At 44.8% G+C, this 57,671-nt stretch carries 54 protein-coding genes, 1 tRNA gene, 1 other RNA gene, 3 pseudogenes and 1 riboswitch (2 of these 60 only partly in view); of the genes and pseudogenes, 22 read left to right on the top strand and 37 right to left on the bottom strand.

From position 1 onward, the window contains the following. Positions 1-1,564, top strand: the 3' portion of a protein-coding gene (gene msbA / locus LZT21_RS11315; protein ID WP_233937545.1) for a lipid A export permease/ATP-binding protein MsbA. 200 nt of this gene lie to the left of the window's left edge; the window shows 1,564 of its 1,764 coding nt (coding positions 201-1,764); the start codon falls outside the window, past its left edge; its stop codon occupies positions 1,562-1,564. A gap of 28 nt (positions 1,565-1,592) precedes the next feature. On the opposite strand, the gene rng is transcribed toward msbA, so the two are convergent. The 8 genes and pseudogenes from rng to LZT21_RS11275 all read right to left on the bottom strand — a co-directional run bounded on the left by rng (position 1,593) and on the right by LZT21_RS11275 (position 8,253). Continuing rightward, positions 1,593-3,056: a ribonuclease G gene (gene rng, locus LZT21_RS11310; protein WP_233990880.1), complete on the bottom strand. Its 1,464-nt coding sequence runs from the start codon at positions 3,054-3,056 to the stop codon at positions 1,593-1,595. Between the two features lies 1 nt (position 3,057). Next, positions 3,058-3,708: a nucleoside triphosphate pyrophosphatase gene (locus tag LZT21_RS11305; RefSeq protein ID WP_233924786.1), complete on the bottom strand. Its 651-nt coding sequence runs from the start codon at positions 3,706-3,708 to the stop codon at positions 3,058-3,060. 2 nt (positions 3,709-3,710) lie between these two features. Beyond that, the gene (gene rlmH, locus LZT21_RS11300; RefSeq protein WP_233924784.1) at positions 3,711-4,154 is read right to left on the bottom strand and encodes a 23S rRNA (pseudouridine(1915)-N(3))-methyltransferase RlmH; all 444 of its coding nucleotides are present in this window, start codon (positions 4,152-4,154) and stop codon (positions 3,711-3,713) included. A gap of 33 nt (positions 4,155-4,187) precedes the next feature. Beyond that, positions 4,188-4,559 (bottom strand): annotated as a pseudogene (rsfS, locus tag LZT21_RS11295) (ribosome silencing factor); the annotation flags it as partial. 52 nt (positions 4,560-4,611) lie between these two features. Then, a complete protein-coding gene (gene nadD / locus LZT21_RS11290; RefSeq protein WP_233924782.1) occupies positions 4,612-5,313 on the bottom strand; it encodes a nicotinate (nicotinamide) nucleotide adenylyltransferase in 702 nt (233 codons plus the stop codon). Between the two features lie 3 nt (positions 5,314-5,316). Then, complete coding sequence (hemF, locus tag LZT21_RS11285; protein ID WP_233924780.1) at positions 5,317-6,243, bottom strand: oxygen-dependent coproporphyrinogen oxidase; 927 nt, start codon at positions 6,241-6,243, stop codon at positions 5,317-5,319. After that, positions 6,240-7,523, bottom strand: a complete 1,284-nt coding sequence (gene purD, locus LZT21_RS11280; RefSeq protein ID WP_233937548.1) for a phosphoribosylamine--glycine ligase — start codon at positions 7,521-7,523, stop codon at positions 6,240-6,242. The genes hemF and purD overlap by 4 nt, the downstream gene beginning before the upstream one ends. A gap of 10 nt (positions 7,524-7,533) precedes the next feature. After that, positions 7,534-8,253 carry a YebC/PmpR family DNA-binding transcriptional regulator gene (locus LZT21_RS11275; RefSeq protein ID WP_233924776.1) on the bottom strand — a complete coding sequence of 240 codons (720 nt, stop codon included), beginning with the start codon at positions 8,251-8,253 and terminating at the stop codon, positions 7,534-7,536. Between the two features lie 159 nt (positions 8,254-8,412). On the opposite strand from LZT21_RS11275, the gene LZT21_RS11270 reads away from it, so the two are divergent. From LZT21_RS11270 to LZT21_RS11260, 3 genes are all read left to right on the top strand, one after another. Beyond that, positions 8,413-9,387: a quinone oxidoreductase gene (locus LZT21_RS11270; RefSeq protein WP_233924834.1), complete on the top strand. Its 975-nt coding sequence runs from the start codon at positions 8,413-8,415 to the stop codon at positions 9,385-9,387. A 35-nt stretch (positions 9,388-9,422) separates the two neighbouring features. After that, positions 9,423-9,507 (top strand) — tRNA-Leu (locus LZT21_RS11265). Between the two features lie 193 nt (positions 9,508-9,700). Beyond that, positions 9,701-10,402: a DUF5672 family protein gene (locus tag LZT21_RS11260; RefSeq protein ID WP_233924775.1), complete on the top strand. Its 702-nt coding sequence runs from the start codon at positions 9,701-9,703 to the stop codon at positions 10,400-10,402. Between the two features lie 76 nt (positions 10,403-10,478). On the opposite strand, the gene LZT21_RS11255 is transcribed toward LZT21_RS11260, so the two are convergent. The 3 genes from LZT21_RS11255 to lptF all read right to left on the bottom strand — a co-directional run bounded on the left by LZT21_RS11255 (position 10,479) and on the right by lptF (position 13,759). Continuing rightward, positions 10,479-11,420, bottom strand: coding sequence for a CysB family HTH-type transcriptional regulator (locus LZT21_RS11255; RefSeq protein ID WP_233924774.1), 942 nt, complete (start codon positions 11,418-11,420; stop codon positions 10,479-10,481). Between the two features lie 84 nt (positions 11,421-11,504). Further along, the gene (gene lptG / locus LZT21_RS11250) at positions 11,505-12,659 is read right to left on the bottom strand and encodes an LPS export ABC transporter permease LptG (RefSeq protein WP_233924773.1); all 1,155 of its coding nucleotides are present in this window, start codon (positions 12,657-12,659) and stop codon (positions 11,505-11,507) included. Beyond that, a complete protein-coding gene (lptF, locus tag LZT21_RS11245) occupies positions 12,656-13,759 on the bottom strand; it encodes an LPS export ABC transporter permease LptF (RefSeq protein ID WP_233937550.1) in 1,104 nt (367 codons plus the stop codon). Before lptF ends, lptG begins: the two co-directional genes overlap by 4 nt. A gap of 63 nt (positions 13,760-13,822) precedes the next feature. Between lptF and LZT21_RS11240 the strand changes: the two genes are divergently transcribed. Genes LZT21_RS11240 through LZT21_RS11215 form a run of 6 tightly spaced genes read left to right on the top strand, consistent with a single transcriptional unit; the run spans position 13,823 to position 20,686 of the window. Continuing rightward, on the top strand, positions 13,823-15,505 hold the full coding sequence (locus LZT21_RS11240) for a leucyl aminopeptidase (protein WP_233990878.1): 1,683 nt from the start codon (positions 13,823-13,825) through the stop codon (positions 15,503-15,505). A gap of 12 nt (positions 15,506-15,517) precedes the next feature. After that, positions 15,518-15,982 (top strand): DNA polymerase III subunit chi, encoded by a 465-nt coding sequence (locus LZT21_RS11235; protein ID WP_233924770.1) that lies wholly within the window; start codon positions 15,518-15,520, stop codon positions 15,980-15,982. A gap of 9 nt (positions 15,983-15,991) precedes the next feature. Beyond that, entirely contained in the window at positions 15,992-16,780 is a 789-nt protein-coding gene (lgt, locus tag LZT21_RS11230) for a prolipoprotein diacylglyceryl transferase (RefSeq protein ID WP_233924833.1), read from the top strand. Positions 16,781-16,790: 10 nt separating this feature from the next. Beyond that, positions 16,791-18,095, top strand: coding sequence for a malonyl-CoA decarboxylase (locus LZT21_RS11225; protein WP_233990877.1), 1,305 nt, complete (start codon positions 16,791-16,793; stop codon positions 18,093-18,095). A gap of 40 nt (positions 18,096-18,135) precedes the next feature. Beyond that, positions 18,136-19,131: a Bug family tripartite tricarboxylate transporter substrate binding protein gene (locus LZT21_RS11220; protein ID WP_370634826.1), complete on the top strand. Its 996-nt coding sequence runs from the start codon at positions 18,136-18,138 to the stop codon at positions 19,129-19,131. Between the two features lie 31 nt (positions 19,132-19,162). Further along, positions 19,163-20,686 carry a malonyl-CoA synthase gene (locus LZT21_RS11215; RefSeq protein WP_233990874.1) on the top strand — a complete coding sequence of 508 codons (1,524 nt, stop codon included), beginning with the start codon at positions 19,163-19,165 and terminating at the stop codon, positions 20,684-20,686. A 19-nt stretch (positions 20,687-20,705) separates the two neighbouring features. Here LZT21_RS11215 and LZT21_RS11210 read toward each other — a convergent pair whose 3' ends face one another. The 4 genes from LZT21_RS11210 to LZT21_RS11195 all read right to left on the bottom strand — a co-directional run bounded on the left by LZT21_RS11210 (position 20,706) and on the right by LZT21_RS11195 (position 24,189). Continuing rightward, on the bottom strand, positions 20,706-21,695 hold the full coding sequence (locus tag LZT21_RS11210) for an ABC transporter substrate-binding protein (RefSeq protein ID WP_233990872.1): 990 nt from the start codon (positions 21,693-21,695) through the stop codon (positions 20,706-20,708). Positions 21,696-21,726: 31 nt separating this feature from the next. Then, on the bottom strand, positions 21,727-22,470 hold the full coding sequence (locus LZT21_RS11205) for an ABC transporter permease (RefSeq protein ID WP_233990870.1): 744 nt from the start codon (positions 22,468-22,470) through the stop codon (positions 21,727-21,729). Between the two features lie 58 nt (positions 22,471-22,528). Next, positions 22,529-23,329 carry an ABC transporter ATP-binding protein gene (locus tag LZT21_RS11200; RefSeq protein WP_233990868.1) on the bottom strand — a complete coding sequence of 267 codons (801 nt, stop codon included), beginning with the start codon at positions 23,327-23,329 and terminating at the stop codon, positions 22,529-22,531. 65 nt (positions 23,330-23,394) lie between these two features. Continuing rightward, positions 23,395-24,189 carry an SDR family oxidoreductase gene (locus tag LZT21_RS11195; RefSeq protein WP_233990866.1) on the bottom strand — a complete coding sequence of 265 codons (795 nt, stop codon included), beginning with the start codon at positions 24,187-24,189 and terminating at the stop codon, positions 23,395-23,397. Positions 24,190-24,438: 249 nt separating this feature from the next. Here LZT21_RS11195 and LZT21_RS11190 point away from each other — a divergent pair, with 249 nt between their 5' ends. Then, positions 24,439-25,143 carry a GntR family transcriptional regulator gene (locus tag LZT21_RS11190; protein WP_233990864.1) on the top strand — a complete coding sequence of 235 codons (705 nt, stop codon included), beginning with the start codon at positions 24,439-24,441 and terminating at the stop codon, positions 25,141-25,143. A gap of 14 nt (positions 25,144-25,157) precedes the next feature. Here the strand turns inward: LZT21_RS11190 and LZT21_RS11185 are convergent, their stop codons facing one another. The 17 genes and pseudogenes from LZT21_RS11185 to LZT21_RS11110 all read right to left on the bottom strand — a co-directional run bounded on the left by LZT21_RS11185 (position 25,158) and on the right by LZT21_RS11110 (position 39,922). Then, positions 25,158-25,976: a sulfite exporter TauE/SafE family protein gene (locus LZT21_RS11185; RefSeq protein ID WP_233990862.1), complete on the bottom strand. Its 819-nt coding sequence runs from the start codon at positions 25,974-25,976 to the stop codon at positions 25,158-25,160. 5 nt (positions 25,977-25,981) lie between these two features. Beyond that, positions 25,982-26,200, bottom strand: a non-coding RNA gene (ssrS, locus tag LZT21_RS11180) — 6S RNA. Between the two features lie 105 nt (positions 26,201-26,305). Beyond that, positions 26,306-26,527: pseudogene (locus LZT21_RS11940) on the bottom strand (cell division protein ZapA); the annotation flags it as partial. Then, positions 26,508-26,798 (bottom strand): hypothetical protein, encoded by a 291-nt coding sequence (locus LZT21_RS11175; protein WP_233924764.1) that lies wholly within the window; start codon positions 26,796-26,798, stop codon positions 26,508-26,510. The pseudogene LZT21_RS11940 and the gene LZT21_RS11175, both read right to left, overlap by 20 nt. 45 nt (positions 26,799-26,843) lie before the next feature. Further along, positions 26,844-27,386, bottom strand: a complete 543-nt coding sequence (locus LZT21_RS11170) for a histidine phosphatase family protein (RefSeq protein ID WP_233990860.1) — start codon at positions 27,384-27,386, stop codon at positions 26,844-26,846. A 10-nt stretch (positions 27,387-27,396) separates the two neighbouring features. After that, positions 27,397-28,206, bottom strand: a complete 810-nt coding sequence (locus tag LZT21_RS11165; RefSeq protein ID WP_233990858.1) for an adenosylcobinamide-GDP ribazoletransferase — start codon at positions 28,204-28,206, stop codon at positions 27,397-27,399. Between the two features lie 7 nt (positions 28,207-28,213). Further along, the gene (gene cobT, locus LZT21_RS11160) at positions 28,214-29,257 is read right to left on the bottom strand and encodes a nicotinate-nucleotide--dimethylbenzimidazole phosphoribosyltransferase (RefSeq protein WP_233937556.1); all 1,044 of its coding nucleotides are present in this window, start codon (positions 29,255-29,257) and stop codon (positions 28,214-28,216) included. 9 nt (positions 29,258-29,266) lie between these two features. Further along, complete coding sequence (locus LZT21_RS11155) at positions 29,267-30,760, bottom strand: cobyric acid synthase (protein ID WP_233990856.1); 1,494 nt, start codon at positions 30,758-30,760, stop codon at positions 29,267-29,269. Then, complete coding sequence (locus LZT21_RS11150) at positions 30,750-31,784, bottom strand: aminotransferase class I/II-fold pyridoxal phosphate-dependent enzyme (protein ID WP_233990854.1); 1,035 nt, start codon at positions 31,782-31,784, stop codon at positions 30,750-30,752. The genes LZT21_RS11155 and LZT21_RS11150 overlap by 11 nt, the downstream gene beginning before the upstream one ends. Before the next feature lie 3 nt (positions 31,785-31,787). Beyond that, on the bottom strand, positions 31,788-32,810 hold the full coding sequence (cbiB, locus tag LZT21_RS11145; protein WP_233990852.1) for an adenosylcobinamide-phosphate synthase CbiB: 1,023 nt from the start codon (positions 32,808-32,810) through the stop codon (positions 31,788-31,790). A 17-nt stretch (positions 32,811-32,827) separates the two neighbouring features. Next, entirely contained in the window at positions 32,828-33,397 is a 570-nt protein-coding gene (cobO, locus tag LZT21_RS11140; protein WP_233937559.1) for a cob(I)yrinic acid a,c-diamide adenosyltransferase, read from the bottom strand. A 20-nt stretch (positions 33,398-33,417) separates the two neighbouring features. Beyond that, on the bottom strand, positions 33,418-34,182 hold the full coding sequence (locus tag LZT21_RS11135) for an ABC transporter ATP-binding protein (protein WP_233990850.1): 765 nt from the start codon (positions 34,180-34,182) through the stop codon (positions 33,418-33,420). Then, positions 34,179-35,207, bottom strand: coding sequence for an iron ABC transporter permease (locus LZT21_RS11130; protein ID WP_233937561.1), 1,029 nt, complete (start codon positions 35,205-35,207; stop codon positions 34,179-34,181). Before LZT21_RS11130 ends, LZT21_RS11135 begins: the two co-directional genes overlap by 4 nt. After that, complete coding sequence (locus LZT21_RS11125) at positions 35,204-36,067, bottom strand: ABC transporter substrate-binding protein (protein WP_233937562.1); 864 nt, start codon at positions 36,065-36,067, stop codon at positions 35,204-35,206. The genes LZT21_RS11130 and LZT21_RS11125 overlap by 4 nt, the downstream gene beginning before the upstream one ends. Then, positions 36,064-36,663, bottom strand: a complete 600-nt coding sequence (locus LZT21_RS11120) for a bifunctional adenosylcobinamide kinase/adenosylcobinamide-phosphate guanylyltransferase (RefSeq protein ID WP_233990848.1) — start codon at positions 36,661-36,663, stop codon at positions 36,064-36,066. The genes LZT21_RS11125 and LZT21_RS11120 overlap by 4 nt, the downstream gene beginning before the upstream one ends. Then, on the bottom strand, positions 36,660-37,997 hold the full coding sequence (locus LZT21_RS11115; RefSeq protein WP_233990847.1) for a cobyrinate a,c-diamide synthase: 1,338 nt from the start codon (positions 37,995-37,997) through the stop codon (positions 36,660-36,662). The genes LZT21_RS11120 and LZT21_RS11115 overlap by 4 nt, the downstream gene beginning before the upstream one ends. 14 nt (positions 37,998-38,011) lie before the next feature. Then, positions 38,012-39,922, bottom strand: a complete 1,911-nt coding sequence (locus LZT21_RS11110; protein WP_233937565.1) for a TonB-dependent receptor domain-containing protein — start codon at positions 39,920-39,922, stop codon at positions 38,012-38,014. A gap of 227 nt (positions 39,923-40,149) precedes the next feature. Beyond that, a riboswitch (cobalamin riboswitch) is annotated at positions 40,150-40,384 on the bottom strand. A 113-nt stretch (positions 40,385-40,497) separates the two neighbouring features. Here LZT21_RS11110 and LZT21_RS11105 point away from each other — a divergent pair. The 8 genes from LZT21_RS11105 (at position 40,498) to LZT21_RS11070 (ending at position 49,011) form a co-directional block, all read left to right on the top strand. Beyond that, positions 40,498-41,115 (top strand): Crp/Fnr family transcriptional regulator, encoded by a 618-nt coding sequence (locus tag LZT21_RS11105; protein WP_233924751.1) that lies wholly within the window; start codon positions 40,498-40,500, stop codon positions 41,113-41,115. A gap of 155 nt (positions 41,116-41,270) precedes the next feature. Then, positions 41,271-42,983: an oxalyl-CoA decarboxylase gene (oxc, locus tag LZT21_RS11100; RefSeq protein WP_233924750.1), complete on the top strand. Its 1,713-nt coding sequence runs from the start codon at positions 41,271-41,273 to the stop codon at positions 42,981-42,983. A 40-nt stretch (positions 42,984-43,023) separates the two neighbouring features. Further along, positions 43,024-44,274: a formyl-CoA transferase gene (frc, locus tag LZT21_RS11095; RefSeq protein ID WP_233924749.1), complete on the top strand. Its 1,251-nt coding sequence runs from the start codon at positions 43,024-43,026 to the stop codon at positions 44,272-44,274. Between the two features lie 82 nt (positions 44,275-44,356). Then, the gene (locus tag LZT21_RS11090) at positions 44,357-44,779 is read left to right on the top strand and encodes a PAS domain S-box protein (RefSeq protein ID WP_233924748.1); all 423 of its coding nucleotides are present in this window, start codon (positions 44,357-44,359) and stop codon (positions 44,777-44,779) included. A 97-nt stretch (positions 44,780-44,876) separates the two neighbouring features. Further along, positions 44,877-46,124, top strand: coding sequence for a formyl-CoA transferase (gene frc, locus LZT21_RS11085; RefSeq protein ID WP_233924747.1), 1,248 nt, complete (start codon positions 44,877-44,879; stop codon positions 46,122-46,124). Positions 46,125-46,164: 40 nt separating this feature from the next. Next, positions 46,165-47,106 (top strand): methionyl-tRNA formyltransferase, encoded by a 942-nt coding sequence (locus LZT21_RS11080; protein ID WP_233924746.1) that lies wholly within the window; start codon positions 46,165-46,167, stop codon positions 47,104-47,106. 54 nt (positions 47,107-47,160) lie between these two features. Next, the gene (locus LZT21_RS11075) at positions 47,161-48,006 is read left to right on the top strand and encodes a prolyl oligopeptidase family serine peptidase (RefSeq protein ID WP_233990844.1); all 846 of its coding nucleotides are present in this window, start codon (positions 47,161-47,163) and stop codon (positions 48,004-48,006) included. A gap of 18 nt (positions 48,007-48,024) precedes the next feature. Continuing rightward, entirely contained in the window at positions 48,025-49,011 is a 987-nt protein-coding gene (locus LZT21_RS11070) for a tripartite tricarboxylate transporter substrate binding protein (protein ID WP_233924744.1), read from the top strand. A gap of 28 nt (positions 49,012-49,039) precedes the next feature. Here LZT21_RS11070 and panC read toward each other — a convergent pair whose 3' ends face one another. The 4 genes and pseudogenes from panC to metG all read right to left on the bottom strand — a co-directional run. Beyond that, positions 49,040-49,882: a pantoate--beta-alanine ligase gene (gene panC / locus LZT21_RS11065; RefSeq protein ID WP_233990842.1), complete on the bottom strand. Its 843-nt coding sequence runs from the start codon at positions 49,880-49,882 to the stop codon at positions 49,040-49,042. After that, positions 49,879-50,730 carry a ScpA family protein gene (locus LZT21_RS11060; protein ID WP_233924742.1) on the bottom strand — a complete coding sequence of 284 codons (852 nt, stop codon included), beginning with the start codon at positions 50,728-50,730 and terminating at the stop codon, positions 49,879-49,881. Before LZT21_RS11060 ends, panC begins: the two co-directional genes overlap by 4 nt. Next, positions 50,723-50,911, bottom strand: coding sequence for a DUF3460 family protein (locus tag LZT21_RS11055; RefSeq protein ID WP_233924741.1), 189 nt, complete (start codon positions 50,909-50,911; stop codon positions 50,723-50,725). Before LZT21_RS11055 ends, LZT21_RS11060 begins: the two co-directional genes overlap by 8 nt. A gap of 108 nt (positions 50,912-51,019) precedes the next feature. Next, positions 51,020-52,729: pseudogene (gene metG / locus LZT21_RS11050) on the bottom strand (methionine--tRNA ligase); the annotation flags it as partial. A gap of 106 nt (positions 52,730-52,835) precedes the next feature. On the opposite strand from metG, the gene LZT21_RS11045 reads away from it, so the two are divergent. From LZT21_RS11045 to LZT21_RS11035, 3 genes are read left to right on the top strand one after another with little or no spacing between them, the layout of a single operon-like run. Further along, positions 52,836-53,672 carry a formate dehydrogenase accessory sulfurtransferase FdhD gene (locus LZT21_RS11045; RefSeq protein WP_233990840.1) on the top strand — a complete coding sequence of 279 codons (837 nt, stop codon included), beginning with the start codon at positions 52,836-52,838 and terminating at the stop codon, positions 53,670-53,672. A 38-nt stretch (positions 53,673-53,710) separates the two neighbouring features. Next, a complete protein-coding gene (dcd, locus tag LZT21_RS11040; protein WP_233924739.1) occupies positions 53,711-54,277 on the top strand; it encodes a dCTP deaminase in 567 nt (188 codons plus the stop codon). A 40-nt stretch (positions 54,278-54,317) separates the two neighbouring features. Next, a complete protein-coding gene (locus LZT21_RS11035; protein WP_233990838.1) occupies positions 54,318-56,588 on the top strand; it encodes an arginine/lysine/ornithine decarboxylase in 2,271 nt (756 codons plus the stop codon). 40 nt (positions 56,589-56,628) lie between these two features. On the opposite strand, the gene argH is transcribed toward LZT21_RS11035, so the two are convergent. Further along, a protein-coding gene (gene argH / locus LZT21_RS11030; RefSeq protein WP_233990836.1) for an argininosuccinate lyase crosses the window boundary here: on the bottom strand, positions 56,629-57,671 show its 3' portion. Its footprint extends 382 nt past the window's final position; the window shows 1,043 of its 1,425 coding nt (coding positions 383-1,425); its start codon lies beyond the right edge, outside the window; the stop codon is at positions 56,629-56,631.

Raw genomic sequence — 57,671 nt, 5'->3', positions numbered from 1 at the left:
AGTGGGTTTAGCCATTATTCGCAGTTTTGCCCAGTTTTTTTCCAATTACCTCTTAACCAGAGTCATTACTGAGGTTTTGCTCAAATTGCGTGAGCAAATGTTTAATCGCCTTTTACGGGCCAAAACCGATTTTTTCCAAAAAAACTCGGCCTCGAGCTTAATTAATGCAGTAGTTTTTGAAGTGAATAATGTCCTGTCTATTATGGGCGGCATGCTGATCAGTTTGGTTAGAGATTCGTTAACCGTGGTGGGGCTAATTGCCTATTTGATTTATCTCAATTGGCAACTGACCTTGTTAGTACTCATTATTTTTCCCATTATTGCTTTTATCATGGGGCGCATTAATCGTCGACTGCGCTCCTTAAATCGCCAGCAGCAAACCTTAACAAGTGATTTGGCTTATATCGTCGAAGAAACAGCTGGTGGTCACAAAATTATTAAAGTGCATGGCGGTGAAGATTATGAAATGCAACGCTTTATGGAAAAGGCCAATCGCTTGCGCGAGTTTGGTTTGAAGTCGGCAATTGCGGGTGGTTTAAATCAACCCATTACCCAACTGATCGCCTCGATGGCTTTATCAGTTGTTTTGGTAGTGGCTTTAATGCAATCGGCAACGGAGGGGGTCACGGTTGGTGGCTTTGCCGCTTTTATCACCGCAATGATGTTAGTCATTTCACCTTTAAAGCATTTGGCTGATATTAACCAACCTTTGCAACGCGGACTGACTGCAGCGGAAATGATTTTTGCTCTAATCGATCAGACGATCGAGGAGGACGACTCTCGACAGCTTGGGGCTACACCGCTAAATAAAGCCCGCGGTGAAATTCAATTTAGTCATGTTTCGTTTTCTTATGAGCAGGAAGAGGGGCGTCAAGACGCCTTAAAGCAAGTGGATTTTCATATTCAGCCTGGTGAAATTGTGGCTTTTGTTGGGCCTTCAGGCGGAGGTAAGTCGACGCTAGTTAATTTATTGCCACGCTTCTTTAGTCCTACGCAAGGGTCTATTACCCTCGATGGCATTCCCTTAGAAGAACTCTTGTTGACTGATTTACGACGCCAAATTGCCTTTGTTAGTCAAGACGTGGTTTTATTTAATGACTCGATTGCCGCAAATGTAGCTTATGGTTCTGCCGCTAAAGGCGGAATTGATCGGGGTCGGGTTATTGAGGCTCTGGAGGCAGCCAATCTGTCAGCATTAATCCGTGAACTGCCCGAAGGGATTGACAGTTTGATTGGTGATAATGGCAATCGTTTATCTGGTGGCCAGCGCCAACGCTTAGCGATTGCTCGGGCGATTTATAAAAATGCCCCCATTTTGATTTTGGATGAGGCGACTTCCGCATTAGATTCTGAATCCGAGCGTCAAGTACAAGACGCGCTTGAACGTTTAATGAGTGGACGTACTACTTTAGTGATTGCACATCGCTTATCGACCATTGAACACGCTAATCGCATCATTGTTCTAGAGCATGGCAAAGTCATCGAGAATGGAACCCATGCAGAGCTCATTGCACATAATGGCATGTACGCCAATTTACATCGCTTGCAGTTTGCTAATGCCTAAGGTAGCAAGAGAAGTTTTTGAGCAAACTTTAATTTAAGACAATATCGTACTGATCTTGGCGAAAGCTACCTTCTGCCTGTAGACGAATCGGTTTTTTAATAAAGTCACCCAGCATGGCTAAAAATTGATTTTCTTCCTCTAGAAAAAGATCAATCACATCGGGGGCAGCAACGATGCGAAATTCTTTAGGATTAAATTGGCGGTGTTCGCGAATAATTTCCCGCAAAATTTCATAACAAACAGTTTGAGGGGTTCTGACCTCTCCCTTGCCCGTACAAATTGGGCAGGGCTCACACATAATGTGGGCTAATGATTCCCGAGTGCGTTTGCGAGTCATTTCGATTAAGCCCAGACTAGAAAAATCGTTCACCGTAGTACGGGTATAGTCACGCTCTAAATACCGTTTCAATTCATAAAGCACCGCGTCTTGATGTTCCTTACTATCCATATCAATGAAATCAATAATAATGATGCCACCCAAATTACGTAAGCGTAGTTGCCTGGCGATTGCTTGAGCAGCCTCTAAATTGGTTTTATATACCGTGTCGTCTAGATTACGCGCGCCGACAAAACTACCCGTATTAACATCAATCGTGGTCATCGACTCCGTTTGATCAAACATCAGATAGCCTCCCGACTTAAGGTCAACTCGGCGCCCTAGGGCTTTATTAATTTCGGCGTCAACATCAAATAAATCAAACAGCGCACGTTCACCCCGATGGAGGACTAACTTATGGGTTAAATTGGGCGTGTAGGCGGTAGCAAACAAAGTTAATTTGGCAAAATTTTCAGCTGAATCGACCCGAATTTGGGTAGTAGTTTCTCCAGCTAAATCGCGTAAGACGCGTTCAGCTAGACTTAAATCTTGAAATAATAAAGCGGGCGCACTAGTTTGACTGGTGGCTTGATGAATGTTGTGCCAAGTTGTTGCAAGGTATTGAAAATCTAATTGAAGCTCGGCATCACTCGCATCTAAAGCGCTGGTGCGCACAATAATGCTACCTTTTTCATTCGCTGGCATTAGCGTACTAATGCGTGCCTTAATGGCTTCGCGTTGTTCGGGCTGATCAATTTTTTGGGAAATACCAATATGGGGTTCAGTTTGATCAGTTCGCCCCAGATCTGGTAAATAAACTAAATTACGTCCAGCAATACTGAGCTGGGTGGTGAGGCGCGCACCTTTAGTGCCAAGCGGGTCTTTTAAGACTTGCACTAATAAAGTTTGACCTTCAAATAACAGTTTCTCAATTTGCGTTTGGTTATTACTTTGATTGATATCGGCTACATGCATAAAGCCAGTGCGCTCTAGACCGATATCGATAAAGGCCGATTGCATGCCAGGCAAGACACGAGCAACTTTAGCGAGATAAATATTACCGACAATGCCACGTTGGCGGGTGCGCTCAATACGTAGTTCTTGTACAGCGGCATTTTGAATAATCGCTACCCGCGTCTCTTGGGGAGTGATATTTATGAGGATTTCTTCATTCATGCTAATTAGTGTTGGTGTAATTGAGGGCAAAGCTAACTTTAGCTTGAGTCAGTAGCTGAGCAGTTTCATAAAGGGGTAGACCCATGATACCGCTATAACTGCCAGCCAGCGATTCAATGAGGGCACCGCCGAGGCCTTGAATCCCATAGGCACCCGCTTTGCCAAAGGGTTCACCACTGGCAATATAAGCATCAATGGTGGCTTTATCGAGCTTGGCAAAACGTACCTGCGAAGTTTGTATGAGACAGTTAGGGGCTTGATCTGGTGCAGCTAAGACGCAAACTGCAGTGAGCACCCGATGCTCTTTGCCGCTTAGCATTTCTAAAATGCGTTGAGCGTCATAGGTATCTTGGGGCTTACCAATAATTTCTACTGCATCATGACTCACCGTAGTATCAGCACAAAGAATCGGCGCCCACGGTAGATTTTCACCCTGGTGCACACGGCTTTGCCAGCGTAATTGGGCGGCTCTGATTTTGGCTTGGGTAACTCGTTCAACATATGCATATGCAGTTTCATGGGGCAAAGGGATTTCTAAAGCCTCAACATTTTCATTGCTTGATGCTAATAGCGGCACAAAGCGAACTCCCAATTGAGTGAGCAACTCTTGACGGCGAGGACTTTGCGAAGCAAGATAAATAAAAGCAAACATGATTATTCGCGGTGGTAGGGATGGCCTTGCAGAATAGTCCAGGCTCGGTACAGTTGTTCGCTGAGTAAAACGCGTACGAAAGCATGCGGCAAAGTAAGACTAGATAACTTCCAGAGCGCATTAGCCCGCGATTTTAAGCTTGGGTCTAAACCATCAGCGCCACCAATGAGAAAAGTGATGTTAATACCATCTTGGCGCCATTGCGCTAAATGATTAGCCAAGTCTTGGGTACTAATATCTTGGCCACGTTCATCTAAGGCAATGACATGGGCGCCTTTAGGAATTGCTGCCTCAATCTGGATTGCGTCTTTAGCAGAATTTAGCGCCGGCTTCAGTTCTTTAATAGCAATACTGCAATCGGCAGGCATACGCTTGATGTAATCGTTGGTGGCCGCTGTAACCCATGCGGGCATCTTATGTCCTACCGAAATAATAGTGAGGTGCATCTGAATGAAGTCTGTTTACAGTAACTCGACTTACTCGCTAGCCTTAACTAATTTTTTAGTAGTGGCCAGCTTCACCCGCACAGGCTTGGCGCCCCACATACCCTCTAGTTGATAGTATGCCCGTAGCATGGGTTGCAAAATATGGACGATGACATCGCCACAATCGACTAAGACCCACTCGCCAGTTTCCAATCCTTCAATAGAAATGACTTCACCGCCATTGGCTTCAACCTCCTCCTGCACGGATAACGCTAGGGAGCGGGTTTGCCGATTACTCGCACCAGTAGCAATAACCACGCGGTCGAAGAGATCGCTAAGGCCACTAGTATCGAAGACGCGAATATCTTGGGCTTTTACATCTTCTAGGGCATCAATAATGATACGTTGTAGTTTACGCAGTTCCATGGGCTCTTAAGTCAGTTGAAGATAGTCGGTATTGCATTATCGGTGTTTATTGTTATTTGCTTTGATATAGGCCTAATTGCCTGATTAAGTCACTGATATTTTTTGGCAACCCAGAGGATAAATCGGGCTCAGTGATTTTCTGACGCAGGACAGAAGAGGATAAATCGACTGCAAATTGATCGTCGAGAAGAATTTTTCCTTTAGGCAGCTTTTCTAACTCAGAAGCTGAATGCGCTTCATGTGCTTTGACAAACTCAGCTAATGCGGGATTTCGTTCGAGTTCATAGGGATGGCCAGGCCGACTAGCAACAGCTAAATGTACATAATGCAGCAATCCTTGCCAATCGTGCCAAGTGGGTAATTGCATCAAGCTATCAGCTCCCATCAACCAAATAATACTAAGCTCGTTACCAAGCACATGGCGTAGGGCTTGCACGGTATCGATCGTATAGCTAGGCCCGCCTCGTTCAATTTCCATTGGGTCGACAGTAATTACAGTGTTGATTTGCTTGGTTGCTAACTCTGCCCTTAAAGTAAGCGCTGCTGCCTCGGCTAATTGTAGTCGGATAGGTGCTGGGGTAATTTGCACACTTTTTTGCCAAGGTTGACCACTTGGTATCAAAATGAGTTCATCGAGATTAAATTGTGCGCAAAAATATTTGGCTAGCTCGAGATGACCCCAATGTGGCGGATCAAAGGTGCCACCCAAAATACCAATAACTTGCTGCAAGCGACCATTTTTTTCTGATGACATAAATTAAGCCAACCAATTACGCGGTTGTAGATAATAGTCGTAGAGCTTTGCTTCGGGAGTATTTGGCGTAGGGTGCCAGTTATAGCGCCATTTAACAATGGGCGGCAGTGACATCAAAATCGATTCTGAACGCCCACCTGATTGCAAACCGAAAATAGTGCCGCGATCAAAAATGAGATTGTATTCAACATAACGACCACGGCGATATTCTTGAAAATCTTTTTCTTCGGGAGAATAGGGCTCTTGATAGCGGCGTTGCAGGATCGGTAAATAAGCGTTGATAAAGGCATCGCCGACTGCACGCATCATTGCAAAGCTCTTGTCAAAACCCAGCTCATTAAAGTCATCAAAAAATATACCACCAATGCCGCGTGGCTCTTCGCGGTGCTTAAGGTAGAAATAATCATCACACCATTGCTTAAAGCGGTGGTGTAAATCAGCACCAAAAGGATCTAGGGCATCTTTAGCGGTTTGGTGAAAATGACGGCAGTCTTCGTCATAGCCATAGTAGGGGGTTAAATCAAATCCCCCGCCAAACCACCAAATAGGTTCTTGATTAGGTGCTTGAGCAATAAAGCAGCGCACATTCATATGGGTAGTCGGCGCTTTCGGATTATGCGGATGAAATACTAATGACACGCCCATTGCCTCAAAGCCGCGACCTGCAACCTCAGGACGATTTTGGCTGGCGGCACCAGGCATTTGGTCACCATGCACATGAGAAAAACCAACCCCACCTTTTTCAAGCACATTACCATTTTCTAAAATACAAGTGCGGCCCGAACCCCTCAGTTTGCTATCTGGAGGCTTCTGCCATTCATCTACGATAAATGCTTTGCCGTCTAATTCGCTCAGCGCTGAGGTAATGCGATTTTGTAGGCCTAAAAAATAGTCTTTAATAAGGGCGATATCGATTGTGGTGGTGGTCATATTGATTTAATGGCGTGATAACCAATGTCATGGCGATATTGCATGCCATCAAAGTGAATCTTGTCGATGGCTGCGTATGCTTTGCTTTGTGCTGCCCGTACTGAATCAGCGAGACCCACGACGCACAAGACGCGTCCGCCAGCAGTAAGAAGGGTATTACCGTTAAGCTTGGTACCGGCGTGAAAGGTAATATGCTCTGCAGAGTCAGCGGGAATCCCAGTAATAGTATCGCCGCCGCGCGGTGTATTGGGATAGTTATGCGCTGCTAAAACAACCCCTAGGGCGGTGCGCCGATCCCACTCAAATTCCACTTCGTTTAATTTGCCGTCGATGGCTTTATCTAATGCCGGCACTAAGTCGCTACGTAAGCGCGCCATAATGGGTTGGGTTTCTGGGTCGCCCATTCGGCAGTTAAATTCTAAATTTTTAATTTGCCCGTTGGGGCTAATCATCACACCTGCATATAAAAAACCGGTATAAGGTATGCCATCATCAGCCATGCCTTTAACGGTTGGCATGATCACTTCACGCATGATGCGCGCGTGAATTTCTGGAGTGACAACGGGCGCAGGCGAGTAAGCCCCCATGCCACCTGTATTGGGACCTTGATCACCATCCAGCAATCTTTTGTGATCTTGGCTCGTCGCTAAAGCAAGCATATTTTTTCCATCAACCAGCACAATAAAACTCGCTTCTTCACCGCTTAAAAATTCTTCAATAATGACGCGCGCACCGGCATTACCAAATTGGTTATCGGCCAACATCATTTCGACTGCTGCATGTGCTTCGGGAAGGGTCATTGCTACCACTACGCCTTTACCTGCTGCAAGACCATCGGCTTTGATCACAATGGGGGCGCCTTTAGCGTCTAGATAAGCATGCGCAGCAGCTAGATCGCTAAAAGTTTGGTAGTCGGCGGTCGGAATGCCGTGGCGCTTCATGAAGGCTTTTGAAAAATCTTTCGAGGATTCAAGTTGAGCAGCGAGTTGGCTAGGGCCAAAAATACGCAAACCCTGTTGCCGAAAGAGATCGACGATGCCAGCAGCTAGCGGTGCTTCTGGTCCCACGACGGTAAAGGCGATATTTTCACGTTTGACAAAATCAGCCAACGCTTGGAAATCGCTAATAGCAAGATTTTCAATGCCAGCTTGTTGTTGAGTGGCCAGCGCAGTGCCGCCATTTCCAGGGGCAATAAAGACTTTTTGAACCAGTGGTGATTGCGCCATTTTCCAGGCTAAAGCATGCTCGCGACCACCTGAACCAATGAGTAATAATTTCATGCGTAGGATTTCATAGTTCAGTGTTTGTATAAACGGCTTGCACGTCGTCCAAATTTTCAAGTGCATCGAGTAATTTTTGCATCGCTTCAAGCTGATCGCTGGTGAGGCTGATATCGGTTTCGGGGCGCATGCTAACAGCCGCTAATTCAGCCTTGAAATTGGCTTTTTGCAAGGCCTCTTGGATCTTGGAAAAAAGCGCCACCGAGCTGATTACTTCAAGGGCACCATCCTCATGACTAATCACATCATCGGCGCCAGCCTCTAAAGCCACTTCCATTAACTGATCCTCATTCGTACCTGGGGCAAATAAAAGCTGACCGCAATGCCGAAATAAAAAAGCCACCGAACCTTCGGCCCCCATATTGCCGCCATTTTTAGTAAAGGCATGGCGCACTTCCGCTACAGTACGAGTGCGGTTATCAGTGAGGCAGTCAACAATAATAGCGGCGCCATTAATGCCGTAGCCTTCATAGCGAATTTCTTCATAGTTCACGCCCTCAAGCGAGCCAGTGCCACGTTGCACTGCCCGCTGAACATTGTCATTGGGCATATTGGAGTCTTTGGCTTTATCTATCGCTAGCCGTAAACGTGGGTTCGTAGCGACATCACCCCCACCAAGTTTGGCGGCAACGGTAATCTCGCGAATTAGTTTGGTCCAAATCTTGCCGCGCTTTTCGTCTTGACGACCCTTGCGGTGTTGAATATTGGCCCATTTTGAGTGACCTGCCATGCAGAAGTATCCTTTTTAGGGTATTTTACAGTTCCTACGGCGTATTTCAGCTGGAATAGAATAAAAGCAAGAAACGCAGGCTTTTGGCTTACAGCCATAATCCTCGGTAATTAAACGCGACATCAATGAAGAAAAGTGGGTAATAGCATGGCAAAAGAAATGGTAAAGGCAATACGTGTAGACGAAGCAGGTGGACCTGAAGTAATGAAATATGTTGATGTGGAATTAGGTGAGCCTGGACCTGGAGAAGTATTAATTCGTCAGCATGCCTGCGGCTTGAATTACATCGATGTGTATTTTCGGATGGGTTATTACCCGCAACCTCTGCCTGCTGGCTTAGGTATGGAAGGGGCTGGCGTAATTGAAAAAGTAGGCGCCGGCGTAACCCATGTCAAAGTTGGCGATCGAGTGGCATATGCTGGACGACCCACAGGTGCTTATGCCGCGGCCCGAGTAATGCCCGCCGATATCTTAGTTAAATTACCCGATGCTATTTCGTTTGAAACTGGCGCAGCGATGATGTTGCAAGGTTTAACGGTAGCCTATTTATTAACTAGTACTTATAAAGTGCAAAAGGGCGACACCGTTTTGTTTCATGCTATTGCTGGCGGAGTTGGTTTAATTGCCTGTCAGTGGTTAAAGGCGATTGGTGCTACGGTCATTGGTACAGTTGGTAGCAAGGAAAAAGCTGAGCTGGCCAAATCGTACGGTTGCGATCACATTATCTTGTATCGTGAAGAAAATTTTGTCAAACGTGTGCAAGAAATTACCGGCGGTAAAGGCGTACCAGTAGCGTACGATTCAGTTGGTAAAGATACATTTATGCAAACACTCGACTGTATTTCACCCTTGGGCTTGGCAGTTTCTTTTGGCGGTGCATCGGGCTCGCCTCCCTTGCTTGATTTGAGTATCTTGGCTGGTAAGGGTTCGTTAAAAGTGACTCGTCCGACGGTGTCAACTTATGTTCTGAACCGTAGCTTGCTTGAACCTATGGCTGCTGAACTATTTAATATGGTACAAAGTGGCAAAGTCAAAATTGAAATCAATCAAAAGTACCGTTTGGCTGATGTGGCTCAAGCCCATACTGATTTAGAAGGGCGCAAGACTACAGGATCGACGATTTTGATACCTTAGTTTGTTAAACTCTAGCCTCTAAAGCGTTTTCACCAGCCTCGGTGATGGAATTGGTAGACGTGCCGGACTCAAAATCCGGTGCCGCAAGGCGTGTCGGTTCGAGTCCGACCCGAGGCACCAAGTTAATAGCATTATCCCCATATCTTAAGGCTACGCAGTTTCCTTAGAGTTTCATCTTAGGTGCTATGAGCTTAGGTGAAGAATATACAAATTTACTCATTTATCATTCATGGGCCTCATGAATCCCCCAGCCTACCTAACAATCGTCCCAGTTTATAAAGTAACGCCTTCAAAAAGTGAGGCATTCTCTTTTATGCAGCTGCGTGAGCTCCAAATTCAAAATGTCACTCTGATGTGTCCAGAAGGACTTGATATTGGGGCTTATGAAGCACTATGGCCAGAGATTAAAATAGCGCGGTTTGCGCCTGAGCACTTTTTAAGCGTTCAAATTTATAACAACTTCATGTTAGAGCCTAGTTTTTATGAAACCTTTGCTGCTCGTTATCAATGGATGCTGGTCTACCAACTCGATGCTTTTGTCTTTAGCAATCACGTTCAAGAATTTTGTGAGCTAGGGTATGACTATTATGGAGCGCCTTGGCGAGTGGGTTATCCAAAACTAAGCTTTTTATTTAATCGCTTTCCTATCCCCCTTAGTACCCAACGCTTTTATGTCGGTAACGGTGGATTCTCTTTAAGAAATATCTCCAAGACCATTGATTTGCTCCACCGCACTCAGGGTCATATCTCGAGAAGCTATTTCATGGAGGATGTCTTCTTTGGATATTGGGGGTCAATCGATTCCCAATTTCATGCCTGCCCTGCGGATATTGGCGCTCGCTTTTCTTGTGAGACTTATCCAGATCATTGGCTCAAAATCACCAAACAATTTCCGATGGGTACGCATAATTTCGAAAGGGTGGGTCCCGAGTGGGCTACTGAGTTCCTTAAACCTTACATTCAAGAGGCGTGCACTAAGCTTTTGCATTCCTTTCCGGAGCTTGGCAGATTTTAAGGCGTTAAGATCTCATCTAACTGCCAAGTAGGCCAATCAGAGCCCCTTAGGGTTTCGATTACGCCTAGAGTTCCACTTAAATTTGATAATTTTCTGCGGTACTCGACATTGCTTGTTCAACAATTTTTTTCGTTAAGGTTGGGGAAAATAACTCAATGAAGGTGTAGATGAATGAGCGTAAATAAGCACCTTGCTTAACCCCTAAATGGGTCACATTATTCCCAAAGAGATGGCCAACCGCAAGGGCTTTTAAATTTCGATCGCGCTCAGAGTCGTAAGCTACACCCGCCATAATGCCAATTCCCATACCCGTTTCTACATACGTTTTAATGACGTCTGCATCAATGGCTTCCAGAATAATATCGGGCTGTAAATTCCGCGAAGCAAAAGCTGCATCGATTTTGGCGCGGCCAGAAAATGCTTTGTCGTAAGTAATTAAGGGGTATTTGCATAAATCATCGAGCGTAATTACAGTTGCATTTAAAAGTGGGTGACTTAGCGGTACGATTAAGACATGTTGCCATTGAAAACCTGGCAGCGCTAAGATGCCAGGTGTATTGGCAATACCCTCGGTTGCAATGGCAATGTCGGCACGATCGTGGATTAGCATCTCAGCAATTTGACTAGGATTACCTTGCTGCAAACTAACGCGTACCTTAGGAAAACGTTTCGTAAATTCGCTTAATACTTTAGGTAAGGCATAGCGCGCTTGAGTATGCGTGGTGGCAATGACAAAATTACCTTGGTCTTGACTAGCAAAATCTTGGCCAACGCGTTTAAGGGTTTCAACTTCGTCAAGAATATGCTCAATTGAAGCAAGGATGCGTTTACCTGGTTCGGTTAAGGAGCGTATCCGCTTACCATGACGACGAAAAATTTCTACCCCTAACTCATCTTCGAGTTCAATGATCGCTTTGGATACGCCTGGTTGTGAAGTAAAGAGTACTTTGGCAGCAGTAGTTAGGTTAAAGTTTTGCCTTACTGCCTCACGGACAAAGCGAAATTGATGCAAGTTCATCGTTGGTCTTGCCTAACCCTTAGCCTATATACAACTTATGGTCTTAAACCTTCATTCTAAATGAAGTAGGGTAATAAAAGGACGCTATGAACGAGATACCCGCTGCAGGGCAAACAGAGCCAGCCCAAAGTAAATGAGTGGCGGTATAACTGCCGTTAGTATGGCGGGCCATGAGCCTAATAAACCCACATTGGAAAACAGCGAATTAAAAAGCTGGAAACTCATACCGAGCATGATGCCGCCAAATACTTTAATACCGACGCTACCCGAGCGCACTCGTAAATAAGCAAAGGGCAGTGCTAAAGCGAGCATGACAAAAATGATGAAGGGGTAAACTAATTTTTTCCAAAATGCAATTGAGTGGCGCTGAGCATCTTGTTTATTTTCATTTAGGTGATCAATAAAGCGGCCTAAGCTTTGAATTGACATTTTCTCGGGGTTGAGTAACAGCACCTCGAGTATCTGCGGAGTGACTTCAGACATCAGCTTTAAGGTGGGATACGTTTTGGTTGTGGCGGAATAAACAGCATCAAGCGGGTCTTTATTTTTGGCCTCTTTAAAGCGAGTTTCGGTAACTTGATTTAAATCCCAAATACCAGCGCTGTCGAAGCGGCCTGAGAGGGCATTGCGAATCGATAAAAGGTGATAGTTGACGTCAAACTCGTACATGCGAATATTTCGAATTTCATTATCGTTTTTAATTTCTCCCACATTTACATAACGAATACCCGGGCGAATGGGACCAGAACCATCTTCATCGCGTAAGCGGTCTTTCACCCATACCCCAGAGCGAAACTGAGATTCAAAATTGGCTCCTAGTGCGCGCGAGCGAATTTGATCGGAAACCGACTCACTGTAAGGCCCCAGCCATTCACTAACGACTAAGGTGAAAATAACTAAAGGTAAGGAAATTTTTGCTAAGGTTATGAGACCCCGTTTTACATCTAAGCCTGCCATGCGAAAAATGGTGAATTCAGATTGACTGGCCATCATTGCAAATACATAAATGCTACCAATGAGTCCGGCAATTGGAATAATTTCAATCATCCGATTCGGGGCTTTTAAGAGCACATGAAGTAAAGCGATGGGGAGGGTATATTTTGAATTCACTGAGCTTAACTCGCCCAAGATATCAAAAAATAAAAATAGGGCAACTAAGGCAAATAAAATAAAGCCAAAGGCCACATAGATTTGCTTAGCAAAGTAACGCTCGTAAATATAAGGGAAAATTAATTTCATTGCCGACCAAACAGCGCAGGTAATTGTCTACGCCACCACGCAATAGAGGGGTTAACACGATTGCGTATCAGTATTAGCGCAATGACTAGAGCAATAAAGTGAATTGGCCAAATGGCCATGAAAAAATTTAATTTGCCTTGAGCAACAAAATTTTGCGCCAAGTTTAATAGATTGCTATAAATTAAATAAATTAACACGGCATAAAATAACGCAGTGTAATTGCCTAAGCGGGGATTGACATAAGCCAGTGGTATGGCAATAAGTACTAATCCTAAAGCCATCAATGGCAAGCCTAGGCGCCATAAGATTTCACCTTTATTTTGATTGGTAGGGGTAGCGAGTAATTCAAACAGGTCTTTTTCTCGATCCCGCGGAGGTGGAGCTTTGATTTCTTTACTCCGTATTTTGGTACGGTACTCCGCAAATTCAAGAATGCGAAAATTAGGTTGAGTTGGCTGGCCATCATAGCGGCGCCCATTTTGAAGGACGACGGTTTTTTCTCCATTGGGCGAGTTCTCTAGATAGCCCGATTCAGCAACCGCAATACTAAGGCGCTGATTGCGAGTATCGGCAACGAAGATATTTTTGATGATATTTTTATCGACATCAATTTGCTCGATAAAGAAAACGCGCTCAGCTTTAGCTGATTCTCGAAATTGACCCGCAGTTACCATTGAGACATCATCACGTTGTTGAAACCGCTGACTAATGACAGTAGATTCTCGATTAGCCCACGGCCAGACAAAAATTGCTAGGGCCCCAATAATGACAATTAGGGGGAGGGCAAAGCTGAGTATGGGGCGAATTAAACTCATAATGCTTAAGCCGCTAGAAAACCACACAATCATTTCTGAATCTTTATACCAGCGCACCAACACGATTAAGACCGCAACAAATAAAGAGACAGTGAGTAAAACTGCGGTGTAACCGAGAGTGGCAAGCGCAATTAATACCAAAGCATCTTCAGGATTGACTTTGCCATTAGCTGCAAAGCCAAGAATACGAATGACTAAGGTCGTAATCATGATCGTAACGAGGATCAGAAAAACACCGCCAGTAGTAAAGCTAAGCTCGCGTCTGAGTGAGCGTTGAAATATCATGCCTGAGAAAATCTTTCGACCTAAATGGTTTGTTTCAAGGATCAGATTGCGTGTCGGAGGATAATGATAAAACCTCTTTTATTCCATCACATCATGACAATCCAATTTAGCACGAAACTATTTGCCCAGGCCGACTTTAGAGCGACGAAAAACCTGAAATCAGCTTTTGCGCTCCTAGTAAAACAGGATAGCGATTGCCTGGTCATGGCCTATTCCAAAGCCGATTTGGTCAATTTACAGGGCCAGACTACTGGGAAAGGGGGCTCTAAGAAAGCCCATCAACGCCTAAATTTAGGTAACCTAGGGCCATTAGCGGTCCTCGACAGCTTTCTTGGCGGAGCCATTTTACGGGCGTCTACTTTTGGCGATTTAGAGGCTAAAGAGGCTACTGTGACCCTTTTAAGGGCCGACTCTAGTTGGCTAGCGCAGGGCGTCAAACTTAAACGAGTTTTATTGGTGGGTTTAGGTGACGCGCAGCAAAAATCGGGTGACGATATTCTAGGCTATGCCAAATTAGCGCGTTCTGCAATTAAGGCCTTGAGTGGCGGCGCAATTGAAACCGCCCTGTGGCTAATGGCTAGCTTTATGGAAAAACCGCATCCGCAAAGGCTTGGCGAATTAGCGCGACTGACCATGCAATTGGCTGGAGATCAGGTTTATCGCTTTGGCGTGCGCCAACCAGCGATGCGCTTTAAGGTAAAAGATACACCCGACCCATTGAAGTCATTTATTTTTATTGGTGGGGGCAAAGAAGCGAGCGCCTTGAAGATAGCAGTGGCCGAGGGCACGGCTTTGGTCGAGGGCATGAATTTAGCTAAAGATTTAGGTAATTTGCCCCCCAATGTTTGCACGCCCACTTATTTAGCGCAAACCGCCCAAGCCTTGGCTAAAAAAACCACTTTGAAAGTAGAGGTGCTAGATCGGAAGCAAATGGAAACTTTGGGAATGGGTTCTTTTCTTGCTGTTACACAAGGGTCTGAGTTACCGCCCCAATTTATTATCATGCGCTATCTTGGCGGTAAACCCAGTGCAGCACCAACGGTATTAGTTGGGAAGGGCATTACTTTTGATACGGGTGGAATTTCATTAAAGCCTGGCGATGCCATGGACGAGATGAAGTATGACATGTGCGGTGCAGCCTCGGTAATGGGCACAATTTATGCAGCGGCACTGCTTAAATTAAAACAAAATGTCATTGCCGTTATTCCTACTTGTGAAAATATGCCATCCGGTAAAGCCACTCGACCCGGCGATATTGTCAAAAGCATGTCGGGTCAAACTATCGAGATCTTAAATACAGATGCTGAAGGCCGTTTAATTTTATGCGATGCCTTAACTTACGTAGAACGCTTTAAGCCCCGCGCAGTTATTGACGTGGCCACCTTAACAGGCGCTTGTATTATTGCTTTAGGCAGCGTACACAGCGGTTTATTTTCCGACGATGAAAATTTGGTCAAAGAACTCAGTGAGTCTGGCAAAGCGGTACTGGACACGGTTTGGCGTTTGCCATTGGATGCCGCATATCAAGAGCAATTAAAATCGAATTTTGCTGATGTGGCTAATATTGGTGGGCGACCCGCAGGCAGCGTGACAGCCGCATGTTTCTTAAAGCGCTTCACCGAGAAATATTGTTGGGCGCATTTAGATATTGCTGGTACAGCTTGGAAAAGTGGTGCCATGAAGGGCTCTACAGGGCGCCCCGTGCCTTTGTTATTTAATTATTTAGTGATCTACGGAGCACCTTAAGCGAGTTTACGTATGGCAAGAATTGATTTTCATAGCAATGTGGGCGATAAGCTAGATTATGTGTGTCGGCTCACACGCAAAATTTGGAGTTCAACGGCAGAAGGCCAGCCTGTGCGGCCCATTGTGATTGTGGCAAATAAAGCTGAGCTGAAGCGCCTGGATGAGCTACTCTGGACTTTTAGTAAGACCGATTTTTTACCCCATTGTTTTATCGATCATGAGGCGGCTGCAGAAACCCCGATTGTTTTAACTGAAGATTGCGCAGTGAATAGCTTACAAGCGATTCCGCATGCGGATATTTTGATCCAATTAGGCCAAGAGATGCCTAGCGATATCACAGCCCTAGTAGAACGTTTCCCCCGCATCGTCGAAGTGGTTACAACCCATGAAGCAGAGCGCTTAGCTGGACGCAATCGTTTTAAAACTTATCGTGACTTAGGTCATGAGCTACACAATTTTGACCAAACTAAAACCTGAGTGCCTGCCGTGCTAATTCATCCTAACTTTGATCCGGTCGCTATTCATCTGGGCTCTTTTGGTATTCATTGGTATGGTTTAACGTACTTGATGGCGTTTGCGCAGTTTATTTTACTCGGCCGTATCCGCATTCGTATGCCGCAATTTAAAGCCTTGGGCTGGACCAATAAAGAGCTTGAAGATTTACTATTTGCTGGAGTTTTGGGAGTGATTATTGGTGGACGTTTAGGCTACGTTTGCTTTTATATGCCCGCATTTTATTTGTCACATCCCCTTAATATTTTTAAAGTCTGGGAGGGCGGGATGTCCTTTCACGGGGGTTTACTTGGAGTAATTACCGCGATGTTCTGGGTTGCCCATAGGCGACATACTAGCTTTCTTACGGTGAGTGATTTGGTTGCCCCCTTGGTGCCATTTGGATTAGCCTTTGGGCGCCTAGGAAATTTTATTAACGGCGAGCTCTGGGGTCGTCCCACAGATGTGCCTTGGTCAATGGTATTTCCAGCTGTCGACAATTTACCGCGCCATCCCTCACAACTCTATCAATTGGGTGGAGAAGGTCTGCTTTTGGGTATGGTGCTTTGGCTTTATGCCAGGCATCCTCGCCGGCTAGGACAGGTATCTGGATTTTTTCTAGTGGGGTATGGCATCTGTCGCTTTCTCGCTGAATTCGCCCGTGAACCTGATGCTTTTTTAGGTTTATTGGGGCTGGGTCTGTCGATGGGTCAATGGTTGTCATTGCCTATGGTTGCCTTTGGGTTATATTTGCTGCTTAGACAAAAAAATAGCAAACCCTGAAGGAAGTAGCATGCTCGAGAAACTGACTAAGTCACGGTATTTGGCGCGTGCTATTGGCGCAGTTAACCGCCTGATTTCTGAGCGCGGGGAATCGAATGCGGTCAGCATGGCTGATGAGTTAATTCATAATTATCGTAAATTAGATAAAGATCAGCACATAAAGTTTTTCACCGCATTAGCTGAAAAATATAATCCTGACCCCGATAAAGTATTAAAGGCTGCGCAAAGTTTTGCTGCTGATCCCAATACACGCAACTATGTGCGTTTACAGCGAATTACCGAATCGCCACGCCAAGAACTACTACGCCGTCTTAATCGCGCTCGCGCAGGTACTGCAGCGGTGGTAGAAATGCGCCGCGATTTGTTGCAGTTACTCGATAAAAAACCCGAACTAGCAACAGTTGATTTTGATATGCGCCATCTACTTTCCTCTTGGTTTAATCCAGGATTTTTAAAGATGCACCGAGTCGATTGGAAGTCGCCAGCTGAAGTGCTAGAGAAAATTATTAAACATGAGGCTGTGCATGCGATTGATGGCTGGGATGATTTACGCCGTCGTTTACAGCCCGATCGTCGCTGCTTTGCTTTTTTTCATCCCCAATTACCTGATGAACCCTTAATTTTTGTAGAAGTCGGTTTATTACCAGATATTCCCATAGCCATTGCCCCGTTAGTAGACAAGAAGGCTGAGGCAGTAAGTCAGCCAAAAGAATATAAAGTGGCCGCCTTTTATTCTATTAGTAACTGCGAGCCAGGCTTGCGCGGCGTTTCGATGGGTAATTTTTTAATTAAACGGGTTGCTGAACAATTGCATGCGGAATTTCCGTCGCTTAAAACATTTATTACTTTATCGCCTATTCCAGGTCTTGTAGATTGGATTGCTGCGGGTGCAAATTTAGCGGATCAAATGCCGATGGAGCAAATTAAGCCAGCACTTCGTACTGCCCGTGATCAGGCCTTAGCAACTCTAAATTTAACGGATCATTCTTGGGCAGAGCGTTTAGGCGGAGGATGGCATCCTGATACTGCTACGGCAAAGGAAAAAAGTGCATTACTCTGTTTAACAGCGCTATATTTGGCTCACGTCTCAACGGGACGCAATGGCAATCCTGTAGCTAAATTTCACTTAGGTAACGGTGCGAAGTTGCATCAAATTAACTGGGCAGGTGATTTATCGCGTAAGGGTTTACGCCAATCGGCGGGCATTATGGTCAATTATCTATATGATTTAGCTAGCGTAGAAGAGAACCACGAACGCTTTGTCAATGGTGAGGTCATGTATTCGCGTTTGATCAGTCGCTTAATGGCCTCTTAGCTTAAAATAATCAGCACATAAATAAAGGAGACTTAGCATGATGGTTCAATCAAATAGTTTATCCCTACTGGCGCAACAACTGCGCTTGGCTTTTGTCTTAGCCTTAATGGCATTTGCTGGCGTAGTTGTAGCTCAGACGTGGCCTACCAAACCTATTACTTTATTAAATCCCTTTCCTGCTGGCGGCGGTACTGACGCTTTTGCCCGTCCTTTAGCCGCTCAGTTAGGCGAGCAATTGGGCGTACAAGTATTAATCGATAATCGTGGTGGAGCTGGTGGCACGGTGGGTGCTTCGGTTGCAGCCAAGGCACCCCCTGATGGGTATAGTTGGTTTATTGGCGCTTCGCACCACACTATTGCACCTTCGATGTATAAAAATCTTGATTACGATATTGAGAAGAGCTTTATCCCCGTTGCTCTCATTGCTAGCCCACCACAAGTTTTAGTAGTTAATCCACAAAAAGTGAGTGCGCGTGATTTAAAGCAATTTATTGAGCTCTTAAAAAAGAACCCTGGTAAATATAATTTTGCTAGTGCTGGTAGTGGCACCGTGCATCATTTAGCGGGCGAATTATTTAAAATACAAACGGGTACCTTCATTACGCATATTCCTTATCGGGGTGCAGGCCCAGCGATGAATGATTTATTGGCAGGGCAAGTTGATCTTGAGTTTGATGGTTTAGGTACTTCAGCGCAGCAGATTAATGGTGGAAAACTATTTGCTATTGCGGTTGCTTCACCTAAGCGCTCACCAGCAATTCCGAATGTACCGACCTTCATGGAGGCTGGTCTACCGAATTATGAAGTGTCAACGTGGTATGCCATGTTTGCCCCCAAAGGTACGCCAAAGCCCATTGTCGACAAAATGATTGCAGAAGTGGAGAAAGCGCTAAATACACCAAAGTTAAAAGCCATTTGGGCTTCCAACGGCTCGGATACCCCAAATTTATATGGCGAAGCGTTTGGAAAATTAGTTAATTCAGATGTTAAGCGTTGGGCTGGGGTAGTTAAAAAATCGGGCGCCACTCTCGATTAATTGTTATGCAGTAGATCATTTTGAGGTTCGTATGAATTTGTATTCAGTATTGGAAAAGGGTTTTCCAAAAGATCGCAAAGCGTGTGCAATCGAAACTCAAGATGGTTTGTATTACTCGTGGAGAGATTTAGAGCGCGCTTCAGCAATGTTGGCCAACCTCTTAAAAAGTCTTGGCTTGCCTCAAGGGGCTCGGGTTGCAGTTCAAGTAGAAAAGTCGCCCGAGGCCCTATTTTTATACTTAGCCACTATTCGGGCGGGCTATGTTTACCTGCCTTTAAATACCGCTTATCAGGCTGCTGAAATTCAATATTTCATTGAAAATGCTAAGCCTGCAGTCATGGTCTGTAGCAGCAAAAATTTTGCTTGGGTTTCTAAGGTTGCATTTAAGGCGGGCACGAATCACGTATTTACCTTAGATGACAACCGCTCGGGTAGCTTACTTGGGCGCGCTACTGGTCAAAGTGATCAATTTAAAACGGTGGCCTCTAAAGACGATGATTTAGCTGCCATTCTCTATACCTCAGGTACTACTGGACGTAGCAAAGGAGCGATGCTAACGCATCGTAATTTAGGCAGCAATTGTTTAGTATTAAAAGATTTTTGGCAATGGCAAAAGGGTGATGTTTTATTACATGCCTTGCCGATTTTTCATGTACATGGTTTATTTGTGGCGGTCCATGGCGCTTTAGTGAATGGCAGCAAAATGATTTGGCTACCCCGCCTCGATACTGCCCAACTAATTCAGCAAATGCCCCGCGCTACTGTCATGATGGGAGTGCCTACCTTTTATGTGCGTCTAACGGCTGACAAGACCTTTACGAAAGCAGTATGTCGCAACATGCGTTTATTTATTTCTGGTTCTGCACCCTTGCTAACTGAAACCTTTAACGAGTTTAAAAAGTTGACTGGACATACTATTCTAGAGCGTTATGGCATGAGCGAAACCATCATGCTGACTTCTAATCCATATCAAGGTCCTCGGGTTGGTGGGGCCGTTGGCGTGCCGTTACCCGGAGTGAGCGTCAGGGTGGTGAGTGATGACGGGCAAATTTGTCAGGTAGACGAAATAGGCGGTGTACAAGTAAAGGGCCCTAATATTTTTAAGGGTTACTGGCACATGCCTGAAAAAACCGCTGAAGAATTTACTGCTGATGGTTGGTTTAAAACAGGTGACGTGGGTCGCTGGGGCGGAACAAATATTAGCGGTAAAGTTCCAGATCATTATTTATCGATTGTGGGCCGTAGTAAAGATTTGATTATTTCTGGGGGCTATAACGTTTATCCCAAAGAGATTGAAAGTTTTATTGATGACATGGCCGGCGTCGCAGAGAGCGCCGTCATTGGTATTCCGCACCCCGATTTTGGTGAGGCTGTGTTGGCAGTAGTTGTACCAAAAGCAGGAGTGAAATTAGATACCCAATCCATGATTGATTCGCTCAAAGGGCAAATCGCGAATTTTAAAGTACCTAAGCGCATTGAAATCATGAAGGATTTACCTCGGAATGCAATGGGCAAGGTACAGAAAAATATGTTGCGTCAGCAGTTTGCGAGCTAAGTGCTAATTATTTCCAGAATTATTGTGACGGCAAGAATTGATTGGTAAAAGTTTGAGGAAAATTGATTGCCTTATCTTGTTTTGGTTGTAGATAGTCAAATACCTTTTTACCGCCTTCAATTGTCATTTTTCCATCTGGGCTCCAAATTTGCTTTACAACAGCATAGGCTCGATCATTTACTTCTGGCGATAAATTAGGGAATTCTTTCGCCATGATTGCCTTACCTTTTGCCTCATTTAAAAGAATTTTTTGTGCCTCAGCAAAAATCGCAACCATCTTCTTGGTCAGCTCTGGTTTTTCTGCAATGGTTGCTGGGCTGGTTATTAAATTCATATAATTTAAATCACGAAATTCTTCAACTTCACCATTCATTAAATTGACATAAATTTTCCCTAATTTTTCCTTCTCAACCTGAACGCCAGCAGGCTCAAATGGAACTGCAGCATCAATTAAGTTATTTTTAAAGGCTCCTACATAGGTATTGGCATCAGGCCCCAAGTAGACCAGCTCTATATCACCAGGGATTTGTAGCCCATATTTCATTGCAAGTGATCCTAGTATCTTTTCACCAGATCCACCGGCAGATGGAACCCCAATGCGCTTACCTTTGAGCGCAAGAATACGATCTTTTATTGGTTTTTTTCCATCAGAATCAAAAAGCTTGTTATTAACAATAATATTGTTAATTGGACGGCTAGTTACGTTAAATATGGAGACTAATCGACGGCCTTGCCCAGCCGCTGTCAGAATGTGTTCGTAACTAACAATTCCAAAATCTGCTTGTCGCGTAAAGACTGCCTGAAATACTAACGGACCACCTTGGGCGGTGGTAATTTCTGGCGTAAGACCATATTTTTGAAATAAATTTTCGCGTACTGCTACATAGAGAGGACCAGCATAGTAACCATGCCCAATATTAGCAAAGCGGACTACTTCTGATTGGGCTTGAATTTGAAATGAAATGCTACATATAGCTACAAAAAGATAAATTTTTTTTAGTAATTTCATAGTTGCCTCCTGAGTTTTTTCTTGTAATAAATTAACGACTAATCAATTTCCATTTCTGTGAACGAGCTTGAATTAAAGCAAAAATCTGGTTTAATGCTACCCCAATTAAAGAAATAACAATAAGCGATGCAAATACGCCAGCAGTATCAAATTCGCTACCTGATCTTTGTACAAGGTATCCCAGTCCACGATTGGAGGCTATCATTTCGCCAATGATAGTGCCAATGAGTGCATATGGAATAGCGCTTTGAATGCCCACATATATCCAAGGGGTAGCATCGGGCAAAATAACTTTTGTCAAAATTTGAAATTTTGATGCCCCCATTAACTTTACGGTATCAACTAAATCAGGATCAACTTGTTTTACGCCTGCATAGGTACTCACAAAAACCAAAAAAACGACAAGTACAGCTGCTAAAGCAATTTTGGACTCAATACCTAAACCAAACCAAAGTATAAAGAGTGGCGCAAGCGCGACTTTAGGGGATGCATTTAAAGCCCAAATAAAGGGATTTAATAAGCGGCTAAAAAAGGGCGAAAGAGCTAGGCATATTCCAGCAATCACTCCAGCAATGGTTCCGATAAAAAAACCAATGATCGTAGAATATAGAGTTGCCCATATATGTACCCAAATAGATTTTGCAGCAATCCAGCCATAAAGGCGTTTAAATATACTAGATGGTTCGCTAATTAAAAATGAATCAACTATCGTCCCAGAGCCAAGTTCCCATAGTGATAGCACAAATAAACCCACAACGATTTGTAAAATAAACATTAAATAGTGATTTAGATCCGCGTGACCAGAAAACTTGGTCAAGTTTTTAGTTATTTTTTTATTTGGCATAGGTAAGCCTATCTGCAGCATATTGTTGTTGTAAATAATCCCAAATAGTGTTGTGAATATTTTGAAACTCTTTAGTAAAACGAACTTGAAGTACATCACGAGGCCGCGCTAAATCTACTTCCTTTTGAAATGCTACGGATGCTGGTCGTGGACTAAAAACAATTACCCGATCAGCCAAAGATACGGCTTCAATAAGATCATGAGTCACTAAAATAATCGTTTGCTTATACTCTTCCCATAAGCGTAAAAGAAGTTCGTGCATCGCAATTCTTAATTGAGCATCCAGGGCTGCAAAAGGCTCATCTAGCAATAGTATTTTGGGCTTATAAAGTAGCATGCGGGCCAAGCAAGCACGCTTTCTCATGCCGCCTGATAGCTCGCTCGAGTATTTATTTTCAAATCCTGACAAATCAACTTGTTGCAGGATGGAGCGCGCCTGCTCATGTCGTTGCTTTTTAGGGACGCCAGCAATTTCTAGAGGAAGGGCAACATTATCAAGAATTGTCCTCCATGGGAGCAAATTATCTTTTTGGGTCATATACCCTACATCAGTATTAACGCCAATTATTTGTCTACTGTTATAGAGAATTTCTCCGCTAGTCGGCTTATAAAGACCTGCAATCATATTTAGCAGGGTCGATTTACCGCATCCAGATGGACCAATAAGGGCCGTGAAGGAATGGGCCTTAAAGGCGAGAGAAATGTTGCTTACAACCTCGAGATTGCTCTTGTCTTTGTAGAATTTTTTTCCAAGAGACTGTAATTCAATCATATTGAGTAGCGATGGCATGCTATGCCATCGTAATCATTTAAGGAGGAGATTAAGCTCATCATAATTAACGCTATAGCGCTAATTTACCATAGGCCTTTGAGTCTACCGCCATCAAGATTTAGCGAAACACCGGTTATATAACTTGCTCTTTCCGAGCATAAAAATACAATTGCATTCGCAAGTTCTTCTGGTTTACCAAAACGTCCTAAGGCATTTTTTCTGGTAGCAAGACGTCTAGCTTCTTCCTCGTCAATGACACCAAGTTCTTTTTTGAGGCCTTCCGCATGTTGCCGCCATAGCTGGGTTGCAACCCATCCAGGACAAACTGCATTAACAAGGACATTATCCGGTGCAAACTCAGTAGACAGAGACTTGGTCAAATTCAGCAAGGCGCTATTGGTCATGCCTGATCCAAACATATAAGGATCAGGTTCTTTGCCTGCGCCGCCAATGAGGCTAACAATGCGCCCCCATTTTTTCTCCCGCATGATTGGTGATACGGCGCGGATGGCGCGCATAAATCCGAACAATTTGGTGTCAAGCTGCGTTTGCAGACCTTCATCCGTTAGCTCTGCGAAGCGCCCCGAATACATTGTTCCAGCGTTATTAATTAAAATATCAACTGTGCCATAAGTTTCCAGGGTTTTATTGACTAATTTTTTAATATCTTCTGGATTTGTCATATCAGCAACCATGGAGTTAATTTCGCCCCCAGTAGTTTTGGCCAATTCTTTGCAGGTCTCATTTAGCTCGTCGGCATGCCGTGAGCAGGTCATAACCTTAACACCAGCTTCTAAAAATTCACGGGCAGTTTCTTTGCCAATGCCGCGACTTCCGCCAGTTACGATCGCCACTCTCCCTTTGATCCCTAAATCCATGCTGTCTTCTCCTGAATATTGTGAATATTTAAATGCCCTGGATTTTTATAAAAAAATTTATCTCCATAAACATTTGAGGCCAAGTTTGTGGCTTTATATCCAAAAAGTCAAATTGTTTTTACAAAATTGCCCTACAATCTGATTAGGGCTTATACCTAGGGGTTGACCATCATACTTTTACTTAGGCCAAATTCTTTGCAAGATATACTAAATGACAATAAATGCCGCTATAAAGGTAAATCATTACGAATGAGCAAAATTCCTATACCTGAAAAAAAGCGTGGCTCATCGGTGGACTTTCTTTGTGAGCACTTACAAAATGGCATTTTTGTTGGCCGCTTTGCTCCTGGTCAACGTTTAATTGAGCGGGACCTAATTGAAGAGTTTGGTTTAAGCCGTGGCCCAGTGCGCGAAGCATTTCATCGGTTAAGTGCAGATGGGTTGGTCGACTTAATACCCCATCGTGGTGCAATTGTGCGCCGCTTATTACGACAGGAAGTTCAAGATCTTTTCCAAATTCGCGAATCGTTAGAGGGTCTGGCTGCTGGCTTGGCTGCAAAGAATATTAATCAGGGACAAAATAGAAAATTATTTACAAAGGTATGGAAACAGGCGTGTCTTAGCAAAAAAACAATGCAGTGGAATTTGTTTATGGAAAATAATCAACTTTTTCACAAGACTATTGTTGAAATTTCAAACAACACCCAATTATATGAATTAGTTGAAAAGCTAAGACTAGTTGTGGTGATGTTTCAGGTTGGCAAATCAATGCATTTTGATCAGATGATTAAATCAAATGAAGATCACAGAGAGATTGCCGAAGCTATTTTGGACGGTGATGAAATTAAAGCCCAACGCGCAATGAGTAATCATGTACGTAATTCACACCGCTGGATTGATACTTTACCGGAATCAGTGTTTAAGCCCAAGCTGGCTTTGAATTCAGCTGGTTAGTTAGGTAGTAAGCATTAAAAACCAAAAGCTTTGCGGCTTTCATCAAACATAAAAATAGCCACAAAAATGAGCATCACGCCAAAAATTTTCTTAATATGATTGACATTCAGTTTTCGTGCGAACTTGGCCCCGAGGGGAGCGGTGAAAATACTAATAGAAATAATGCATGCCAATGCTGGCAAGTAAATATAGCCAATAGATCCAGGCGGCAGATTTGGATGGCCCCAACTACCATATAGGTAGCCAACGGTTGCCGCAACGGAAATTGGTAGCCCCAGAGCAGATGAGGTGGCCATAGCAACATGGGGGCGAATATTGCACCAAACCATAAATGGGACAGTAATAAAGGCTCCGCCGGCACCCACTAAACTTGCTAAAGCGCCCGCAAGGGCACCAAAAGAAAAAACTCCTAGAGGCCCAGGAAGTTCTCTATCAGGCTTTGGCTTTTTATTTATAAAAATTTGAATTGCGCTGTAAAAAATAAATACCCCAAAAAAAAGTGATAGCCAACCTGTTTTAAGAGAGTCAAATAATTCGCCACCACCAACCAATCCACCAACAATTAGGCCAGGACTTAGCATTGCCACTAATTTCCAATCGATTGACTGATGTTTATGATGAGCGAGTACGGCTGATGTAGAAGTAAATAGCACTGTTGCCATGCATGTTGCAATTGACATGTGCACGATTACACTAGGATCAAATGCCTGGTGGGTAAACACTAGTACCATAATTGGGACCAAAATCATCCCACCGCCAATGCCCAATAATCCTGCTAGCAACCCCGAAATACCGCCGCAGACTAGCAGTAGCAGAATGTCATTAAATGACATAAAAAAGATTCCCCACCTTAGCCGCTAGGCCCTCATCCTGAACCCTAAGGTTCAAGTTGGAGCGGCAGTTACGCTTCGGGTGCATTAAGATGCACAGGGAGTATCAAGCCAGAAGCCGATACTGTGAAACATCGAAACGCTCACGCCCACGTAGCAAAGACCGCTCCGTATGCTTTCGCATCGGTTCAAGGAGCTATTGGCCTTGGCGAACCAGGCAGGGAAAGGGTTTTCAACAAGGCATCGACTTGATCTTCCAGCGCATTCACTTCGCTTGCTAGACGTGAGATCTCTGCACTATTTTCTGGGGCAGTGGTTGGTGATGCCTGAGGAATATTTAGGGCAGTCTCTTTAGCAGTGATGAGATCGCCCGCTAATTTTAAGGCAGCCATCAGGGTGGCACGTTCGAGACTGCGATTGCCGCTAGCAATGGCTAGCTGTATGTGATCATCTACTAATTGGCAAGCTGAACGAAGTAAAGGCTCATGTTCATCGCTGGTTGCCAGGGTAATTTTCTGGCCAGCAATAGTTACATCAATGCGTCGTTGGCTCATGGTCATCATTATCTAAATTAGGGGGGCTTGTAGAGCTAGCCGACTCACCAAGTAAATTGAGTTGGCGTGTATCGCCTTGATCGGGAAGGCGGCTTAAGATGTGCTGAATCCGTTTTTGAGCATCTTCTATTTTGCCTTCTAGTGCTAGGCGATTTTGGCACATGGCTTCGGTCGCAGTTTGGATGGCGGCGATTTTATGCTTAATGCGTTCAAGACTGGCTTGAAAATCAGTCAGCAAATTTGAAGTTGTTTCACTGGTTTCGGGACTCATAAGATCCATTGTATATCGAGCTGTAATCTAATAGAAAGAGCTCAATTACGAGCCCATTTCTAGGGTTTGGTGACACCCCACCGAAATGACGTCGATGGGCCAATCACTGGCTTGGGTAATGAATTTTTTAGCGTGCAATAAATGGCTTGCGCGAATTACACCGGCATGGGTAATCCAAGCACAATTAGTAGAAAATTTTCGGTAACTTTGATTGACTCTTGCCATAAATGTGCTTACAGATTCTCCACCTCCAGGTGAATAATGCAAAAAGTTGTCGGTCCATGCTGCAATTTCATTCTGCGGTATATCTTGCCATAACTTTCCTTCCCAGCTACCAAAATCCATTTCTTGTAGGTTGGGATCAAGCTCAATTTGGAGATCCTTGCGAAGCGCTAAAAGCGTTATTGCTAAATGGTGACAGCGTTGGAGTGGTGAGCAATAGATTATTAAGTGATCTGGCAAAGTTGCAGCTAAGGACTGTGCTTGAGTAGCATTGCTTGCGGGGTCACTAGCGATATCTAGCTGTCCATAACAAGTACCTGATTTAATTAGCACTTGAGGGTGACGAATGAGCCAAAGTTGTTTCATGGGCAGCTGTTTAGACGGCAATGAGAAAGCCGATGTACAGGCCAATTTCACATAATTGTTGTGCCGCCCCGAGTCCATCGCCGGTATAACCCCCTAAGCGTGATTGCAAACGGGTTTTAAGATAGAGCCAAATTAAGCCTGAAAGTAGTAGGCCAAGCAAAAGTTGTTGCCATTGAATTAACTCCAATCGAAGCAACCCAAAACAAATGACCAGAAGAATACTACTGAGAATTAGCAGTTGTTTACTCGAGATGAAACGCGTGATGTAATGGGTTTTGGATCCCGCTAAATCGCCTACATTCGGTAGCAAATAGACTAAACCTAATGGCCAGGCTCTTGAGATGATATTAACCAAACAAATTGCGACGATCACATGAGCTGGATTAAGTAGTGCCTGACCTAAGGCGCCAATTAACAAAATACGAATCAAGGTGGCAAGAATTAGCGCTAAGCCACCATAGGTGCCAATACGTGAATCCTTCATAATTTCTAGGGCTCTGGCGCGATCGGGTGAGCCACCTAACCCATCAATTAAGTCAGCTAAGCCATCCTCATGCAAAGCCCCGGTTAGCCAGATGCTGCTAGCTACACAAAGAGCGGCAGCCAATAACGTGCTGGCACTACTAGTGGGAAAAAGAAACATCGCTAGTAACCAAACTAATGAACAGCAGATGCCGATAATTAAACCTACTGCAGGCGCATAAATAAGGCTATCACTTTCTTTTTGAGGACTCCAATCAGCCCAGCGCATCCAACTTTTAGGAATAGGCAAACGGGAAAAAAACTGGACTGAAATTAACAGGTGGCGAATGAAATTCATGATTAATTTAATTAATATTTTTTGTGCTTACTTGCGCACTAGAAAAACTTGCCATTTCATTTAAAAGATAACAGGCTGAGATGAGTAATGGCCAAGCGAGCGCCGCCCCTGATCCCTCACCTAATCTTAAGTCTAAATCAAGCAGGGGCTTCACATTTAAATGGTTTAAAAGTTGAGCATGCGCTTGCTCATGAGAGCAATGGGAAAAAATACAATACTGCAATACATTGGGGTCAAGCGCTTGCGCGATTAAGACAGCCGAGCTAGTAATAAATCCATCAACGACAATCACGCGGCGTTGCGCAGCAGCTTGTATGATCGCGCCTACCATTGTGGCCATTTCGAAACCGCCAAAAGCGCAAAGCACCTCAATTGCCGAGTTAGCCTGAGAATGTCGTTGTAATACTTTTAGTAACACGCTGATTTTTTTTTGTAAGCCAGCGTTATCAAGACCAGTTCCAGCGCCTGTGCATTTTGCAATGGGTATGCCTAATAGACGACTCATGATGAGTGAAGCAGCAGCAGTATTCCCAATACCCATTTCACCGAGTAAAAGTACGTTGCCCGGTAACCCGCAAATAATCTCCTGACCATTTTTGATGGCCTGCAAGCATTGTGATTGCTGCATAGCGGGCGTTTGACTAGAATCGGCAGTGCCAAAGGCCACCTTCTTAATAATTAAACCTTTGCGCGGTAATATTTCTTTGGCAACGCCAGTATCGACTATGGTCAAATCTAGCTGGTGTTGGCGCGACAGCACACTAACTGCAGCACCGCCAGCTAAAAAATTCTCGACCATTTGCCAAGTGACATCACTCGGAAATGCAGAGATACCCTGCGCAGTTAAGCCATGGTCACCTGCAAATACGACTAACTGTGGTTGAACTAGGATAGGGTTTGAGCTATTTAAAATTAAGCCCAATTGTTTGGCTAATGATTCAAGTTGACCTAAAGAGCCAAGCGGCTTAGTCTTATTGTTGAGTTCTGCTTGAATTAATTCACCTAATTCGACATTGTTAAGTGGGGCGATGAGGGGTAATTCTATATTCATCCGATGCTTTCATTCAACCAAGGAGAGTAAGGTTTCTTTTGGAATATGGTGCCCAATTAAATCAGCGAGATTATTAAATACCGTATCTAGAGTTTTAGCTTCTTTGCCAAAGAGAGATTTGATAACGGCCGGATCCTCAAATAACCCATGTATATAAATACCAAGCACGTTACCAAGCGAATTTTGCCAAGCTAAGTCAGCAATAATTTCTTGCGCCATTAGCGCTTGTTTTTCATTGTCTGCAGTTTTGTGAGAGGACTTGCCATGATGAATTTCATAGCCAAATACCTCTAGGTAAGATAAAGCAGACCAAAGGCCCTTAACTTGACCGAAGCGAACAGTGATTTTATTTACTTGTTTATCCTTAGCAAAAGTCGTTTGAATTGCTAAGTGCCCTAGGCCCGTTGCCGCACCATCAATATTAAATGGATCGTGCAGCACTTGGCCAAGCATTTGTAGACCCCCGCAGATTCCCAGAACCATTTTCCCCCGCTGGATATGTTTCTCAATAACCCGCTCAAAGCCGCATTGTTTTAACCAGGCTAAATCAGCGCTGGTCTGTTTTGAGCCAGGCAAAATAATCCAGTCGACATCTTCTAAAGAGCTTGGCTGACGAGCCCAAATTAGTTCTAAATCTGTAATATTTTTAAGTGGTTGAAATTCGTCTAAATTACTAATGCGGGGATAGACCAAAACTGCCACTTTTAGGGCGCCAGCTTTTCTATCAAGTGTGCGCTCATCGAAAATTCCATCCTCTTCAGGAAGGCCATGATTAAACAACATGGGGATGGTGCCAATAATTGGAATTCCAGTCAATGATTTCAATTGCTCTGGGGCTGGAGCAAGTAGGGTGGGGTCCCCCCGAAATTTATTTAACAAAAACCCCTTGATACGTTGCTGGTCGGGTTTAGGCAGCAAAGCCCAGGTGCCATAAAGATGCGCGAAAGCTCCGCCACGATCAATATCGGTTATTAAAATACATTGAGCGTTTGCATAACGTGCTACTCGTAAGTTGACAATATCACTAGCCATTAAATTAATTTCAGCTGGCGATCCTGCACCCTCTATTACTAATACATCATTTTCTGCTATTAAGTAATCGAGGGATTGTTGAATATGTGGCCAAATTTTTTCGCTGCGCTCGCGCCATGACATAGTGCTTAATTCAGTATTGACTTTGCCTAATAAAATTACTTGGCTACGGGTATCCGCTTCGGGCTTAAGTAGCACTGGATTCATGTTGACGTTGGGTTCAGCATTGGCAGCTAGGGCTTGAAAATATTGCGCCGAGCCAATTTCACCGCTAGCTTGGTCAGCATTGCTAAATTCAGTTACTGAACTCTGGCGCGTATTCACGACACGCGCATTATTGCTCATATTTTGCGCTTTGAAGGGCGCTACTTTATAGCCCTGTCGAGCATACCAGCGGCATAGCGCTGTGCTTACCCAGCTTTTACCAGCACCGCTTGAAGTGCCTAGGACCATGACACATTTAGCGGGCATACAATTTTTCAGTAGGCGGGGATATTGACTGCCAAGCTTGACAGAGTCGAATTTGTGAGGCGGGCGGTAATACAGCTATCCGCACGCAGTCAGCTAAGCCAAAGGATAAGGTATCGCGTAATTTAATACCACTTTGCCTTAGTTGAAACAATAAGTGACAAAGATCATTTACGGGAGGTTTAGCGCAATAAAAATTGGTTTCACTAGGATAGATTTCCCAACCCATTGCTTGGCATCGCTGCAGTTGCTGCACTTTCCATTCACGCAAGCTGTTTAGGCTTTCTTGTAACCACATGTGAGTTTCGTATTTTGCCCAACTTAAGAGTAAGCTGACACCGTCAACGCCAAGCGGCCAAGAGGGCGCCAGTAATTCAAGTTCAGCAATAAGGGCAATGGCTGCTTTCGGGGCGATGGCATAGGCGGCTCGAATACCGGTTAGACCCAATGCTTTGTTAGGCGACCAAAGTTGCCACACTTGGTCTAACTGGGTTTGATTTAATGCGCTTTCTCCACTTAAGCGTAAGGGATCATAAGCACGATCAAGGACGCAGATTTGCTGCGCTTTTAGTGAGTCAATTAAAGCGCCAATAGAGCGGGAAGTTTCTCCGAATGGAGTTGATGGATCGCATACCCAGATCAGATTAGCATCTTGGCTAGTAGTGACCGTCGCCAAGCTCCAAGCTTCCGCTGCATTTTTATAATCGCTATAACTGTACCGAGGTAAATATACTTGCGGTCTGATAGATACTTGATTATTTGCCTGTTTGGCAATGTGCGCGCTCATGCGATAAATAAATTCACTAGCACTAGCCGCCAATACAATGCGCTGAACAGGCACTTGATGCCATTGCGCTAACAGTTCTTTTAGTGCTGTGTAGTTTGGGTCGGGATATGCTGTATGAGTAGTGTTGATTAGTGCTTCTAAGGTAATTGGGCATGGCCCAGCACCATTTGCATTGGTAGAGAAATCATCGGTAATAGGCCCCAATGAGTCAGGGCCACCATGGGTCTTATATAAAGTCATTGATTAGCCATTTAGACCTGAAGTCATGAGCAGATAAATTACAGGAATTAAACTGCTGATTAAACAGAGGAAAATCAATTTATTCATTAGGCGCTGTAATAATGTACAAGCACGACCAATGTCCGTAGACATTGCTAAGCAAGCGCCTTTATTAAGACTATAAATTGTGGGCTTACTCAGCTGAATATGTAAGGCTAGCGCCATTGAGCCCATTGGCCAGCCACCATTGGGCGATGGCGTTTTTTTTGCCTCGCGACATAGTTGTTCAAAGGTATATGTTGGCTCATGTTGTTGTCTTGCCTGCATTAAAATCAAAAGGCCACTGATGCGTGCTGGAATCCAAGATAAAAGATCATCAATTTTGGCGGCAAATTTACCAGCCCATTCCCAATGTCTTCCATTGCGTTGATCACGATATCCCCACATGGCATCTGCGGTATTCGCATAGCGATATAGGGCTGCAGCTGGAAGGCCGCCAAGTACTAGCCAAAATAGCGGCGCAATTACAGAGTCATTAAAATTTTCAGCTAGCGCCTCAATCGCACTTTCCCTTACTTGGATCGGATTGAGTGCTTGTGTATCGCGACTCACAATCATGGCTAAGCGTTGACGCCCTTCAACTAAAGAACGGCTTAAGGCGGCGTTCACAGCGTAGACCTCTGCAGATAAAAATGCCCAAGAAAATAGGGGCTTAATTAGTAAGCCCAGAAATAGGCAAGCAACAATTGGAGACAAAGAAAAGGCCAGTCTTTGTATATAGACTGCGCAAACCACGACTATAACTGCGCCCATTAGCCATACGGCCATTCCTATAAAAAAATAAGCTAGTTTTTGATGCTTTTTGTAGATTACGACTCGGGGCGAAATAAGTTGTCCAGTTATTTTTAAATACTGGCCCATCCATACAACTGGATGCAAATAGTAATAGGGCTCACCAAAAAAACGATCAATCATGAGAGCAATAAATATAGCGCCGCCCAGAATTCCCCATCCTAGGACAGAGTTGTTGAACATAAATTCAAGCATGAGTATCCATGCGTGCGTTAATCCTCAATGCCCCGTTGTGCTGGAACACCTGCGTCGAAAGCATGTTTAATTTGCTGCATTTCGCTCACGGTATCGGCAATATCAATAATCTCCTGTGGGCAGCGTCTACCAGTTAGGCAAACATGCACATGGCTAGGCCGTTTTTGCAATGTTTCAACTACATCGGCTAAGGGTATCCAGCCATAAATAAGGGGATAAGTGATTTCATCCAAAGCAATTAAAAAATAGTCACCGCTCAGAATGCTTTGCTTGGCTTTTTCCCAGCCATTACGCGCAAGTTGTGCCGAATGTTCTAAATCTTTACTTTTCCAGCTAAAGCCATCACCTAAGCCTTCAATGGGTATACCTAATTTTTCAAACATGCGATGTTCACCAAAACGGGCACTGGGAACTTTCATGAATTGGTAAATTTTGACCTTTTTATCTCGACCATGGGCGCGTAGAGATAAACCAAATAAGGCAGTACTTTTTCCCTTGCCGTTGCCGGTATAAATGAGCACTAGCCCACGGCGTTCGCCGGGAGATTTTTCATAGGGCTTGTCTGTTGGAGGCGCTTCAATTTGCATATTAAATCCTTGCGATGGTGTTAGCGGTTTTGGGGCATGACAACCCAAGATCCTTGTAGGGGATGAATTTTGATGCGGTTGGAGAATACAGCTTCAATTTGTGCATGGGTTTGCTGGTGCGTGGTGGCACCTTCATAAGAAAGCGAGCCTTGATTCAAGATGATGACATGATTAGCTTGCAACGCATACGTAATATCATGCAATACCGTAACAACGGTGGTACCTTGCTGGGTTAGGGATTGAATTAAGTCGATAAGATCAGCCTGATGTGGTGGGTCGAGATTAGCGAGGGGTTCATCCATCAGGATAATTTCAGCCTGCACTGCTAAGGCACGTGAAATTAAAATCCGTTGACACTCACCACCTGACAATTCGTTAATGGGGCGATGGCGCAAGTTCCATGCTTGGGTAGACCGTAATGCTTGTTCGACAATATGGTGATCTGTGGCACTGGGACTACTAAACCATTGTTGATGTGGTAATCGCCCCAGCATTACTAAGTCGTATACCAATAAATCATCACTAACAACTTCGTTTTGTCCAAGCCAAGCAATTTTTTTAGCACGTTCCTTAGCTTGCATGGTGTGCAGGGGTATTGAAAAAATATTTACAGAATTGGTATGCGGTAACAAACCCGCGATTACTTTTAAGAAAGTAGACTTTCCTGCGCCATTAGGCCCAATAATGCTTGTCCATTGCGCTTGTGGAATTGCGGCAGATATATGATGTAAGACTTCGACACCTCCGAGTTTGGCGCTAATATTTTGAGTGTTAATGGCAATCATTTATACCTGCCAACGGGTTGTTTAGCATGCATTAACCATAATAAGTAACTGCCCCCTAGAATTGCTGTTAATAAGCCAACAGGTAATTCTTGGGGGGCGATGAGTGCGCGCGCAAGAATGTCAGCTGCAAGTAATAAGCCTCCACCAACACCGCTCGAAAGCAGTAAGAGCATGTGATGGGTTACGTTAGTTTGCGAGCGTACCAAATGGGGAGCAGCTAGGCCAACGAAAGCGATGATGCCAACTTGGCTCACCGCAGTACCTGTAGCTAAGGCTAAGATGAAAATGAATATCGCGCGCGCTAAGTTCAAATTAATGCCAAGACTAAGTGCTGTTAATTCGCCTAGCGCTAAAGCATCAAGCGCTTTACCTAGAGGCCAAGCTAGAGCACAGCTAAAGATGAGCGCAATACTCATGATGACACATGCAGACCACCCTGCGAAACTAGTGGTTCCCAACATAAATGCTTGCATTGCTTGCAATATTTCTGGGTTCATGATGGAAATAAAGGAACCCAGCGCCCCCAAAATTACACCTACTATTACCCCAGCCAAGAGTAGTCTAAAAGTATGTTGGAAGCCTTTCGCAAGAAAAATAGTGATAAGCACGCCGGCTAGAGCGCCAAAAAAAGCAGCGCTCGTTATGCCAATTCGCATAAACCAATTTTCAGCATATAGACTTGTACTTAACAAGATTAAACTCAATGCAACTCCTAAGGTAGCCCCCGAGGCACTCCCTAATAAATAAGGATCAGCGAGAGGGTTACGAAAGAGTCCCTGGGCAATTGCGCCAGCAAGACCTAAGAGGGCACCGGCTAGCCAAGCAGCGAGCGTGCGCGGTAAACGGATATCAAAAATGATTTGCCATGCGCCAGCGTCGCTAGTATTCAATATAAAAGACTTGATCCCAGTGCTTCCTACGCTCATACCGATGATGAATAAAATACTAGTAGTAACTAGTAAAATAACGCTTAGGCGCCACACTCGGACCCGAGAGGGGAAATTCGCAGCTTGGATAGTAGTCATGGATATTTTGCGCTAATACAGTTAGCCATAATTTGCGCTCCCTCAGCAAGGCGAGGACCTGGACGAGACAGAATATCGGCTTCAGTGGGAGTAAAAGTGCAAATACGTTGCTGACTTACCGCACTCATTTTTTTCCATCCAGGCCTACCTTCAATTTGACCACTTTGTTTATAACCCATCATGATGAGGTCGGGATTTTCTCGCACGATAAATTCGGGATTTAATTTCGGGAAAGGACCCAAAGAACTTGGAATAATATTGGTCAGATGTAAGCGCTTAAGGGTTTCGCCAATAAACGAAGATTCACCCGCGCCAAAGGGTGTACTGCTGACTTCAAAGTAAACTCGTTGACCGTTAGCGGCTTTGGGTAAGGTGCTGGCAATCGTATGCACTTGTGTCAGCAAATTAAGCCAAATCGTTTCAGCATCCTTTGGGGGAGCTCCGAGTATTAAAGTCAGGCGTTGCAAGGCTTGGTGTACATCAGCATAGTCCTTCACATCAAAAGCAATGACCTTTATTCCCAATGAACGCAAGCGTTCACTGGCGCGCGAATTTTTTCCTACCAGTACTACATCAGGCTTTAAGGCAGCAATGGCTTCAATATTTGGATCTAATCCCCCACCAACAGATGGTAATGATTGAATGCTTTCTGGCCAATTTGAATACCGATCAATGCCTACTAATTTTTGGCATTGTTTTAGTACGCAAATTGTTTCCGTTATAGAGGGGAGTAGCGAGATAATTCGTAGCGGAGATTTTTGTAGACTCGTCGTATATCCTTGATCATCAGTAATTTCGATGGCCCATGCGCTTGAAGTAACCATTACTAAAGCAAAAATAAGAAGCCAGTGGACTTTCATGCTGTCCCTTTAATATATATTGGGCAACCTGCCACCATGAGGGTGACGCGCTCACACGCTTGGGCAACTACCTGATTTAATAATCCGAGTTGATCTACAAAGTAACGCGTTTCAGCGCCAAGCGGAATGACACCTTGACCAATTTCATTGCTAACTAAGACTATTGGACCCCTGCAAGCATGAATTGCATTCAGTAGAGCAGAATGCGCCTGCAAAAATGAAGCCGCTAAATCTGAAGGGCTGGCATTATTTTGTTCTGGGGGTGGGCTAAGAAAGTTACTTAACCAAAGCGTGAGGCAATCAATCAGCAAAAATCGTTTTGGGTCAGAATATTGTTCAATCACTTTTGCTATCTCGATTGTTTCTTCGATAGTTTGGCAGCGTGGTAATTTTTTCTGACGTAGGAGGCGATGTAACTCAATGCGCACTTTCATTTCGGCATCCCCTGCTTGAGCGGTTGCAATCATCATGACCTCATGCTGTGGATCGCTGATGGACCACTCTGCAGCCAGCTGTTCTGCGCGTGAGGATTTACCACTTTTTTGCCCGCCCAGAATGAGTTCACTACGGGCAATAGTCATAGTCGAGGTAGTCATTGCTGGCGATCTTGTGGCAGAAATAAAGCTGCAGTGGCTTTGGGGTTCGACGCAAACCAAGCATGAAAATAGCTAGCCTGTAGAGAGTTTTTTTGGAAGAGTAATTCGCCAGATGCATTGTTAACTGCTTCCGTTTTTTTTAAACATTGCGTGTGCGCTTTTAATGGACTTATGCAAGTTGAATAATGAAAGGTGTGACCACGTATCTCTTGGCCATATAGGTGTAAAGATTGCAAGCCAAGTCCGCCAAGTCGTTTTTGCATCGTTACGGTACCTGGCAATACACCCCACATAGGATGCGGTTGACCGTCAGTAGTTATGAGCGTTTCAAATAAAGCCATCATGCCACCACATTCAGCCCAAATGGGCCGATTGTTTTGCATGTGCATATGTAGTTGACGTTTCAATTCCTGATTATTACCTAATGCTTCTGCATATAACTCTGGATATCCACCCGGCAGCCATACTGCATCACATATTGGCAGAGGATCACCTCGTAAAGGAGAAAAAAACTGAATACGGGCACCTAATTTTTCGAGTACATCTAAATTGGCTTGATAAATAAAACAAAAAGCAGCATCTTTAGCGACCGCAATGATTTTATCGTCAAGTAATTTTTGATTTAACTCTTTTTTTATATTGGTAGGATATTCGACTACTAAACTTGATAAGCGTTGCAAGATCGTTTCACCAAAATTACTGGCTTCGATTGCATTAGCAATCAGGTCCAGTTTTTGTTCAGCATTCACAATTTCTGCACTCATTTTTAGGCCAAGGTGTCTTTCAGGAAAGCCCATTTCGGTATTGGCAAAGATGGCACCTAAAAAATGATGGGGATTGGCGATGGCTGACTCTAGCATGGCTGCGTGCCCAGGAGATGCGACTCGATTAGCTAAAACGCCTGCCCATTTCATATGGGGTTGATATTGTTCTAACCCTAAAGCAAGGGCACCAAATGTGCCAGCCATAGCAGAGGCGTCGATGACTGCCATCACCGGAACATGAAAGCGTATTGCTAAATCTGCGGCACTCGGGTCACCATCGAATAGCCCCATGGCACCCTCTATCAAAATAACGTCAGCAGATTCTGCCGCCTCTCGAAGTCTAGCTTGACAATCATCTTCGCCTGTCATCCAGAGATCAATTTGGTAAACGGGGTTTCGGCTAGCAAGACTTAGCCAAAATGGATCTAAAAAATCTGGACCACATTTAAAAACACGGACCCGCTTACCTTGCTTGGTAAGGAAATGGGCTAAGCCGGCTGTGATCGTCGTTTTACCTTGACCCGATGCGGGAGCTGAAATCAGTAGAGTGGGACATGAATTCGGTTTCATAGATAGGCTATTGACTAGGGGGTGTACCGTACGCCAGCAAAAATATTAGAGCCGGGAGTGAGATAGCCATATGAGAGCTGGTATTGGTTATTTAAGGCATTATTCCAGCGGGCAAATAAGGACCATTTTGGCTGAATTTCATAGCTCGCGAATAAATCAAGCAGGGCATAGGAAGACATGGTCACCGTATTTTTTGCATTGCCATAACGTTGCCCAGCGATCGTTATATTCGCCCCCGCATTTAATTTTCCCCGACGGTATTCGCTGCCTAAATTAGCCAATTGTTTAGCTCGATTAGGCAAAGCTAACCCCGTATTTTGATCTACTGCATTGAGTAAGTCGAGTGCAGCTTTTAAGTTCCAGTATTCAAGTCGCGTATTGGCACCCAATGATGCGCCGGTAATGTTGACTGAGGCAAAATTTGTGGGGCAGTAACCGCTGGCTTGGGTTGTACAAGGCAGGGCTTGAATTAAATTTTGTACTTTATTTTGATAGCCTACTAAGTGAATTTCATAATTACCTGGCTCGTAATGTAGGCCTACTTCGGCGTTGCGATTCGTTTCTGGTTGCACGTTCGGAGTGCCATAGCCAGGATAGTAAAGGTCGTTAAAGGTCGGCGCTCTAAAACCGGTACCGTAGTTCACATTGGCTCGTAAGCCTTTAGTTAAAAAATAACCATAAGCTCCGCTATAGGTAAAGATAGGGCCGTACCCCGTAATCGTGTCATTCCGTACCGCTACTGTGGCTAAATTATTGCCACGATTTAATTGATACGATCCTGCAGCTGAATTAGTAGTGCGAGAGGCATTAATATTCGTGGTATTGGCGTATTGCACTAGCCGCTCGACCATTAGCTGTAAATTATCGGGACCAACTTTGATATCGTTTTTCCATAAAAAATCATTTTGTGGAGACTTAATGCTGTCGTTACTATTTGTAGTTAAATTCTGGCCAAAATTTGAAGTATTTGAAAGTTGAATGAAGCTCTGCCAATTTTCCGTAATTTGATTTTTAGAAAAGACAGTAGCGATCGATAAATTATTAACTTGAGAATTGACCTCTGGTAGGGAGACATCGTAATCGTAACCAGGGTACTGGTAGTTGGTACGGCTGGCCAGTACTTTGACGCCAAACTCTTGACCTTTTTGCCACTCATGCGAAACCTGTCCCGTAGCACCAAGACGGGTATAGCCCGTGCGGGTTGTAGGGTAGCCTGGCGCACAATAATTTTTCGTGGCATTCGCAGCGCTACAGGGGTTTGTAGATGCCACGGTATTGAAGCCCATTGAATTTTCTTGGCTTAAACCAAGGTTATAACGTGTGGGCTTATCGTCACCAACCGAGCCTGATACCGAAGCAGTATTAATAGTGGTGCCATATGTACCATAACCACTTGAGGCACTAAATTGCGCAGGACCATCGCCCCGTTTGGTAAAAATTTGAATGACACCACCCAGGGCATCTTGTCCATAAAAAGTACTTTGCGGTCCAAAGATAATTTCAATATGGTCAATTAATTGAATTGGAATTGCGCTCCAAACTGCACCACCTAAAGTGGATGATTCGGTACGCACACCATCAATTAAAACTAAACTTTGATTATTGCTAGTACCACGTAAATAAACGCTGGCCAGACCACCGGGTCCACCATATGTCGATATTTGTACGCCACGCTGCTGTTGCAAGAGCTCGGGTACGCTCATTTGCCCAGCCTGAGCGATTTCTTCGGGACCAATATAAACATAGTCAGCCAACACATCCGCACCTTTGGTGGGCATACGGGTGGCTGTTACGATGAGTGGTTTAGTGGAATTCGGGGAGTTAATCACTGCTACTGAACTATCTCCTGAAGATTGCGCTTGGGATGGGTTTTGAGCTTGGGCAGCAGTATTCGAAATCAGGCCCGTGATACTCAGCAGCGCCAATAAAATGAAACGAAGAAACGCAATCCTCTCGCAAAATGAAGAAGTAATAAAAGAACAATACTGCATGGTTTAAATCCTGTACTAAGAACACTAAGCCAACTTCCCCGTTAGCCGAGTCGAACAGAATTTTGAGTTGAGAAACAGCACGTCAATAGAGCAGGGCGCGATGCAATGCAAATAACTTACGCAACCATTGCTACGATTGGCGCGCGAAGTTCCCCGTCCGCAAAAATTCCACCTGTCTTGGCCGGTATCCGGGCTGACGAGTTTCAGAAATTTGGCCTTCCCATGTATTGACTCACACAGTGGCTTATTCAAATTCTGCGTCTCAAGGAAGATTGCCTTCAATTGGGACACTCGCTTACCGTTGCGGGGGCAGCACACGTTTGTTTAGTGTTTCCCGTTTAACCTTCATTGCTAGCTTGCACTAGCCAAAAAGGCACCACGACCTAAGCAGTTTACCTGATTGCGTAAAGGGTTTTACAATATCGCTTACAGACCGCTAAAGCCCCCCAAAAGGGATTTTCCATAGCGCTTCTGTAGAGCTTGTGAGGGAGATCTAAACTCTAGAATTGATGACCATACTCGAAAACCACCCTGAAAAAAACGTGATTCGCTTGCAGTTGAGTCAAAATGTGATTTTGCAGCATCTTGACCCTAAAAGCATGTCAGAGCTTTTGGGTCTCCTTGAGATTGCTGATTTAAAGAAAACTGAAATTTTGCTTCATCAAGGCGACACACAAATGGAGCAGTACTTTGTCTTGGATGGCATCTTAAAGCGAATTGTTTCTAGTGTCGATGCAAAAGAAATGATTTTGCGTTTCGCAATTGAAAAAGATATTGAAACTAGTTACGCTGCCTGGCGACTGAAAACCGCTGCCCCTTACAGCATCGCTTGCGTTACTAAAGCGCGAGTTGCGCGGATGCCCTTAAAAAAATGGGTTGATTTCTTAGATCGACATCAAACTATTAAAGATAGTTTTGAATTTGAAGTTATGCGCCTGATGAGTGAAATCATGGCCCATACTATTACCTTGCATATGCTTGATGCCCCAGGGCGGGTAGAGCGATTTGTGCGGAAGTATGCTTACCTCTTTGAGTTATTGCCCAAAAAAGAGCTTGCGGCCTACCTCAACTTGTCTCCCGAGACCTTGAGTCGCTTAAAAAATAAGCATAAAGAACTTTTTTTGTAGATTCTTGATTGGGCCAAAATAGCCAATATTGGCGATTTCGGACTAACTTGACGTAAGTCAATGCGCCTCATGGCGCCTCAGCCTAATATTCTAGATATTGCATTAAGACCCTTTAGAATTGGGCTTTAACCGCGGGCAAATAGACTAAAAAATATATGACAAATGACACTCAAACCCCAGCATTAACTGACGGCTTTCATCTGGTAATTGATGCCCTTAAACTCAATGACATCCATACTATTTTTGGTTTGGTCGGTATACCCATTACCGACTTAGCGCGCTTGGCACAGGCTGAAGGCATGCGTTTCATTGGCTTTCGCCATGAGCAGCATGCGGGAAATGCCGCAGCAATTGCCGGCTTTATGACCCAAAAGCCAGGTATTTGTTTAACTGTTTCAGCGCCTGGTTTTTTAAATGGACTTACCGCTTTAGCGAATGCTACGACCAATTGCTTCCCAATGATTTTAATTAGCGGGTCGAGCGAACGTGAAATTGTGGATTTACAGCAGGGCGATTATGAAGAAATGGATCAACTCAATAATGCGCGACCCTATGCTAAAGCTTCTTACCGAATTAATAAGGCTGAGGATATTGGTATTGGGATTGCCCGAGCCATACGCGCAGCGGTTTCTGGGCGGCCGGGCGGCGTTTATTTAGATTTGCCAGCAGAGCTCTTGGGGCAATCGATTGATGCTGAAAAAGGAAAAAAATCCTTAGTAAAAGTGGTTGATCCAGTGCCTCGTCAAATTCCTGCTCCCGATGCAATTCAACGGGCAGTTGATCTGATTAAAAGTGCAAAACGCCCCTTAATTTTATTGGGAAAGGGTGCAGCTTACGCCCAAGCCGATGCCGACATTCGGCAATTTGTTGAAATGTCTGGAATTCCTTACCTTCCCATGTCAATGGCTAAAGGTTTATTGCCCGATACCCATCCGCAATGTGTTTCTGCGACTCGTTCTTATGTTTTGGCAGAGGCCGATGTGGTGATCCTGATTGGCGCGCGTTTAAATTGGTTATTAGCGCATGGCAAAGGAAAAACTTGGGGTGGTGCACCTAAACAATTTATTCAGATCGATATTTCACCTACAGAAATTGATAGCAATGTTGCCATTGCCGCGCCGCTTATTGGCGATGTGGGTTCGTGTGTGGCTGCGTTGCTAGCAGCGATGGGGCCAAACTTCCCAAGACCAAGTGATGCTTGGATTGGTGATATTACTGATCGTAAAGATAAAAATATTGCCAAGATGGCGATCACCTTGGAACAAAATCCAACGCCAATGAATTTTCATAGCGCTTTGCGCGCAATTCGGGATGTATTGAAAACACGCCCCGATATTAATGTGGTGAATGAAGGCGCTAACACGCTTGATTTTGCTCGCAGCATTGTTAATATGTACCAGCCCCGCAAGCGTTTTGATTCCGGCACCTGGGGCATTATGGGAATTGGCATGGGTTACGCCATTGGCGCAGCCGTTACTAGCGGGCTGCCAGTGGTGGCAATTGAGGGTGATAGCGCTTTTGGTTTTAGTGGTATGGAACTAGAAACAATCTGTCGTTATAACTTACCCGTGACCACCATTGTGTTTAATAACAATGGTGTATATCGTGGCACCGATGTAAATCCTACTGGTGGAGCGGATGTTGCGCCTACCGTGTTTGTAAAAGGTATTCGTTACGACAAAATGATCGAAGCCTTTGGCGGCATTGGTTATAACGTAACGACTCCAGAAGAGTTAACTAAAGCACTCACCGCGGCGATTGCCGCAGGTAAGCCAGCTTTAATTAATGCGGTAATTGATGAGACTGCGGGCACTGAAAGTGGTCGCTTAACGAACCTGAATCCATCTAGCGCTGCAAATAAGAAATAACTATTTTTCACTTAATTGATTTAAACCAAGGAACTGCATGATGACTAAACCATTAGATGGCATTCGGATTATTGACTTCACCCATGTGCAGGCTGGGCCTGCTTGCACCCAGTTATTAGCTTGGTATGGCGCTGATGTTATTAAGGTGGAACGCCCAGGCTCTGGCGATGTTACCCGCAGTCAATTGCGCGATATTCCCGATGCCGATGCTTTGTATTTCACTATGTTGAATGGCAACAAACGTTCATTAACTTTAGATACTAAAACACCAGAAGGTAAAGCTGTTTTAGAAAAAATGATTAAAACTTCCGATGTCATGGTAGAAAACTTTGGCCCTGGTGCGTTAGACCGCATGGGCTTTAGCTGGGCACGTATTCAAGAGTTAAATCCTAAAATGATTTTGGCTTCAGTTAAAGGTTTTAGCGATGGCCATTCTTATGAAGATTTGAAAGTTTATGAAAACGTAGCCCAATGTGCTGGTGGCGCTGCTTCAACAACAGGTTTTTGGGATGGCCCGCCAACCGTATCAGCCGCCGCCTTAGGTGATAGTAATACCGGTATGCATTTAGCGATTGGTATTTTGACTGCCTTGATGCAACGCCAAAAAACTGGTAAAGGCCAAAAAGTATCCTGCTCGATGCAAGATGCAGTCTTAAATTTATGCCGCGTTAAATTACGCGATCAACAACGCCTTGATAAAATCGGCTATTTAGAAGAGTATCCGCAATATCCCCATGGCACATTCTCCGATGTCGTGCCTCGTGGTGGCAATGCTGGCGGTGGTGGACAACCGGGCTGGGTATTGAAATGTAAGGGCTGGGAAACGGATCCTAATGCCTATATTTATTTTACGATCCAGGGTCATGCTTGGGAACCCATTACAGCTGCTATTGGCAAGCCAGAGTGGGCTACAGATCCGGCCTATATGACAGCCCAAGCTCGGCAAGATAAGATTTTTGATATCTTCGCCACAATTGAAGATTGGCTAAAAGATAAAACAAAATATGAAGCAGTCGATATCTTGCGTAAATTTGATATTCCTTGCGCGCCTGTTTTTTCGATGAAAGAATTAGCTGATTCACCCGATTTACGTAAGAGTGGATCAATTGTTGAGGTGGATCACAAAGTGCGAGGGAAGTATTTAACTATTGGTAGCCCAATTAAGTTCTCCGATTTGGAAATTGAAGTTAAGCCTTCGCCAGTCTTGGGAGAGCATACCGATGAAGTTTTAGCCGATCTAGGCTATGGCGCTGAAGAAATTTCCCAATTACACGCCGCTAAGGCAGTTTAAATTGCTTAGTTCATGATCTAACACAAAAAGGCGCCTTTTATAGGCGCCTTTTTTATCAAATATCCACTATGCTCTTGACACAATGAAAACATCAGTAGATTTGGAGCAGTTAGTTGAAGTCATGGGGGATGCCGTGATTGTTGCTGATCGTGCCGGCAAAATTACTCTATGGAATGCTGCGGCGACACGAATTTTTGGTTTTACTGAGGCTGAGGCATTGGGCCAATCGCTTACTTTAATTACCCCCGAGCGTTTACAACATCGCCATAATGTCGGCTTTGATAAATCGATGGAAACAGGCACGACTCGTTATGGCAGTTCCCTGTTAAAGGTTCCCGCGAATCATAAGGACGGCCGCACCATTTCAATTGCTTTTACCGTAGCCATGCTTTTTGATGACGCCCATCAAGTAACAGGGGTGGCTGCGGTCATTCGCGATGATACTGAGCGTTTTTTAGAAGAACGACAACTAAAACAGCGTCTAGCAGCTCTCGAGCCTAAATAGCCTGCAAAATACCCCCTCAATCCCTTTATATTAGGCTTCACACGCTTTAACTTACTAAGCTAAAATAGCATTTTTGTAACATTTTAGGATTAAGGCAATGGCAAAAGCGCTGGATGGTGTAAAAATTTTAGATTTCACGCATGTGCAATCGGGTCCGACCTGTACACAATTACTAGCTTGGTTTGGCGCTGATGTAATTAAGGTGGAGCGGTCGGGTGAGGGCGATGCAACGCGCGGACAACTGCGGGATGTTCCCGAAGCTGACAGCTTGTATTTCACCATGCTCAACCACAATAAACGCTCGTTGACGGTAAATACCAAAACCCCCGAAGGGAAAGAAATCCTCGAGCGCTTAATTAAGCAGTGTGATGTGCTTGTCGAAAATTTTGCTCCAGGCGCACTTGATCGGATGGGTTTTACTTGGGAACGTATTCAAGAGCTGAACCCCAAAATGATCATGGCTTCTGTAAAGGGCTTTGGACCTGGTCCATTTGAAGATTGTAAAGTTTATGAAAACGTGGCCCAATGTGCGGGTGGCTCGGCCTCAACTACGGGCTTTGATGATGGGCCGCCTACGGTTACTGGTGCACAAATTGGCGATAGCGGTACGGGTTTACATTTGGCCTTAGGAATTGTGACCGCTTTATATCAACGCACCCATTCTGGCAAAGGTCAAAAAGTATTGGCAGCCATGCAAGATGCGGTCTTAAATTTATGCCGCGTGAAGTTACGTGATCAGCAGCGTCTAGAGCGTACTGGAGTGTTAAAAGAGTTTCCACAATTTCCGAACGGTCACTTTGGCGACGCAGTACCCCGTTCAGGTAATGCTTCTGGCGGCGGGCAGCCAGGCTGGATTTTGAAGTGTAAAGGTTGGGAGACTGACCCGAATTCCTATATCTATGTAGTTGTGCAAGCGCCGGTTTGGGAAGGAATTTGCAAAGTGATTGGTCGTGAAGATTGGATTACTGATCCTGATTACGCTAAACCAGTAGCCCGCTTACCTAGGCTGATGAGTATTTTTGCGGAAATCGAAAAATGGACGATTCAGCACTCGAAATTTGATGTCATGAATACTCTGAATAAATACGATGTACCCTGTGGCCCAATTTTATCCATGAAAGAATTGGCTGAAGAACCTGCTTTGCGGGCCACTGGCACGATTGTTGAGGTAGATCATCCAGTACGAGGCAAGTACCTGACGGTTGGCAATCCAATTAAAATGTCGGATAGCATTACGGAAGTCACTCGCTCGCCTTTACTAGGCGAACATACCGATGAAATTCTCCGCGAGCTGGGCTTTAGCTTAGAAGAGCTGACTGCTTTACGTGCTAAGGAAGTTATTTAACTAATAATTTCATTTGGTAGCTTAATCCAAGGGGTGTTGTATGCGCATAGCCTTAATTGGTAGTCAAGATTTTGGTAAGGCCGCTTTAGAAGCTTTTCTAAAGCGCGGCGATGAAGTTGTCGCAGTTTTTTGTCCGCCTGATAATCCCAAGTCGAGCAAGCCCGAGGTGCTGAAAGAAGCCGTGGTGGCTCTGGGCTTAAAGCCCTTGCAATTTGCTTCGCTCAAATCTCCCGAGGCTGCGCAAGCCTTAGCTGATAGCAAGGCGGAAATTGGTGTGATGGCTTATGTTTTGCAATTTGTACCGCAAGATTTTGTACACATTCCCAAATTTGGCATGATTCAGTATCACCCTTCATTACTGCCCCGATATCGCGGGCCCAGTGCGATTAATTGGGCGATTGCCTTGGGTGAGACTAAAACGGGCTTGACGATATTTCGGCCTAGTGATGGCTTGGATGAGGGCGCTGTTATCTTGCAAAAAGAGGTTGCCATTGGGCCCGATGACACTTTGGGCAAAGTTTATTTTGAGCGCCTCTTCCCATTGGGAGTTGCTGCATTAATGGAGGCCGCTGATTTGGTCGTAGCAGGCAAACATCACGAGCACATTCAAGATGAGTCACAAGCCAATTACGAAGGCTGGTTTGATCAAGCCGCAACACGCATCCATTGGACCTCACACTTACAAGGGGTGTACGATTTGATTCGTGCCGCCAACCCAGCGCCAGGCGCATGGACGACCTTTGGTGGTGAAAAAATTGCCATTTTTGATGCGGCTAAACAGGTGGCCCGTACCTTTTCAGCAGTACGCGGCAAGCCTGGAGTGGTAACAGAAATTAGTGCACAGAGTATTTTTATCGCCTGCCATGGCGGAGAAATAGAAGTGTTAAAAGCTAAGTCAAGCAAAGTAGCGAACGGTAGCAAAGTTAGTGGTGCTGAATTGGCAGCTGGTTTAGGCTTGCAGCTTGGCCAAAGCTTAGATTAGCCCTAGTAAAATTTGTTAGTAAAAAATCAAACAAATTTAGTAGCAAACTCAGTGGTGAAACCGCTTGCGCTCGCTATTTTTTTCATTACTTGGTTTGCCATCTCTTTATCGGTCGTAGGCCAAAGTAAGTTACCTGAGGAAGTAGTTTTTGTCCCCAAAAAATTATTTTTAGGTTCTGTCAGTCTTGAAACTACCATCTTTAAGCCTAGCGGTGATGGTCCATTTCCTTTGGTGATTATTAATCATGGTAAAGCAAATGGATTAACGCAGTTTCAGCCGCGGTATCGACCCCTGTCGCCCGTTCGATTTTTCTTAGAGCGCAATTACATCGTCTTGGTACCAATGCGCCAGGGATTTTCTAAGTCGAGTGGGCATTACATGGGCGGTGGCTGTAGCATGGAGGCGAATGGACTCAATCAGGCAGAAGATGTTCCGCCAGTGATTACGTTTGCGCATCAACTTCCCTACGTCGACAAAACCCGGACTTTAATTGTTGGTCAGTCGCATGGGGGTTGGACCACTCTCGCTTATGGCGCGTCTAAACCCGACCCTTCCGTGAAGGGCTTGATTAATTTTGCTGGTGGCTTAAGAAGAGAAGGCTGCGGCGACTGGCAAAGTGATTTATATAAAACGGCCGGAACTTTTGGTAAGGAAACTACTCTGCCAAGCCTGTGGTTATATGGCGATAATGATAGTTATTTCAGTCGATTTGTTGCCGATAGAATGTTTGAAAATTATCGGTTGGGTAACCCCAATGCTAAATTCATTGCCTATGGTAGCTTTGGCTCAGATTCCCACATGCTTTTTACGAGTAGTGAGGGCAAAGTAATTTGGGCACCATATGTTGATCAATTTTTGGAAGACATTGGGTTACCGAATAAAGTAGTCAATCCACTTTGATAACTTGGGAGACAAAAATTGCTAAATCATTTGATTAATATAGTTCTTGTACTTGCTTTAAGTTTTTTAAGTAGTTTTTGTGTGGCTCAGGCGCCCACAGGCAATACTTTTCCAACTCGTACTGTGACTTTGGTTGTGCCTTTTCCGCCTGGTGGCGGAACCGATGTGGGTGCACGTTTAATAGCGCAAAAATTATCAGCCAAATGGGGTCAATCGGTCGTGGTTGAAAATAAGGGCGGTGCCGCTGGCATGGTGGGCTCTGACTATGTCAGCAAAGCAAAGCCAGATGGCTACACTCTTTTAGTGGGTAATGTTGGCACCTTATCGATTAACCCTTCGCTCTATAAAAAAATGCCTTATGACGCTGAAAAAGCGTTTACACCCATCAGCATGATTGCCGAATTACCCTTTTTTTTGTTGGTTAACCCCAATTTTCCTGCGAAGTCGATTAAGGAATTGATCGCGCTAGCAAAAGCAAAACCTGGCAAAGTCAGTTATGCCAGCTCGGGTAGCGGGGGTGGCCCGCATATTGCTGCTGAAGTATTTGAAAAAATGGCAAACATTCAGCTACTACATGTTCCCTACAAGGGCGGGGGCCCTGCTGCAGCTGACGTGATGGCTGGCCACGTAGACATGTATTTTGCCACGGTACTAGAGTCGCTTGGCGCGGTTAAAACCGGCAAGTTTACGGCACTCGGGGTCAGCACCTTAACAAGATCGCCAGCCCTACCTGACTTACCAACCATTGCTGAGTCGGGCGTACCGGGATATGACTCTGGCTCATGGATTGGGGTAGTGGCACCTGCGGGAACACCGGTCGCAATTATTGATAAAGTTGCTAACGATATGCGCGATGTGATTGCCGAACCCGATACCCGCCAAACGCTGATTCAACAAGGGGCAACTCCATTATCGCTGAGCCCTGCTGCCTTTAAGGCGCGTATTGAAAATGATCGACAGCGCTATAGCAAAGTAATTAAAGATGCGAATATACAAATTGAGTAAAAAAATTGCTTGGCCAAAAGCCCCGAAATTAAACTTCTAAATTATCAATTAGCCGCGTTTTACCTAATTTCGCTGCGGCTAATATAACCAAGGGTGTACTGTCAATAGCGCTTGGAATTAATAAGTCTTTTTGCTGTCGAATGGCGATGTAGTCGGGCTTCCACCCGCGGGCGATTAAGGCCTCTTTCGCTTTTTTTTCAAGAGCCAATAATTGTTTTGGATCGCTTGGTCCTAAACTCAATATTTCTTGGCGTAAAACTTCTAGGGTCATTCTCAACTGCGGCGCTTCTGCGCGCTCGTTTTGAGAAAGATACGAATTGCGAGAAGAAAGCGCTAAGCCATCGTCAGCACGAATAGTTTCAGCGGGAATAATTTGCATCGGCAAGGCAAATTGTTGCACCATTTGCCGAATGATCATTAGTTGCTGATAATCCTTTTTGCCAAAAATAGAGACGCTGGGTTGTACACAGGAAAATAGTTTCATCACCACAGTACACACACCGATAAAAAATCCTGGTCGAAACTCGCCCTCAAGAATATCGCCTAATTGTTGTGGTGGATTAATGCGGTATTCCTGTGGCTCGGGGTACAAATCTTTTTCGTGCGGCGCAAACAAAACATAAACCCCTTCTTTTTCGAGTTTAGCGATGTCGGCATCCATTGTGCGCGGATAGGAATCAAAATCCTCGCCGGGGCCAAATTGCAAGCGATTAACAAAGATGCTCGCTACAACGGGGTCGCCATATTGCCGAGCTAAGCGCATTAAAGAGAGGTGCCCTTCATGTAAGTTACCCATCGTGGGTACAAAAGAAGCGCGATTTTGGCCGCGCAACTGCGCGCGCAGCTCTTGTATATCGCTAATAATTTTCATGTATTTGGCGAATAGGCCAAGCGCACATAAATTGGGGCATAGGGCTCTGCTTGGGTGATTTCGATTAAGGCCTCACGGGAGAGCTCTAACATGGCAATGAAGTTAACGATGATGACTGCCACCCCCATGCCAGTAGCAATGGCTTCTTCAAATAATTCACCAAACTCAACGAAACGGGTATTTTGTAGGCGTCGTAAAATTCGGGTCATAAAATCGCGTACCGATAACTCTTCACGCATAATAGTGTGATGCGCATTAAGATTAGCGCGATGCAAAACGTCACGCCAAGCTATTTGTAAGTCACTAATATTCACATCAGGCCAAACGACGGCTACCGTCGTATCAATGTGACCATGAGCTATTTGAAAGTCGCGACCTTGTTGTGGCATCCGCTCTAATTCTTGGGCAGCCAATTTCATCCGCTCATACTCCAATAAACGGCGTACTAATTCAGCGCGGGGATCTTCAACTTCTTCATCGCTGTCCGCTTTTTTCATTGGCAAAAGCATGCGCGATTTAATTTCAATCAACATGGCTGCCATTAATAAGTATTCAGCAGCTAGTTCTAAATTAATATGGCGAATTTGATCAATGTAAATGAGGTACTGTTTAGTAACCTCTGCCATTGGAATATCAAGCACATTGAAATTTTGTTTGCGGATGAGGTACAACAATAAATCGAGCGGCCCCTCGAAGGCTTCTAAAAAAACTTCCAGCGCATCGGGCGGAATATACAGATCGGTGGGGAGCTGAAAAAGAGGCTCGCCATATAACTTGGCAAATGCTGCCGACATGCCATCGGTGACTGATGGTGTGCTGTCGTTTTCGCTAGCGACTGAATCAATCATTCGAGTAGACGTACGCGCGTTGCCTTATTTTTGCTTCCAGGGCGCGACGCTGATCTTCTGCGCTTACGGGTGCTTTATCCCAGAGCAAGGCTCGCCCCTCTTGTTGGCCCGCCTCTAAATTCGGCCGAGCCGTCTTCAGTTGCGTTAAAAAGCGGGTGATATCAGACTGATATTTTTTCATAGGCTACAAATTTTCTGAATATTTTCAATGACTTATGCTATTTAAATTGGCTTTACTACTACTTCAGCCCACCATTATTAACGATTTTAAGATTGCTCAAGGAGCTTATTGATTTGCTGAAACTAAAGCGTCAATTTGGCTGGCTTCTACTCGACTCATTAAATGCTGATAAGGACGAACAGGATGTTTGCTATTTAAGGGCACAGCAATATCGTGCCATTGTTGTGGAGGCAGATTTAAAAATTGTTCGACGTTAATCGCAACGTGGGGAAGCACTGGTTTTAAATAAAGACTTAGAGCACGAAAGGCTTCGAGGGTAACGCTACAGACGGTATGTAACGCTGCTTTATGAGCTGGATCTTTTGCTAGGTCCCAGGGTTTTTGTTCGTCGACAAAAGCATTGACCATATCCGCTAATTCCATCACGAGTCTTAACGCTTTCGCAAATTCACGTTCCTCATAAAGTGTCGCAATAGGTTCGCTAGCAGCGCGAATTTGTTGGAGTAAAACATGTGACATAGCGCCATCATTTACTTGACCAGCAAAATGCTTAATTAAAAATCCTGCGCTACGGCTCGCAATATTGACATATTTCCCAATCAGGTCGCTATTCACGCGGGCAATGAAATCTTGTAAATTAAGATCTAAATCTTCCATGCTGGCATTCAGCTTGGTCGCAAAGTAATAACGCAACCATTCTGGATTAAAGCCAGTTTCAATTACGCTCTGTGCAGAAATTAAGGTGCCACGTGACTTACTCATTTTTTCGCCATCAACCGTCAGAAAACCATGTGCAAAAATATTAGTAGGGGTGCGATAGCCTGAAAAATGGAGGGTTGCTGGCCAAAAAAGGGTATGAAAATAAAGAATATCTTTGCCAATAAAATGATACTGTTCGGTGGTGGTGTTGGGCCTTACCCAGTCTTCGAAATCCAGCCCCTTTTGTTGGCAGTAATTAAGAAAGCTGGCGTAATACCCAATTGGGGCATCGAGCCACACATAAAAATATTTGCCGGGTGCGTCGGGAATTTCAAAGCCAAAATAAGGGGCATCTCGGGAAATATCCCAATCACTTAATTTACTTTCGCCAGCTTCACCCACCCACTCTTTCATTTTATTGCGCGCCTCTACTTGCAAGGGAGTTTTAACCTGAGTCCATTCACGTAAAAAAGTCTCACAGCGGGGATCAGACAGTTTAAAGAAATAATGTTCCGAGGCCTTGCGAATTGGCGTGGCACCGCTGACTACCGAATAAGGGTTGAGTAAATCTGTGGGCGCATAAGTGGCACCACATTTTTCGCAAGAATCACCGTATTGGTCGGCGGCATTACATTTAGGACAATTCCCTTTAATAAAACGATCGGGTAAAAACATTTCCTTGACGGGATCATAAGCTTGTTCAATCGTGCGCTTTTCAATCAGGCCGGCTTCACGTAACTGCAGATAAATTGCACTTGCGAGAGTTTTATTTTCAGGGCTATCCGTGGTGTAGTAGTTATCAAAGGAAATTTGAAAGGCATCAAAATCACGTTTATGCTCTTGCCAGACTTTGGTAATTAAGGCTTGTGGACTAATGCCCTCTTGTTCAGCACGTAACATAATGGGGGTGCCGTGGGTATCATCGGCACAAACGTAGTGCACTTCATGACCCCTCAGGCGTTGAAAGCGCACCCAGATATCGGTTTGCACGTACTCCACTAAATGACCAATATGAATTTGTCCGTTGGCATAGGGCAGCGCAGAGGTGACCAACATGCGTCGCGGCGAGGGCAAAGGCACCTGCGGTTGGGAAGTCAAATTATGTTGGGGGTTACTCATACAGGGTCAATTCACTTCTCTTCATATCGGGATAAAGCACTAAGTTGCAAAAGCTCAATTATGCTGGGTCAGCAGCAATTTTAGACTGCGGTTAAAGTGATGAGCCATGAGTTCGCAAATCATCCTCTCAAAAGCCACGGTGCCAGTTGTCCAGGAAGTGGGCATTACGGATGAGCTTGGGCGGAAAAAAACCACTTTCATCCCTTGCGAGCGTTCTCTCACGATTTATTTAGATAAGCGTGAGGTTGTGACCTTAATGACCCTTGGAGCCGCGCCAGAGGCCTTAGTGCTGGGATATTTACTGAATCAACGTTTGGTCGAGTCACCTGATGATATTCACAGCATTCAGGTCGATTGGGAGACTGATTCTGCAGCTGTCAAAACCCACCGCAGTTCGGTTGATATCGATGCCCTGACGAGCAAACGGGTCGTAACCACGGGCTGTGGCCAAGGCACCATGTTTGGCAACTTAATGGAGGATATGCAGCAAATTCGTTTGCCTGCTGGCCCGAAGTTGGCTCAAGCGGCCATTATTTCTCTTCTTGAGACAGTGCGTGGCTTGGAGACGATTTATAAACAAGCCGGCTCGGTACATGCCTGTGCGGTGTTTGAGCGTCTCGCTGAAGATCAGCTCAATTTGCTCCATTTTGTTGAGGATGTTGGGCGACATAATGCCGTCGACTCGATTTCGGGTTTACTTTGGCTGGCAAACCTACCTGGACGTGATTTAGTGTTTTATACAACAGGACGGCTCACCTCTGAGATGGTCATTAAGGGTGCGCAGATGGGTATTCCATTTCTTTTAACCCGCTCAGGCGTGACCCAAATGGGTCTGGAGTTAGCCCAGAAAACCAATTTAACCTTACTAGCACGTTGCTCGGGTAAGCATTTTGAGATCTATAACGCTGCTGAACGGGTTGTTTTAGCCAATCCAGTCGGCTAATTTACCCCTTGAGGGTAGGTTGGTTTTACAATGCCGCCATGACTATTAAATCAGATACATGGATTCGGCGCATGGCTGTAGAGGGCATGATTAGCCCCTTCGAGCCTGGCCAAGTGCGTCTTAACGCAGCGGGTCAAAAAATTGTGAGCTATGGCACTTCAAGTTATGGCTACGATATTCGTTGCGCTAATGAATTTAAGATTTTTACTAACATCAACAGTACGATTGTTGATCCAAAACAGTTTGATGAAAAATCATTTGTCGACTTTAATGGCGACGTATGCATCATTCCGCCAAATTCATTTGCCTTGGCACGCACCGTTGAGTATTTCAAAATACCGCGCAGCGTGTTAACTATTTGCGTGGGTAAAAGTACCTACGCACGCTGCGGCATTATTGTTAACGTCACCCCTTTTGAACCCGAGTGGGAAGGTTATGTCACACTCGAGTTTTCCAACACTACGCCATTACCAGCAAAAATTTATGCGGGCGAAGGTTGTGCCCAAGTACTCTTTTTTGAGAGTGATGAGGTTTGCGAAACATCGTACAAAGATCGGGGCGGTAAATATCAGGGTCAGCAGGGCGTAACCTTGCCTAAGGCCTAAGCAAGCTTAATCGATCTCGGTAAGCCATCAGAAAGTCACCATGAAATTTCGCTTTCCAATTATTATTATTGATGAAGATTTTCGCTCAGAAAATATTTCCGGCTCGGGCATTCGCGATCTTGCCGAAGCAATTGAAGGTGAAGGTATCGAGGTTATTGGCCTGACCAGCTATGGCGACCTTACTTCTTTTGCGCAGCAAGCCTCGCGGGCATCTTGTTTTATTTTATCGATTGACGATGAAGAGTTTTTAACTGATTCCGAAAGCACTGAATTACCTGCATTAAATAATTTACGTGCTTTTATTGTCGAGGTGCGCAAGCGCAACGAAGATATTCCGATTTTCTTGTATGGCGAGACGCGCACTTCACGTCATATGCCCAATGACATCTTGCGTGAATTGCATGGCTTCATCCATATGAATGAAGATACCCCCGAGTTTGTAGCCCGGCATATTATTCGCGAAGCCAAGGTCTACCTCGATTCCCTGTCACCGCCGTTTTTTAAGGCACTAACCCATTACGCCTCGGAAGGTTCTTATTCTTGGCATTGCCCTGGTCATTCTGGTGGCGTCGCTTTTCTTAAAAGTCCAGTTGGACGCATGTTTCACCAATTCTTTGGCGAGAATATGTTGCGTGCCGATGTCTGTAATGCGGTAGAAGAGCTTGGTCAACTTTTAGATCATACCGGGCCTGTATTAGCGAGCGAACGCAATGCAGCCCGTATTTTTGGTGCCGATCATTTGTTTTTTGTAACCAATGGCACTTCAACTTCAAACAAAATTGTTTGGCATTCCACGGTTGCTCCAGGCGATGTGGTGTTAGTCGATCGCAATTGCCATAAGTCAGTTATTCATGCCATTACGATGATGGGTGCGATCCCGGTTTTCTTAATGCCAACACGCAACCATTTGGGCATTATTGGCCCCATTCCCAAAGAAGAATTTGAGTGGGCTAATATTCAAAAGAAAATTAATACCAACCCATTTATTAAAGATAAAAATGTGGTGCCCCGCGTGATGACCTTAACGCAAAGTACCTACGACGGCATTATTTATAACGTTGAAATGATTAAGGCTATGCTCGATGGCAAAGTCGATTCTTTGCATTTTGATGAAGCTTGGTTGCCACATGCTGCTTTCCATCCCTTTTATAAAAATATGCATGCTGTAGGTGATGATCAACCGCGACCGAAAAAGAGCTTGCTGTTTTCTACTCAATCAACTCATAAATTGTTGGCTGGGTTATCGCAAGCGTCCCAAGTTTTAGTGCAAGATGCAGAAGAGCGGAAGCTAGATCGCGAGTCTTTTAATGAGGCGTATTTAATGCATACCTCCACGAGCCCGCAATACGCCATCATTGCTTCTTGTGATGTCTCAGCAGCAATGATGGAGTCACCAGGCGGTACAACCTTGGTTGAGGAGTCGATTGCAGAAGCAATGGACTTTCGGCGCGCAATGCGTGAAGTGGATGCAAAATTTGGTGCGGACTGGTGGTTTCAGGTGTGGGGTCCCGACCAAATTGCGGAAGAGGGCATTGGTGAGCGTGCCGATTGGATCTTAAAACCTCATGCTCAGTGGCACGACTTTGGTAAGTTAGCACCCGACTTCAATATGCTCGATCCGATTAAAGCCACGGTAGTAACCCCCGGCTTAAATATCGAAGGGGTGTTTGGAGAAATGGGAATTCCAGCTGCCATTGTTACCAAATATTTAGCGGAACATGGAGTGATTGTCGAGAAGTGCGGGCTCTATTCTTTCTTCATTATGTTTACGATTGGCATTACCAAGGGTCGCTGGAATACCCTCGTAACTGAACTGCAGCAATTTAAAGATCATTTTGAAAAAAATCAGCCTTTATGGAAAGTCTTGCCTGAGTTCGTTGCCAAATATCCGCGGTATGAGCGTATTGGTTTAAAAGAAATTTGTGCGCAAATTCATGATTTTTATAAAAGCCATGATGTGGCACGGATGACGACGGAAATGTATACCTCGGATATGGTGCCAGCGATGGTGCCAGCTGAAGCCTGGGCCAAGATGGCGCATAAGGAAGTAGATCGAGTATCAATTGATGATTTAGAAGGGCGCGTGACTGCCATGTTGGTGACACCTTATCCACCAGGCATACCCCTGTTAATCCCAGGCGAGCGTTTTAATCGCCGCATTGTTGATTACCTCAAATTTGCCCGTGACTTTAATCAGCGCTTCCCAGGTTTTGAGACTGATGTGCATGGCTTGGTGAAGCGCGAGGTCGATGGAGGTAGCGAATACTTCGTTGACTGCGTAAAAACCACCGCCGTCAAACAACTCAGCTAAGTGAGCCTGCTAAGTCAGCCTGCTAAGTCAGCCCGCTAAGTCAGCCCGCTAAGTCAGCCCGCGCTTGCAGAATGGCAGCAAGCACCTGTTTTGGCGCACTGCCGCCGAGATGAGCGCGAGCCTCAACAGAACCCTGCACTTGCAATAAAGCAAATACATCTTCAGTCAATAAATGAGCCTGCCCCTGTAAGCCGCAGGCGTTTTGTAATTCAGCTAAGGAGAGCTCACTAAGGGCGCACGACTGATTAACGCAGGCTTTCACGGCAAGAGCTACCGCTTCATGCGCATCACGAAATGGCAAGCCCTTTTTGACTAAATAATCGGCTAGGTCGGTTGCAGTAGAAAAGCCTTGCTCTGCTGCCGCCAACATTACTGGCACATTCACCACAATATGCGGTACTAGCTCGGCAAAAATACGTAGGGTATCTAAGAGCGTATCTGCTGCATCAAAGAGGGGTTCTTTATCTTCTTGATTATCTTTGTTGTAGGCTAAGGGTTGGCTTTTCATCAGCGTTAATAGGGCGATGAGATCACCATAAACCCGACCTGTTTTGCCACGGGCTAATTCAGGCACATCAGGATTTTTCTTTTGCGGCATGATTGAGCTACCAGTACAAAAGCGATCGGGAAGATCAATAAAGCCAAAGCGTGGGCTTAACCAAAGTACTAGTTCTTCGGCTAAGCGAGAAATATGCATCATGCAAGTGGCGGCGACGGCGCAAAACTCAATGGCAAAATCGCGATCAGATACTGCATCTAAAGAATTGCGGCAAAGCCCATCAAACCCAAGCGCTTTGGCAACCTGCATCCGATCAATCGGATAGCTAGTGCCCGCTAAAGCAGCAGCCCCAAGCGGTAATTGATTGAGGCGTTTACGGCAATCGGCCAGCCGACTTGCATCACGACTAAACATTTCATAGTACGCCATCATGTGATGACCAAAGGTAACGGGTTGCGCCACTTGTAAGTGCGTATGACCAGGCATGATGACTGCAGCATGTTGCTCGGCTAAATTGATAAAAGCCGTGCGCAGTTGAGTCAATGCCTCAGCTGTTTCATCGATACTGGCACGCAAAAAAAGTC

Origin of the sequence: Polynucleobacter sp. IMCC 30228, assembly GCF_021395205.1 — a bacterium.
Taxonomy (GTDB): domain Bacteria; phylum Pseudomonadota; class Gammaproteobacteria; order Burkholderiales; family Burkholderiaceae; genus Polynucleobacter.
This window is presented reverse-complemented; position numbering and strand designations above follow the sequence as displayed.

Coding starts and splice junctions, on each gene's coding strand:
- lptF (WP_233937550.1), bottom strand. CDS start 13,759: ATGATATTTCAACGCTCACTCAGACGCGAGCTTAGCTTTACTACTGGC.
- lptG (WP_233924773.1), bottom strand. CDS start 12,659: ATGAAATTAATTTTCCCTTATATTTACGAGCGTTACTTTGCTAAGCAA.
- LZT21_RS11215 (WP_233990874.1), top strand. CDS start 19,163: ATGAATTTGTATTCAGTATTGGAAAAGGGTTTTCCAAAAGATCGCAAA.
- LZT21_RS11035 (WP_233990838.1), top strand. CDS start 54,318: ATGAAATTTCGCTTTCCAATTATTATTATTGATGAAGATTTTCGCTCA.
- LZT21_RS11190 (WP_233990864.1), top strand. CDS start 24,439: ATGAGCAAAATTCCTATACCTGAAAAAAAGCGTGGCTCATCGGTGGAC.
- panC (WP_233990842.1), bottom strand. CDS start 49,882: ATGAAAATTATTAGCGATATACAAGAGCTGCGCGCGCAGTTGCGCGGC.
- LZT21_RS11155 (WP_233990856.1), bottom strand. CDS start 30,760: ATGCCCGCTAAATGTGTCATGGTCCTAGGCACTTCAAGCGGTGCTGGT.
- LZT21_RS11055 (WP_233924741.1), bottom strand. CDS start 50,911: ATGAAAAAATATCAGTCTGATATCACCCGCTTTTTAACGCAACTGAAG.
- LZT21_RS11170 (WP_233990860.1), bottom strand. CDS start 27,386: ATGAAACAACTTTGGCTCATTCGTCACCCTCAAGTGCTAATTAAATCA.
- LZT21_RS11220 (WP_370634826.1), top strand. CDS start 18,136: ATGGTTCAATCAAATAGTTTATCCCTACTGGCGCAACAACTGCGCTTG.
- LZT21_RS11255 (WP_233924774.1), bottom strand. CDS start 11,420: ATGAACTTGCATCAATTTCGCTTTGTCCGTGAGGCAGTAAGGCAAAAC.
- LZT21_RS11185 (WP_233990862.1), bottom strand. CDS start 25,976: ATGTCATTTAATGACATTCTGCTACTGCTAGTCTGCGGCGGTATTTCG.
- hemF (WP_233924780.1), bottom strand. CDS start 6,243: ATGACCACCACCACAATCGATATCGCCCTTATTAAAGACTATTTTTTA.
- LZT21_RS11130 (WP_233937561.1), bottom strand. CDS start 35,207: ATGACTACTATCCAAGCTGCGAATTTCCCCTCTCGGGTCCGAGTGTGG.
- LZT21_RS11200 (WP_233990868.1), bottom strand. CDS start 23,329: ATGCCATCGCTACTCAATATGATTGAATTACAGTCTCTTGGAAAAAAA.
- nadD (WP_233924782.1), bottom strand. CDS start 5,313: ATGTCATCAGAAAAAAATGGTCGCTTGCAGCAAGTTATTGGTATTTTG.
- LZT21_RS11080 (WP_233924746.1), top strand. CDS start 46,165: ATGCGCATAGCCTTAATTGGTAGTCAAGATTTTGGTAAGGCCGCTTTA.
- LZT21_RS11120 (WP_233990848.1), bottom strand. CDS start 36,663: ATGACTACCTCGACTATGACTATTGCCCGTAGTGAACTCATTCTGGGC.
- LZT21_RS11090 (WP_233924748.1), top strand. CDS start 44,357: ATGAAAACATCAGTAGATTTGGAGCAGTTAGTTGAAGTCATGGGGGAT.
- LZT21_RS11195 (WP_233990866.1), bottom strand. CDS start 24,189: ATGGATTTAGGGATCAAAGGGAGAGTGGCGATCGTAACTGGCGGAAGT.
- oxc (WP_233924750.1), top strand. CDS start 41,271: ATGACAAATGACACTCAAACCCCAGCATTAACTGACGGCTTTCATCTG.
- LZT21_RS11260 (WP_233924775.1), top strand. CDS start 9,701: ATGCAGCTGCGTGAGCTCCAAATTCAAAATGTCACTCTGATGTGTCCA.
- LZT21_RS11225 (WP_233990877.1), top strand. CDS start 16,791: ATGCTCGAGAAACTGACTAAGTCACGGTATTTGGCGCGTGCTATTGGC.
- purD (WP_233937548.1), bottom strand. CDS start 7,523: ATGAAATTATTACTCATTGGTTCAGGTGGTCGCGAGCATGCTTTAGCC.
- LZT21_RS11275 (WP_233924776.1), bottom strand. CDS start 8,253: ATGGCAGGTCACTCAAAATGGGCCAATATTCAACACCGCAAGGGTCGT.
- cobT (WP_233937556.1), bottom strand. CDS start 29,257: ATGAATATAGAATTACCCCTCATCGCCCCACTTAACAATGTCGAATTA.
- LZT21_RS11270 (WP_233924834.1), top strand. CDS start 8,413: ATGGTAAAGGCAATACGTGTAGACGAAGCAGGTGGACCTGAAGTAATG.
- frc (WP_233924747.1), top strand. CDS start 44,877: ATGGCAAAAGCGCTGGATGGTGTAAAAATTTTAGATTTCACGCATGTG.
- LZT21_RS11175 (WP_233924764.1), bottom strand. CDS start 26,798: ATGAGTCCCGAAACCAGTGAAACAACTTCAAATTTGCTGACTGATTTT.
- LZT21_RS11305 (WP_233924786.1), bottom strand. CDS start 3,708: ATGTTTGCTTTTATTTATCTTGCTTCGCAAAGTCCTCGCCGTCAAGAG.
- cbiB (WP_233990852.1), bottom strand. CDS start 32,810: ATGCTTGAATTTATGTTCAACAACTCTGTCCTAGGATGGGGAATTCTG.
- LZT21_RS11115 (WP_233990847.1), bottom strand. CDS start 37,997: ATGAAACCGAATTCATGTCCCACTCTACTGATTTCAGCTCCCGCATCG.
- LZT21_RS11205 (WP_233990870.1), bottom strand. CDS start 22,470: ATGTTTATTTTACAAATCGTTGTGGGTTTATTTGTGCTATCACTATGG.
- rng (WP_233990880.1), bottom strand. CDS start 3,056: ATGAATGAAGAAATCCTCATAAATATCACTCCCCAAGAGACGCGGGTA.
- LZT21_RS11165 (WP_233990858.1), bottom strand. CDS start 28,206: ATGAATTTCATTCGCCACCTGTTAATTTCAGTCCAGTTTTTTTCCCGT.
- cobO (WP_233937559.1), bottom strand. CDS start 33,397: ATGCAAATTGAAGCGCCTCCAACAGACAAGCCCTATGAAAAATCTCCC.
- rlmH (WP_233924784.1), bottom strand. CDS start 4,154: ATGCACCTCACTATTATTTCGGTAGGACATAAGATGCCCGCATGGGTT.
- LZT21_RS11240 (WP_233990878.1), top strand. CDS start 13,823: ATGATAAAACCTCTTTTATTCCATCACATCATGACAATCCAATTTAGC.
- LZT21_RS11125 (WP_233937562.1), bottom strand. CDS start 36,067: ATGAAAGTCCACTGGCTTCTTATTTTTGCTTTAGTAATGGTTACTTCA.
- LZT21_RS11060 (WP_233924742.1), bottom strand. CDS start 50,730: ATGATTGATTCAGTCGCTAGCGAAAACGACAGCACACCATCAGTCACC.
- LZT21_RS11235 (WP_233924770.1), top strand. CDS start 15,518: ATGGCAAGAATTGATTTTCATAGCAATGTGGGCGATAAGCTAGATTAT.
- frc (WP_233924749.1), top strand. CDS start 43,024: ATGACTAAACCATTAGATGGCATTCGGATTATTGACTTCACCCATGTG.
- LZT21_RS11150 (WP_233990854.1), bottom strand. CDS start 31,784: ATGACTTTATATAAGACCCATGGTGGCCCTGACTCATTGGGGCCTATT.
- dcd (WP_233924739.1), top strand. CDS start 53,711: ATGACTATTAAATCAGATACATGGATTCGGCGCATGGCTGTAGAGGGC.
- LZT21_RS11045 (WP_233990840.1), top strand. CDS start 52,836: ATGAGTTCGCAAATCATCCTCTCAAAAGCCACGGTGCCAGTTGTCCAG.
- LZT21_RS11105 (WP_233924751.1), top strand. CDS start 40,498: ATGACCATACTCGAAAACCACCCTGAAAAAAACGTGATTCGCTTGCAG.
- LZT21_RS11210 (WP_233990872.1), bottom strand. CDS start 21,695: ATGAAATTACTAAAAAAAATTTATCTTTTTGTAGCTATATGTAGCATT.
- LZT21_RS11135 (WP_233990850.1), bottom strand. CDS start 34,182: ATGATTGCCATTAACACTCAAAATATTAGCGCCAAACTCGGAGGTGTC.